This is a genomic window from Alkalihalobacterium elongatum (assembly GCF_019024285.1).
Lineage (GTDB): Bacteria > Bacillota > Bacilli > Bacillales > Bacillaceae_F > Alkalihalobacterium > Alkalihalobacterium elongatum.
Genome location: NZ_WMKZ01000010.1, coordinates 57,672 through 115,342, shown reverse-complemented (window position 1 = coordinate 115,342; position 57,671 = coordinate 57,672). Strand labels below are relative to the sequence as shown.

The window sequence follows — 57,671 nt, the reverse complement described above, 5'->3', positions numbered from 1 at the left end:
ATCATCCCACCATATCTTACAGATGTAGTCCCACTTGCATTTGTTGCTGTCATTCCCCCAATTGTCGCATCTGCTCCTGGATCAACAGGAAAGAACAACCCATATGGTTTTAGTGTTTTATTTAATTGAGTCCGGGTAATTCCTGGTTGCACCTTGACTAAAAAGTCATTTTCACGAATTTCAACGATTTGATTCATAAAAGAGAAGTCAACAGTAATCCCCCCATGGTAGGGAATGACATGAGCTTCTAGACTAGAACCAAGTCCAAACGGAGTGACTGGAACCTCGTATTTGCTCGCAATCTTATGTATTTCACTCACTTCTTCTTTACTGACAGGGAACACGACCACATGGGGTAATGATTCTGTATGGTGAGATTCATCTTTCCCGTGATTTTGTAAAGTAGTTTTATTCGTTGTGACACGATCAGGGGGCAGTAGTTTGGCTAATAACGTAATGTATTCCATATTTAATTCCTCCTTTAAAGAGTAACCTATTTCTATAAATGTTAACACATGATAAATCAGAATTGTTAAAAAACTCATGTCAACATCAGGTTTTCGGCTGTTGGTCACCGTAAAGAAACTAAATGAAATTATTACTAAACATTTCCTTTAAAATACCGATAAAAATAATAGATTGGCATTAGTGGGTGGGTTTATGAAAATAACACATAATATATCAGCATTAAACACAATAAATAGGTTTAATAATAGTATTAAAAATACTGGTTCTTCGTTAGAAAAACTATCCTCTGGCCTACGTATTAATCGAGCAGCTGATGATGCGGCTGGACTAGCTATATCAGAGAAGATGAGAGCTCAAATCAGAGGGTTAAATCAAGCGACCAGAAATATTCAAGACGGCATTTCTGTTATTCAGACAGCGGAGAGTGGTTTCCAAGAAATAACCAATATTATTCAACGTCAAAGAGAACTGTTAATTCAGGGTTTGAATGAAACGTATACTCTTGATGACAAAAGGAATATAGAGAGAGAAATAAATGAGCTTACAAAAGAAATTGACAGTATTGCTAATAGAACTGGGTTTAATAACATTAACCTTTTGGCACGAGATGATTATCAAATACTTGAAGACCGTTCAAGTCATAACGTGGATGTAACTACATCAGGACCATTTCCTCCTACGGTCACTAATCTCGAACAATTTACATACTTTTTTCCAATTGGTACTACCGATGTTCCTCTGACGGTTCAAACGTCTAATACGGAAACAACAATTAATGACGTGTATTTTCATGACGCTTATATATCTCCAATTACTTCTCCTGATGGAAGGCAAGGATATACCGATTATGAAAAAAATGAACATATTCATACTGAAACAACAGCTACAAATGAATACTCATATGGAAGAATATTAGAAAGTGACCCAAGATACAAAGAACTGGATGTTAAATATCTTTCAATTAATAATGTTTTTTTTCAGACAAAACTTATACCCACTGCAACACTAGCAGGGGAATACCCAGATTTTGGTGGATTTGAGGATAGGTTTACAGTTGTTGAAATAGATGGTATATCACATACCCTTGATAATTTTACATTAACAAGTTCAAATATCACATCAAACACTATCTCTGCTACATATGAAAAAGATGGCATAGAAATAGAGAAGGTTATGTCAACAGATGGAGTGGGATTTACAGCAGAATATATAATTAAAAATAGTTCTGGTATAGATAAACAGGTAAAGTTTAGTACTGTTTTTCAGCCCGAATACAACGGTGCATATTCCATTTCATCCTCTAGCGGGGTGCCCGTAGGGGGGACTGCACTAACCGCAGAGATACCTGATTCGGACGTAGTTTTTGAACTATCTAACGACCTTGTCAGTTATGATTTTTCATTCCTACATGGGGAAAGTTACCTGAAGCCTGAGTCATTAAAAACTGGAAGTTCATACTTGCAATCTGGGAATTCAGGTCCTCATGTAATTACTCCTACATGGGAAAACACTGATTTTGAAGATGGAGCTACTATAAAGTTTGGAATTTCACTAAGTAATTTTAATTTTAAAAAAGATGTTTACCATGTTACAAATAAAACAACGAGAACAATCGATCCTATTGTGGAAACAGTTACAACAAATATTAAGGATATAGACTATATCCCGCCAAAATTAAACATCCAAATAGGGGCTAACGGAAATGAGCATATTTCTATTCCTTTATACAGTGTAAAAGCTGATAGTTTGGGTATTATGCATGTAGGAATTCTACCGCCAGCTATTCCCGAAGAATCTATAGCCCGAACTGATAGGGCATTAACAAGAGTTACGAATTACAGAACAATTTATGGAGCATTACAAAACCGTTTAGAATACGCAAAAAATAACGTGGGTAATTACGCTGAAAATTTACTTGCAGCTGAATCCAGAATTCGTGATATCGATATGGCAAAAGAGATGATGGATTTTACAAAAGCGACCATCCTAACCCAAACTTCTCAAGCTATGCTTGCACAGGCTAATCAGAACCCACATATGATCTTGCAACTTTTGAAATAATAGACCTAATTTGTTGTAGAGATTTCTGGTGAAAAATGATTACAGTTAAATATTTTAAGGTACAAACGAGAGTAGCAATCGGTTATTGCTACTCTTATTCTTGTTTTAGGATTTTACAAATTTTCTACATATACTTCTAAAAATTCCTTATGTAAATAATTCTGATTAAATACGTTAGCAGTTTGAGGCAACCTGATCCTTCACTTGAGAAAACATATTGTAAGGAAAAGACTAACTACACCTCCAACCACTGTCCCCATCGAGTGGCTTTAGCTACCATTTTTCGTTTCTCAATGGTCAGCATATTGGACATGGTTCCGTAAAAATACGGGATAAAGCTTGATTTAATACGGTTTTGTTTATAGCGGAAAACAGTATGTTTGAAGGCTTGGACAATGGTAGGTAGTAAGGAATTGATGCAAGTGGTTTCTGGAAAACAAGCAGATCGATAAGCGATTTGGGCGCGATTCCATAGTCCGCAAATTTCTTTAGCTCCCTTGAAAAACGGGTGAACTGCTTTAATGAATGGAGTTGGAACGAAATCTGGAACATAGGTATGGTCGAGTTCGTCAGTGTCCATCATTTTATTAATTGGATTGATCTTATTAACCGTCTTTTCTTGACGTAGATCTTTATCTTTTAATGTTTTTGTTTCAGCTAAAAGAGTTTCCTGTTGCTTTTTGCCCTTATCAGCTATTGGTAGATTCGGGTTTCTGCTGTTATTACGAGACGTCAATTTTTCGTTGGTGGTAGTGTCAAATCGGTTAAAAATATAAACATTGTGTGCATAGCCTCCTGTTTCTCTTATCGTGTGAATAGTTGAAATAATCCCCAACGCTTTAGCCTTTCGAAGCATTCGTTCAAAAGTAGAGCGAGAAATGCCGCCCTTTGTATTTTGACAGGCTTGTACCAACTTACAAATGCGGGCATTGCAAACACCCAGAACTTTTACACTGAAATGCGTAAGTACATCAAACGCAATCTTTTCACCTTTTGTAAAGTGATGTCCGTGGATTTCTAATGCTTTTTTATTGGAAACATTAAATTCTTCTAAATTAGTAAACTTACTATATTTCTTGTATTGTTCAATCCTTCCTGATTTCATCTCATAATCCCCCTTAATGTTCGTTCCGTCAAAATGTATATATTGAGAAAAGGGAAAAACGGTGAGGAGAAATAAAAATAATGCAAATTATAGACACATTGGATAATAATCACAAAAATATAAGCCCTGAAGTCCGCTTAAGTAAGCATCACGCCTTTGAGACCGCCAAATCCTTTTATACATAAATTCACTAATTAGGCTTCCTAAAAAAGGGAATTTATGTATAATAAAAGATATATATCAGATGTTATATAACGAGTGATATTTAAGGGGGTGCTGTATGAAATGCCGCCAAAGAAAAAATTTTCTCAATCTCAAATAATAGATGCAGCTTTTGAAATCGCGAAAACAGAGGGGATGAGCCACATCTCCATTCGCAAGGTGGCCGATCAACTCGGAAGCTCTATTGCGCCCATTTATGTGAATTTTAAAGATGTAGAAGATCTTAAAAGGGCAGTAATGCAAAAAGTGATTAAATTAAGCGAACAAAAAATCCAAGAACAAAATTCAGGGAATCCCTTCAAAGATATTGGAATTGCTAGTCTAAAATTTGCAGATGAATACCCCGTCCTTGTCAGGGATTTAATGATGAATCCAAACGAGTACTTACAAGAATACGATCAAGAAATGGATTTTGTCACCCAGATGAAACATGATCCAGCGCTTGAAGGATTTACAGACGAAGAACTAATGATGATCTTCCTTAAAATGAGAGCTTTTCAATTGGGTCTGACACTGATGGTTGCCAATCAATTATTGCCAAAGGAATTGACGATCGATGAGATGATAGTAATGTCTTCAAGTGCTGCTGAAGATGTTATCAGTGCGACGAGGTTAAAAAAAGAAAAGGAATAATCGGTATTCAAGCGATGATGATTAGTAAATTTTCAAGGAGGAGAATGATGGGGAAAAAATTAGATGCCGCCTTTCTGGAACAGACTGTACATCAAATGACTAAAAAGAAAAACAACTTTGGAGCGGTATTGTGCGTTGAACGAGGAGATGACTTTTCTTGGACGGGTAGCGCTGGGAATCTTCAAAAGGATGATCGTTACTTTATTGCCAGTGTGACAAAATTATATGTGACAGCTGTTATTTTGAAATTAAAAGCGGAGAAGAAGTTGGACTTGGATGATCCGATTATGAACTTTTTGCCAGAAGAGGTTATGGACAGACTTCATGTGTACAGTGGGATCGACTATTCAAAAGAGATTACGATAAAACATCTAATCTCTAATACTTCGGGACTACCAGATTATTTCTCTTATAAACAATCGAATGGAAAAACAGTTGCTGCGGAACTTTTCACAGGAAAAGACCAGACTTGGACGTTAGACGAAACATTGATGCTTGTGAAGCAATTAAAACCTAAATTCAAACCAGGACAAAAAGGCAAAGTCAATTATTCAGATACAAACTATCAACTGCTCGGAAGAATTATTGAAAACATTACAGGCTCGAGCATGAGAGACGTCTTTCACTCCTTTATTTTTGACGAACTTGGTTTAACCGATACGTATGTCTACTCAGATGAAAGCGATACAAGTCCTGCACCGATCTATTATAAATCGGCGAAACTTCATTTGCCCCATTATATGACCTCGATCACTCCTGAAGGTGGAATCGTTTCGACGGCGAAAGAGTCGATGTTGTTTCTAAAGGCGTTTTTCAATGGTCGTTTTTTTCAAAAAGAAGAGATCGAAAGACTAAAGCAATGGAATAAGATATATTTCCCAGGCCAATTTTACTACGGTATTGGGCTTGAAAAGCTCTGGACGCCTCGAGTGCTTTCCCCCATTCATCCGATTAAAGAAATATTAGGTTTCTGGGGACAATCAGGCGCTTTTGCTTTTTATAATCCAGAGCGAAACGTTTATTTTACAGGGACAGTCAATCAACTAAGCGGCTATGGTCATAGTGCTGCTTATCAAGCAATGATTCGTATACTCAAACGTAGTTCTTAAGCTTACAGTTAACTAGAAAATCCTCGCTGGTGCACCCATTCGTTACTGCAACCATTTAGCGAATGTACGGAACGTATTTGTACAAAAGAAAATCTTAAAAAAGGTGATATGAATGAAAACGACTCAAAAGGAAAAAGTCATCCAATTAATTAAACATTCATTTCGAAAAAAAGTACAAAAAGACCCTAACTTAAAAAGTGCATTTTTACTCGTCCATTCAGACAAGAACGAAATTCATTTAAATTTGAATGAAGGATTGATAGACTCCAACCAACCCGCATATATGGCCAGTGTTGGCAAGTTATTTACCTCGGTTCTGATTAGTATTTTATATGAAGAGGGACTATTAAAGTACACAGACAAAATCACTTATTATTTGGATCAAGCTTTACTACAAAAATTACATGTTTATAACGAAACGGATTATACAAAAGAAATTGAAATAAAACACCTATTAAATCAAACATCTGGATTACCAGATTTTTTTCACCCATTATTAAACCAACTTCTAAACGATCCAAATTTTTACATGAGCCCTGAAGAGGCGATCACTTGGGCAAAAATTCATAAAAAACCTCATTTCCCTCCAGGCAAAGGCTTTAAATATTCCGATACCAACTATCATCTGTTAGGATTGATCATTGAAAAAATTACTAAACAACCATTTCATGAATCAATCAAACAATACTTTTACGAACCTCTCGAAATGAGGCATTCATCATTCCTATTTGAATCTGACCCAATAGATCAAAACACGCCACCAGTCGCAGATTTCTATGTTAATCATCACAATATTACCCATTTAAAAGGATATTCAGGGATTGATTTTGCTGGGAGTGGAGTCGTATCTACAGGAGAAGATTTGTTAAAGTTTATGAAAGCATTAACGTCACATCGATTAGTAAAAAAAGAAACGTTTGAGAAAATGAAAAAAGATAAAGCGAAGTATGGTGTCGGAATTGACTATGGTTATGGAATAATGCAATTTAAACCAGTGCCACTTCTCATGCCAAAAAAATTTACACTCTGGGGCCATGCAGGTATAACAGGGGCGTATATGTTTTATCATCCGAAGCTGGATACGTATGTCATTGGTACATTTAACGATTTTTCGTATGAAAGAAAAGGCGTCAAATTTATGTTAATGAACGTGATCAATCGATTGTAATGGTATGTAAATTTTAAAGTAATGGAGGAATATAAATTGGGCATTGATTTTCATAGTAACAAAAACAAAAGTAGTTATACAACTAGAAAAGCCGACAAGTCATGGGTTGAAGCCATAAACACCCTTGTTCCTATCGATGATATGGCTGTTGCTTTGGATGTTGGGTGCGGCGGTGGAATTTATTGTAAAGCACTTTCTGACATGGGAGTCAATTTTGTGACAGGTGTAGATTTTTCAGGAGCGATGCTTGATGCGGCGAAAGTACACTGTAAAGACTATCATAATATTTCATTCAATCATGGAAGTGCTTTTGAAACGGGTGTAGAAAGTAACCGTTTTGATCTACTGCTTGAACGGGCATTAATCCATCATATTAACGATTTGCGTTCGTGTTTTACAGAGGGATATCGGGTCTTAAAGGACGGAGGATATTATATTATCCAGGACCGAACACCTGAAGATTGTTTATTAGCAGGAAGTGATCAGCATATTAGAGGGTATTTCTTTGAACGGTTTCCAAAATTAATTGAAAAAGAGACGAAACGGAGACATAGCAGTCAATTTGTAATCGAAACGCTAAATGAAGTTGGATTTAAGCACATTGAAGAAATAAAGTTATGGGAAACGAGAAAAGTTTACGATACAAAAGAGCAATTACTTAAAGATGTAAGGGCAAGAACGGGAAGAAGTATTTTACATGAATTAGACAATGAAGAATTAAAGCAATTAGTAAAACATTTAGACCAATCTTTACCAGCAGATATAAATATCATTGAAAAAGATCGGTGGACGATATGGAAAGCAGTCAAATGATTGCGTAGCATTTTTTCTAAAATTAAATATGACGATTGTAATTAGGAGTTAGATATGATGCAAATTAGATTAGCACAGGTAGAAGATCTACAACAAGTGTTGTCAGTTTTAAATAAAGTGTCATTAGATTTACAACAAAAAGGGATTAGGCAATGGGATTATCCTTGGGATGAGGATAAAATATTAGATCAGATAAATAGTAAATACACTTATGTATTATCATTAGAAGAAAGAAATATTATCGGATCGTTTTGTATACATGATATTCAGCAGATTAATGAGTTTTCTGTAGGTCTAACGAGTAAATATTTATCCCAAATTGCCATTTTACCAAACTACCAAGGCAGAAATTTCGGGTCTAAAATAACTGCTTTTGCTCGTTCCTTAGCGAAAGAAAGGAATCAATCTTTATATTTAGACTGTTGGGCTGGAAATGAGAAGTTAAAAGCGTTTTATTCAAACAATGGATTTGAATATATCGGTGATTTTCCAGAAGAAGATTATATGATTAGTATATTTAAAATCTAATTAGAAATTCTTATAGGGTTTAATCACGTAAAAAGGTTATAGAACAAGGGTGGCTGTAGCCTTTTTTGTGTTGATGGATTTTTCTTTACCTAATTTAATTTATTTTTACCAAATCTTGAAACCTTTGGAACGAATCCAGCGTCTCATGATTGAATTTAAAATTAGGAGATGATTTCTTTGAATAAATGGAAAAAAGTAACCGTAACAGTGGCAACAGCTTCAGTATTACTATTAGGGATCCCAGCTGCAGGAATTGGGGCGCAGGAAAGTGTAAATTATTCTATATTTGATTACGCATCAACAGGGGTTTTAAAAGAAGGCTCACGAGGGGAAAATGTAAAGATTATGCAGCGTGCTTTAAATAAAGCGATGGGGGCAGAGCTTACGGAAGACGGAGTATTTGGTCCAAATACAAAAACAGCGGTGCTAGCGTTCCAAAAGTCACACAAGCATTTAGCAAATGATGGGGTGTATGGACCACAGACGCATGCTACTCTGTCTAAACAAGTCAATTCATTTGGTTTTGCTGATAGCACATTAAGACTCGGAAGCCGCGGCGAAGCAGTAAAGACGCTCCAAAAAGGGTTAAATGACATGAGTTATAACGTAACAGTAGATGGTGTCTACGGTCCAAAAACAAAAGCAGCCGTCATCAAATTCCAAGAGCGTTTTCCAGAGTTAGCCAACGATGGAATCTTTGGACCGAAAACAAAAAACGTCATGGATAAAGTGTTGAATGATTAATCGGTAAATTTTGTAGTTATTTATCGGAGTAGTCATATAGCTAGTCTATAAAAAGAATTCTTTTTCAGTAAGGGATTCACTGTCCTCTCCTTCAAGTGAACCCGTTATCTTTATGGGTCTGCTTTTAGTCAGAGGATAAGACAGTCTATAAAGTGCAAGGCCAAAATTATTATTACCATGAATATTCTTCTTTTTGATTTTTCATAATAAAAAAAAGGAGTGATATTTATGGCTAAACGGAACGGCAAAACGAACGCTGACCAAAAAAATAAGCAAGGGTTTGACTCAAGTAAAACCGACTCTGAGTTTTCTAAGGAACTCGGCAGTGCTGCAGCTAATCGTCAGCACAAAGAAACAGCTAAAAAGAAAAAGTCTTCCAAGAACCAAGGTGAATGGAAAGGAATGCATTAATTTAAATTAATAGGTGCGTGATTAGTGTATCCAAACAAAAATAAGAAAAATCTAGAACAAGACTTTTGCAATCAATAAATTTTCGATCCATTAGAGGGACCCTTACAAAGTGAGCGTTCCTCTGTTTTAAATAAAATCATTTTAATATAATAAATAATTTATAAAAATAAAAGAAATTGGTATGCGGAAAAAATTTGGATAGATAAAATTCCGCACGTGGGATCAAATAGGTGAAAGCTCGTAATTTTAAGGTGAAACGAATTGAAAGCATTCTTCAAAAGTTGCCAACTGAAATAAAACAAATAACTTTAAATTCACTTTCGTTATTTACATACATCGAAATGTTTTATTAACTTACAAAGTAACTTTGTGCTGTCCCATTGATATGCCATCTTAACTCATTAATAGAAAGATTGTTTTGTTTAAGAATAAGAGCGGAGAGATGGTTCCCTTCTGAAACTAGTTGTTCATGTGATGGCACTAGTACTTCGTATTCCTCAATGAATTGCCCTCTTAATTCGATCGGCTCCCAACTCTGGATCGTAATCGTTTTTTTAATCATTTGTATCCTCCTAAAATAGTCTAGTAAATCATTTTATTTCCAATTGTAAGAATATTTATACATCTCCTAGATTTTACTGGTAGTTGTTACCTTAAAAACCATGGAAGACATTACAGGTTTAATGTCTATTGAAAATTTGTTAAGTTTGTTAAGTAGAATTTCAAATTAAACGTTAGAGAAGCTTATGGTGCTTTTCTTTTTTTATATAGGTCGGGTCGAATAATTTGACTGAAGGAGGTTCGACAAATGGTTAATGTTTTAACAACATTGTTACTATTAACAGGAGCAGAAGTTCCAGAAGAGGAATTGCCGAAGTTACATGATGAACGTATGGTATATATGGTAGAAAAAGATATAGAAGAAGCGAGTGCACATGCAGTTAGAACTTCCCTTACAAAGGAAGAAAAAGAACTATTAGAACGTCTTGTCACTGCAGAAGCTAAAGGCGAGCCTTTCGAAGGAAAGGTTGCAGTCGCAGAAGTTGTCCTCAATCGAATGGATAGTGAACATTTCCCAGACGAATTAGAAGATGTCGTTTACCAAGAGAACCAGTTCTGTCCCGTAACAAATGGTTCCATTAATAAAAAAGCTACTAAAAATGCCGAAAAAGCTGTTGAAGAAGCATTAAAAGGAACCAATGAAACGAATGATGCCTTGTTTTTTTACAATGACAACATTGTTAAGACAAGCTGGCTCCAGAGCAAACAAACGACAACTAGAATTGGACAACATGTATTTAAAAAATAATAGAATGACTATTTCAATAGAAGCACTATACTAAAAACAACTATTCAACGAGAATAGTTGTTTTTTTCGTAGAGGGAACAGATCCTCTGCTTCACTCTTTATGCTTTTCTATTATGCCAAACCATACTATAGTTAATTCCGCCCGTTTGAAATAAGTTGATGCCTTCCATTGATTTTTTTTCGTTATAAAAGACTTGGAAGGTGTTATGGTGGATGAACAGAATTTTGCTCGTATCAATAAGTTGTTGTTCAATCGATAGGATTGCTTTTAACTGGTCGTCGCGTTTAGGAATCGTTTTAATTTGATTTAATTTTCTTAATAGATTTTCTTGCTCATTATCCGTCAAGGTGTTGTAAATGAAACCTAGTGGACTACTAAAAATACGAGAGAGTGATAGGACGATATCTTCTTCGACTAGTACGTTAACTAAAAGGATATCGGCCTTTTTAATCTGATCTTCCTTCAGTAAGTCCTTGATCGGTATCGCTTGAACGGCTAAATCGATGCCATACGTTTTACAAAAATGAACGATATCAATTAGAGGCTCTTGTTTTTCTACTTGATCGATATAAAGTGTAAAAAGCTGGATCGTTTCTCCTTGGTAGTCCGCTTCTGTTAATAGCTGTTTGATCATGGTGCCGTCGTAAAGGTGATGTGAGGTTGCAAGCTCCAAAGGGTTTTGTTCATATAAAAAATGGTGAGCAGGTAGTGTTAGATCGTCTGATGTATGGGTTTTGTAGTTCCAAATGATCCGATGTAGCGCCTTTTTAAAAGCTGGGTGGGTGTGGACGCCTGGCTTTCGTGAATTAATCGTTAAATAGGAAGCCCCATTTGGGATTTGCTTAAGCGGTTTCCAGTGAGCACCTTCATGATACATATCAGGAAAGCTAAATAAAAGCGAATCTGTTTGGTAGTTTGTATTCACATAAATTAATTCAATTCGGTCAATATGCGGTCTCATCTGAAAATATTGTTCATGAGCGCCAAGAATGACCTTTTCTTCATTCCATTCCAGCACTTTATAAGGCCCTGTTCCAATCGGAATATTTTTATCCAGTAGGTGTTCTTCCCACTCTCTAGGCAATATTGAGTAGCGTTTCGAACAAAGTTCATTTAGTAATAAAAAATTCGATTGATACAGCATGATCTTAACAACGTATTTATTCACGACTGTAATTTCTTTTATATGTGTCGTTTTGTACCAGTCTGTATATCCTTCCATTTGACTTAAATGTTCAATCGTAAATTTCACATCGTGGGCATCTAAACATCTTCCGTGATGAAAAAAAACACCTTTTCGTAGAAATAAAAACCATTCGGTTCCGTCCTTTGAATGGTCCCAGTGAAAGCAAATATGAGGCCGTACAGTTTGAGTTTCATAGTCAAATGTAAACAAGGAATCATAAAGATGGTGAGTAATCTCATGTTCCTGTTGTGTCAAGCTTGTTAGGGGATCGATACCCATAACTTTTTGCCGCATTGGACATCTTAACACATCAATTTCAGCATTTGTTTCATGTTCCTGTTCAACTGATATTCCAAAATAATCTTCTAAGAAATGCTCCAATTCTTCTTGAATATGTAAATCGTATTTATTTAACTTCTCAATTACTTCAGTATATTTTCCATGTTTAATCAAATCTTTTACGAGTAAGTGTTCCATTTCTGTTTTCGAATAGAGAAAGGTTATCAATGGCTTTTTACCTCGGCCTTTAAAAACTTCCCAAGTAACCCAGCCTAATTCTTTAAAGTTTTTCATAATGAGCTTCGCGTTTCGTTCAGTACAATCCAACAGGTCGGCAACTTCCGTAATAGTGAGGTGGAAGGGTGAACCTTCAGAATAAACAGAAAATTTGTCGCGCAAGGTAAGGTAATGTTCTTCGAGCCTCATAACAACCCTCCAATAAAACATGATAATAATATTCTTTATTTTACACTTTTTAGCTAAATTATGGAAACTTATAATAATAATTGTAAATACGAATTAGAAAATTTTGGAGGGATTTACTATGATGCATTATTTTACAGTTCAGTCAAAAGTGAATGAACATAAATATAAAGTAGACCAAATTAATAAAACGAGCTGGAGACAGAAAGAGGGTACGAAACAACATAAATCTTCTAGTCTTCCATTAGTAAGATTTGCTCTGGCAGCATTGTTAAATAGAAGATCTTAATTGTAAACTAACGGTGTTAAAGTTTAATGTTGATTTGGGCTCAATATCTATCAGTTACTGAAACGTATGTGAAATGTTTTTACACGATGAGCCCAAAACAACAGTTATCAATAGACTTTTAACGTACCACTATAACCCACTTCATCCTTCATAAAAAAAATTACACCTTTCTAACAAATTCAAACTTCAGAAAAGATAAATATTATCAAATTATGACAAATTATATGACTTATTTGTGTATTCTCTATTAGGTGTGATAAAAATCACACTCGGTCACAATTGTTATCAGTATGATTAGAAAAAAGTAGAAAACCAGGGGCCTTTTTACTATATTTTTTCAATACCTTTAATGAAGATAGGAGTATAAGAAATGCAAAGGATGAGGAAGTATCGTTATTTTTATTGGCAATTATTCTATGTTTTAGTTTTTTGGCCGCATGTGGTCAAAGTAAAATGACCGAAGAGGCAATGGCATCTGGAAGTACTCCTGTTTTCATTTATGAGGAACAGCCGCAAAAAGAACTGGCAGATGAAACGGTAAAGGTAATAGGACAAGAGGTCACTAACTCTATTTATCTAGAATGGATTGAAAGCGGCTTAAAAGGTAAGTTAATAGGTGTTGATTTAGAGTTAGGCACAATAAAAGAAGATGTTTATAAAAAAATAGGAACACAGATTGAGACAGGATCTTTTGAAGGTGGAGATTATTTACATTACGAACATGCAACTTACTTTGTTTCAAATGTAAGGAATAGTAAGTTAGGAGGAAGGCAATGGAAACTGTCGATAGGTACATAAATGAAGTTTTAGAAAGGTTACCACATTCTCAAAGGGAAAGTGTTCGGGTAGAACTAGAGGAGCTAATTGAAGGTAAATTAAGACAAAGAAGCCAGGATGAAAATCAACTAGAGGAGTCTATCGAAGAGTTCCTTAAACAATTAGGCCCCCCAACTTTGTTAGCAAAGAAGTATAAAAAATCAAATAAATACTTAATTAGCCCTGATATTTTTAGCTCATACGCATTTGTATTAAAAGTTGTGTTACTGGTTCTTTTTAGTGTGTTAACCGTCATTTTTTTCATTCAAACTTTAATTGAGCCTTTTTCAATAATCGGGCATTTTTTCAATTATATTAGTTCCCTAATTAGTGGAGGATTGCAGGCCTTTGCTTTAGTTACAATCATTTTTTTTCTTTTGGAAACCAAATTCAAAGGAGTCGGTTCAGAGGTTAAGAAGAGTTTTGATGCTTCAAAGAAAAAGCATGGCGTTACGAAATCTAACGTACCGAAAAATAGGGTTAAAAAAGGTGAACCAATTGCAAGCGTTATTTTTTCAATTTTATTTACTATCCTACTTTTATTTGGGAGTCATCTAATAGGAGTACCTGTCATTGGTACTGATGTTGTTTCATTTATCCCAGTGCTTAACCTAGATGACCTTCCAAATTATTTACCGTTATTACTTGTCTTAATAGGACTCGGTGTTATAAAGGAAATATTAAAACTGACTATTGGAAAATGGACAAATCAGCTGGCAATATTCAGTGCATTAATCAATATTTTTTCTTTCGTTATTGTAACAATTGTGATAACTTCACCATCATTTTGGAACCCAAACTTTTTAAGTGAGCTTACTCAGTTGGGCCTCTTCAATGCAAGTGGAGATATAATTTTAGTCATAAGTTTCATTTGGAACCATATTAGTTTCATCATTTTATTCTTTTATTTCATAGGTACAATTGGAGACACCATTACAGGATTTTATAAAGCAAATAGAAGATCGCGTTTTAGAAACTAATTTTAATAAAAGTAAACAGAGAAAGGAACTTTAGAATGGAGAAAACGATGAAAACAGCAATTATTTATGGCACCTTGAAAGGGACAACAGAAAAAGCTGCGCACCTTTTAGAAAACCAACTACCAAGTGAAGTGAACCTTATTAATGTAAAGGAAGAAAAGCCTATTAACCTAGCCGGTTATGACACTGTAATTTTAGGCAGCTCTATTTACGCTGGTAATGTTCAAGAGAAAATGAAAAAATTTATTCATACTTATCAACAAGAGTTACTTTCCAAGAAATTAGGGTTGTATATTTGTTGTATGTACGAAGGGGACAAGGCGATGCAACAGTTTGAAATGGCGTATCCCCAACAATTACGGAGCCATGCAGTTGCTAGTGGCCTTTTTGGTGGTGAGCTTCATTTTGCAAAAATGAATATGTTTGAAAAATTGATTGTAAAAATTGTACAAAAAGTTGAGGGAAACAAAACAGTTGCAGCTAATTTTAGTGAAGAAGCAATTGAAAAGTTTGCTTCAAGATTTATTAAAAATTAGAGCTTTTACATGATATATAAAACGTAACTACACAAAAAATGCTATACCTAGCTAAATAAAGAGTATATGATAAAAGTAACATTTTTTGGGATATATAGGAAGTTACAGTAGATTACTCAATTAGGGAGGGGTTAAATTGAAGAAGCCGATTGTAATTATGTTTTGTTTTTTGCTACTAATCCTACCGCTACAACCTAACACAACGACGAAGGCAGTTGAAAGTACTCCGATTACTAAAGAAAATGTGCAGGCTTTTGTCGAGGATTATTTTAATGAAAGTATAGAAGAGTTCCAGATTCCAGGAGCAGTCATCATTGTTGTGAAAGATAACGAGATCCTTTATAAACAAGGATTTGGATATGCGAATCTTAACAACGACCTCCAGGTGGATCCAGATGAGACGCTATTTAGAATTGGATCAGTAACGAAGCTGTTTACCGCAACGGCAATTATGCAGCTAGTAGAACAGGGCTTGATTGATTTAGAAGCGGATGTTAATGAATACTTGACACATTTTCAAATTGATACAAGACATTTTCAACCGATCCGAGTGAAGCATCTATTGACACATACACCAGGATTTGATGAGAAAATTATTGGCATGGCTGTTGAACATTATAGTGATCGACAACCTTTACGAGATTATTTAAAAGAAAACCAACCTATGGTGATACGCGAACCAGGCGAGTACATTCAATATAGTAATTATGGTATGGGAATATTAGGTTTAGTTATTGAGGAAGTATCGGGATTATCGTATGAACAATATATTGAAGATTATATTTTAAAACCGCTCGGTATGAACGACACATATGTGACGATGGACGAGGCTGTGCATGACCAATTAGCTCGTGAATATTTTCCGATGGGTGACACTTTTCAAGAAGAGCCACTATATGATTTCCAATACCCTTCTGCAGGTTCGGCTATAGCAACAGCTGATGATATGGCAAAATTTATGCTGCTTCATTTAAATGAAGGAACATGGTATGATACGACGATCCTAAGTGAAAAAACGGCTTCACTTATGCATGAACGCCAATTTTCACAAAATCCGAACGTGCAAGGATTTGGCTATGGTTTTTTTGAGAGATTGCAAAATTCCCATCGATTTTTAGAACATGGCGGTAATACAGGCGGAACGAATAGTATGTTGATCATTGATAAAGAAAGAAATCTTGGAATTTTTACTTCTAACAATGGTTTTGCAGGAGCATTAGCATCCTATAAATTTCCGTTTCTATTTATCAATCACTTTTATCCAATGAGCCAATCAGCTGCAGCGATGGAAATGTCCGATCAACCTGTACAAGAAGATTTAAAAAGATACGAGGGCAGCTATTATACGAATCGATACAGCCGTGAAGATGTTTCGAAAATCACACTAGCAATGGCTCCTCCTATCAAAGTGAGCAAGGCAACAGACCATTCATTGTTTGTTCAGAATTACGGTCAGGAGCGTACATTTATCCAAGTTGAACCACTTATATTTATGGATCAAGAGACAGAGCAGTATCTTGCTTTTGAAGAGGATGGAAAAGGAAATATCACTCACTTGTTTTTTTCCGACAGCTTTGTGTATGAAAAAGGCAGCTGGTATCAAAATGCATTGTTGCATGTCATTCTTCTGGGGCTATTTGTTATGTTATCAGTCGTTACTGGCCTGATTTTAATCATTAAGATGATTAAGAAAGTAGTGAAAAGGAATAAACAAAGTGTATCGATAGAGAAAAGACAAAGTTGGTATATGGAAGCTGGTAAGTTAAACAGTATGATTTGTATGAGTTTCTTGCTCTTTTTAGTCGTATTAGTCATGGGCCTTGTGCAAATGAACGGAATCGCCGCTGTGTTTTTAGAACTGCCCCTCGCTGTTCAATTTGCACTCTATATCCCAGTAATTACGATTGTTTTAGTCCTCACTCAAGGAATTACAATAATATTTGCTTGGTTGTCGAGATCAGGGACGTTTATGAAACGACTCTATCATACATCTGTTTTATTCTTAGCCATCAGCGTTCTGCTCGTTTTGCGTTATTACAATATGATTGCGATTGCCATGTGACTACCAAAAAAGGGGTCTGTCCCCCGTCGATTTAATGCGTTAACGTAGTGGGGGACAGACCCCAAAATTGTATCATATTATCTCTCCTGTCATTGACATTACAAATTAAACCATAGATTGTAAACAATCTATATACATTAAATTAAGCACAAAACATTGTTTTTCCTTTTTTCAAAAAAAGTTATACAGGTAATAAGTCAACTACAATAACTTTGCTCTTTGGTAGAAATACTACAATTCAGTGCAATCAAATAGTAAACTAGTGTTATACTTAGATAAAAAAATAGTAATTAATGTACCCACTAATTTTTCGTTTATCGTTGATACTTGAAGCTTTTGATGTAAATGTAACATCAGATGGTCATAAAAGATGGGTTGAAAATAATTGATGATGAACTGAGTCGAATTCAAGATATATCTGGTGAGTTGCTCATTTTAGCTAAGCCACAAACAAATACAAATGAAAAAAATGAAATAAATCAAATTATAAAGGAAGTTGTATTGCTCCTTGAAACACAAGCCATTATGAAGAGCATCCAAATTGAAACTTTCATTTTTAGTGAGAATTTATGGTTTAATTGTGATAAGTCAAAAATAAAGCAAGTATTAATTAATTTAATTAAAAATGCGATTGAAGTAATGGATTCGGGTGTTATTACGATAGAAGTGAGTCTTTCTGAAGATAAATTGATAATTATGGTTGCCGATAATGGTCCTGGTATCCCAGCTGATAGGTTACACAAAATTGGGGAACCTTTTTATTCAACAAAAGAAAAAGGTACTGGTCTAGGATTATTAACCAGTTTCAAAATTATCGAACACCATAAAGGTTCAATGCAAGTTAAAAGTAAGGTTGGTGAAGGTACGACGTTTATTGTGACCTTACCAACTACATAAATTGCTATTATTAGTCACATTTGTAGGGTAGCCACAAAATAAGTGGTTACCCTAGTTTGTGTCTTATCTCATTTTTTGTTCAATTCCTCAATAGAGAGTTAGTGGGGGACAGACCCTGTCCTAACACCAAACAATAATTTTATATGGTACGGTTTGGGCGGGAATGCTTTTTGTGGTAGGACCATAGGTCACAATGAGATTTCTATTGGCTGGGCTTCTAGTGAACGGTTGAGCGTTGGTTAAGACGATTTCAGTATAAGGAGAAAGATTTAACGCTAATTGACCATCACTGCTTACTAGTTGTGAGTCGAAAAAAGCTACTTTAACAAATTGATAAGGACTTTGTTTTACCATCACAAGTGCCCTGTATTGAGGTGGATAAATGAGCGGCACAGGCGCGTCCCCATCATAATATCCGGTCACTTGGTCTCCAACCATGACAACTGCTTGGTTCACAAAATAAGTTGTAGGTGAAACGATAAAATTAACGATAGTTCCCGTTCCATCTTCTAATGTCATAAATTTAAAACAACCTGCATCCTCACCATTTTCTCCAACCATAAAATCTTGAATTGAAGTGACGGTACCTTGAAAAAATTGAAAGTTTACCATCTGCATCCCCCTCAATAGTAATAAACTATATAGAACGGATTAAGTTACAAAGAACATAGGTGGTGTAATCTGCATATCTAAAATATCTTTCCAAAATAAAGAATATGCGATTTGAAGGTGAGAGAGAACCATAACAGAGATAAATTTACATAATAAATTTTGAGTGTTGGTATTATTCATAGGGATTATGATTGTTCTTACTGGCTTAACACTTGTCGTGTTAACTGTTATTCAGTTTGCTACCAAGGGAAAAGGACGTTGGCACTGTGGGATCAGCAAAAAAAGCTCGTCGTTAGTGGACCGTATCAATACACACGAAACCCGATGATAAGCAGCGACGTTTTTATTTTGCTTGGTGAAGTTATCCTCTTTTGATCGGTCCCATTGATGATCTGGTTAGTCTTATTCACTACCATCAATTATAGCTACTTTATAGTAGGAGAAGAGCCACACTTAACCAAAAAAAGGAGCAAATAAATAGTATGCTTCAAATGATTTAATGATTTACTTGATCAAGAAAAAATTATAGGCGTATCTATTCGAAGTATGGCAGATATATCCCGTTTTTTTTGTGGTAAAAGTATAGTTGCGTAAAAGAATAGATACCAAAGTAATTTTTACTTTGGGTATGGTTTCGATCTTGGACTTATGATCTTATCTTTTTTTCTTGTTTGACTGTTCTGCAGCTTTTTTATTTTTATTTTCTAAGGTGATTTCCACATGATATATATTCTCTGAAATGCTATTCACACTCATGACTTTTCCTTTACGGCCTTTAATTTTTACGGCACCATCTACAGAAGGTACACTTGTAAGAAGCTGACTTAATAAAAGGTTTCTCTTTTCATAAAAATGAATATTATACATGTTAACTCACCTATTTCATATGGGATAATACATACAAAATCATTATTTGGTATGCTCCATATAAAATATGTTTCTACGAAATATTAGTTACAAAAAAAATAAAAACGATCAGATTTATCTTTTAAACTTGGCAAGATAAAATTTCGATTACATTAGACTACAGTATAGATACTGGAGGAGATAAAAATCAGGACTTGCAGACTAAGAATTATATTGTCGAATATAAGGATTTATACCCGTGGAAGAAAATGTAATTGAATGTATACTTAGTATAATAGGGTTTGTCAATTCTTTAATTTATGCAATGCAAGATGGCAAGACCACGATATTATAGGGGATACATTGTTAAATAAAGCTAATAGGTTAGAGCTGGGGAAGCTCGAATTCAACTAAATCAAATAAAAAACCTCATGTAGACTTAGCATAAAATTGCAAGTCTATTTTTTTTCCTTTCAGGATCTATTGCAAAATGAAAGATATGAAGCAAGGAGGTAGGCAAACGAGCATTCATTGTTAAAATAAACAGAAAATGATTAATAAATTAGTTTAAACAAAAAGTTTAGATAAAGTTCATAATAGCTATATAACGATATGCCCATTTTATACTATAGTGAATTGAGTAGGCTTATTACATTTCTATTAATGTAATAGAGGCAATAAACAGTAGTAGCTCTTTATCGTAGTAAAGTTATAAGAGGATTGTATAAAAAAGGAATAAGTATAAAACTAAAGTCACCGTTGATTTTATTATATTCTTCTTTCTAAGACTTTATAACCATATAAAAATAGGTATAAATGTCTTAGTATAAAGCTACTAAGTGTTGTACTATTAGAATGAAAGAACGCTCGAATTATGAATAATTTGGTAGGAATTTGCATATTTTTGTCGAATTATTATAAATACAGTTAGGAGCTAAAAATGCAAAATCAAATTAGATTAAATGAAGAGCAGCAAACGATTAAATGGTTTTTATTGCTGTTTTATATAATATTATTTTCATATGATATTTTTTATCATTTCTTTATTAAAGCAGAACCAGGATTACCAACAGTTGGTTTAAGTTATTGGTTTCACATTATTTTGGTTGCCCTCTTACCAATTGCTTATTACTTAATAAAAAACAATAAACCTGAAAAAATTAAATATATCTATTTCTTAACCTTTTCTTTTTTAACGATCATTAATGACATTATGATTTATTGGGGAAGTACCTTTTCATATAGTAGCGGGAATATTGTTGAGTTAATGATTGTATTATTTTCGCCTATATTTGTTAACAAACGCTACTTTGTCTTAGTTTCACTCGGTACTATATTAAGACTTGGTATTGTAGGAGTAATAATTCAAGACCTTGCTGTTTTCCAACCAATTCTTATAGTAACAGTTCTAGCATTTATTGCTTTTATTCTTCTAAATCGCTTCTTTAGTTATATAACAGCTGTTAAAAATTCTTATGACAAACAGCTAGAAGGAATTGTAAAAGGAATTATTTCAACACTAGAACTTAAGGACCCCTATACTAAGGGGCATAGTGAGCGAGTTGCAGATTATGCGATAACTTTAGCGAAGGAAACAGGAAAGTTTAAAGAGGACGAGCTTAATTCTTTCTATAACGTATGTTTACTTCATGATATCGGTAAAATTCATATACCCGATTCGATCTTAATGAAACCTGGTAGACTTACAAATGAAGAATTTGAAATTATTAAGACACATCCAGCAGTCGGTGCTGAAGCAGTTAAACATGTAGAAGGTGTAGCACAACATCTAGAGGTGATCAGGTCCCATCATGAACGGTGGGATGGAAAAGGTTACCCAGAACAACTTAAGGGTGAAGAAGTTCCGTTACTTGCCAGAATTACAGCAGTTGCTGATGCCTTTGATGCGATGACTTCGTCTAGATCTTATCGTTCTGCACTACCAATAACTGAAGCATATAACCGAATTATTGAAGGTTCAGGCACTCAATTTGATCCACAGCTAATAGAATTATTTAAAAAAGTTTACCCTTCTTGGTGTGTCTACCATAAAAAAGTTTCCGAAAGAGAAAACAACAACTAAAGCATAGAAAGTACTAACTAAGGAGGTGAGTCTATATGAAAATTCGCAAACTAAAAAAGATCAAATTAACTTGCTGGTGGTGCACTTACTTTGGACGCCCATAATCATTTAGGCAAAGGATGCTGGAAAACTCGAGCATCCTTATTTAATTTCTCCAAAGGAATGGTATATATATGAATCTAACATTGCAAACTCAACTAACATTACAACCATTATATATCCGTAAAGATCAAAAACATTATATTGTAGAAGATGTGTCTTCTGGAGATTTTTTTGAAATGCCGCAAGTTTGTATTGATGCCATTGAATTGATTAATCAAGGTGTTTCCCTTGAACAAATTGAGGTACAGTTAAAAACACAATACCCAAATGAAACGATTGATATGGTCGATTTTGTGGCGCAGCTTCTCGAATTAAATCTAGTTAAAGAAGTGGACGGGGAAACGATTGAAATTCAGGAGAACCGTTACATAGAGAAGGGTTTCACGTGGATCCCTACGTTTGTAGGTCGCTTCTTTTTTAATAAATTTACGAATAAGATATATGCAGTCTTATTTACTCTTAATCTATTATTTTTCATTTTAAATCCACAGCTCTTTCCTAGCTATAAGGATGTATTTATTTTTGAGACCGTTATGCCTAGCTTATTATTATATATGGGTGTATCATTAGTCCTTGTTTTAATCCATGAATTTGGACATATTTTAGCGGTTCGATCCTATAACCTACCTGCAAAGTTAGGGGTGGGGCACCGATTATTCCTAGTCGTATTCGAAACTGATTTAACACCAGCGTGGAAGCTGTCATCGAAACAAAGAAATATTCTGTACTTTGGTGGTATGTGTTTTGATCAGTTATTGCTTTTTATTGCATTAAGTTTGCAGCTCTTTTTCGATGTGGGTCATGGAATAGTATTAGGGATACTAGGACTAGTTGTACTTGATGTGTTCATTCGAACGATTTATCAATGTTGCTTCTATATGAAGACTGATTTATATTATTTCTTTGAGAATTTTACTGGCTGTTATAATGTAATGGAAAATGGAAGAGAACGTTTACGCAAATGGCTACCGTTTATCAAAGGTTCTTCTACAACAGAAGCCTTTGAAGGTGAAGACAAAGTAATTAAGTTTTATTCTATTTTTTATATAACTGGTATCCTATTAACGTGTTGTTTATTTATCTTTTATTTTATTCCACAAACCATTCATGCATATATAAGAGTATTGCCAGGCTTCCTTGAGCCGATTAATGATCCTGTTTTCTGGGATGCAACTGTATTTACAGGGCAGTCGCTTTTAATACTTGGGTTGTTAATGTATTCATGGAAAAAAAATCGCGCGGAGAATTACTAATAGAACGAAATGCTCAAGGACGGATATCCGTTATTGAGCTTTTTTTAGTACAATAGACATTGCTAAATATCAAGTTCATAAAGTTGTCACCACAAAGCAACTATGAAGTGTTTAGTTTACTATATTTCTATGGTTAAAAACTGGTATAATAATAGAGTTGGAGCAGAAAATGGATAGAAAGGAATCGTGGTTGATAAAGATGGAATTAAAAAACAACGAAGAAGTAAATCGTCATAATCGTTCTTTGAGAGAAACCTTTAGACAATTAGTCGAGCATAAATATTTTCAACCGATTGTTATTGGAATAATCCTATTAAATGGACTTATTATTGTTACCGAAACCTATTTAACAGGTAATAGTTTATTAATAGCAATAGATAAAATCATTGTTTGGATTTTTGTTATTGAGTTAATTATTAAACTCATTGGTCTTGGCTTTAGAGGGTACTTTTTGGATAGGTGGAATATTTTTGATTTTAGTATAGTTGTCGCCAGTTTAGTTTTTTACTCAACGCCATTTGTAAGTGTATTGAGGCTAATTCGAGTATTACGTTTGATACGAATGATCCCAGCTATTCCAGCATTAAGAAAAATCATTGATTCGCTAATGAAATCCATCCCAGCACTAACGGGAATTTTGGGCTTATCGATCTTATTATTTTCAATTTATGCGATTATAGGGACAACGTTCTTTAGTGATGTTCTTCCATATGAATTTTTCGGGAGCTTCCACACGGCACTATTTACTTTAATGCAGGTTGTTACATTTGAATCATGGGCGAGTCAGGTAGCAAGACCGATTATAAATGAAGTCCCATGGGCTTGGGTTTATTTTGTATCATTTATCATCATTGGAGCATTAGTTATCCTGAATCTTGTAGTTGCTGTAATCTTAAGTTACTTAGGTCAGGACGATGATGCGAAGCGAGAAGAGCAGATGGAACGCTTGTATAAAGAGAACCAGGAACTAAAACAGGACATTCAAGAGATTAAGGAAATGTTGATGGAAAGAAATAATAGGGTTAATCAATAAAGAATATCTAAAATCAAAGACACCTACAACTTCCTAACTGTAGGTGTCTTTTTTGGGCTGTGGTTGTAATTATCCGTATGTGAAATACTTCTTTTATGCAAACCATCCTAAATTAAAAGGATCACAAAACTGAAAAATTAATTCTCGGTTCAGACTGGATAATTAGCTTGCCGTCCTTTTCTTCAAGAGCTAATCTATACGTGTTCGGTGTACCTGAAATCGATAGGTCTACCACAGGCTGATTACTATTGTTTCTAATTTTGTATGTTATGTACGTGTGTGTACCATTACTAACACGACGTCGTATTTTTTGATGTTTTTCATCACAGAATAATGCATTATGAAGGTTTTCGTTCGTTAATTCTTGTCCGATCAATGAAGCTAACCTTTCGTGGATATCTGACTTTTTTATCATTGCTTTTCTTTCCTTTCATTTCCCAATATCTTGTTTTGTATCAAATAACTTAATTAAAGTACCTACATCTATTTTAAACAAAGAAAGGCTAGACGCAATCACTTTTATTAAATTAAATTTCTAGTTGAGGTAGTGAAAAACACAGTAATAACTAGAAAATACGTTCCACAAGAGAGGGAAACTAGAGGTAAAGAAATAAATTAAGAGAAGAGGTTCTGTAGGAATATTAGCTTGCAATACAAGGTCTTTTAATTTTTTAATGTCTATATTTAATGAATGTCAGAATGTAGTTACAAATAGTTTGTACTGTGTTAAAGAGAAAATACATCATTTTCGTGTTCTTTAAATGGTAATGTGATAAAAAACACACCGTTATTTTCCATTCTATGTTATCTTCAGTGTAGAACGTTCTTCCAAAAAATTCGTTTTGTAGTCACAATCGAGGCTACCCATCATTTAATAATAATAAGGAAGAAAACAGGAAAACCTTTGATGTACAAATATATTTTTATTTTACTACCACAGGTATTTACTAAAAATGATACAATTAAATTTAAGTATATAACTAAATACTATATAATAATGGAGTGTAAACGTTTTATCAATATTGTGGGGTGAGTATTGTGCAATATACAGAAGAAAAGAAAGAGAAAAAGGGAGTAGCAAACGTGTATTCAAGAACTAATCCATTTCAAGCAAAAGTACTCGAAAATAAAAATTTAAATGGGCCAGGATCAAGTAAGGAAACACGCCATATTGAATTGTCATTAGAAGGTTCTGGACTTTCTTATGTGCCAGGAGATTGCCTTGGGATCCTTCCTGAAAACGATCCAGAGTTAGTTGCTGAACTGCTAGAAGAATTAAAAGAAGATGGTGAAAAACCTGTAGTCATCAATAAACAAGGTGACACATTACCACTTAAGGATGCTTTAACGAGTCACTTTGAAATTACATTATTAACAAAAAAAGTGTTACAACAAGCAGCAGAATTGACTGAAAACGAAGAGTTACGTAATCTTGTACTTCCTGAAAACGTAACGCAAATGAAAGCATATATAGAAGGTCGTGACTTACTTGATTTGTTACGTGATTTTGGTCCGTGGAATGCAACTGCACAAGAGATCGTGTCACTTTTAAGAAAGATGCCACCGCGCCTTTATTCAATTGCAAGTAGTTTTGCAGCTCATCCTGGTCAAGTACACTTAACGATTGGTGCTGTGCGCTACACAGCTCATGGACGTGAACGAAAGGGTGTATGCTCTGTTCAATGTGCAGAACGTCTTCATGAAGGTGATACACTTCCAGTATTTATTCAAGTAAATAAACATTTCAACCTTCCAGAGACTAATGATACAGATGTTATCATGATTGGTCCTGGAACAGGAATCGCGCCATTCCGTTCATTTATCGAAGAGCTTTCAGTAAAAAAAGGATCAGGCAGATCATGGTTATTCTTCGGAGACCAGCATTCAGCAACTGATTTTCTTTATAAAGATGAGCTAGAGCAGTATCAAAAAGACGGGGTACTAACGAAACTAGATGCAGCATTCTCTCGTGATTCAGATGAGAAAGTGTATGTACAACATAAGATGCAAGAACATAGTAAAGAATTGTTTGAATGGCTCGAAAACGGAGCATACTTCTACGTTTGTGGAGATAAACAATATATGGCAAAAGACGTGCACAACATGCTAATTGACATTATTGAAAAAGAAGGCAAAATGACCCGTGATTCAGCTGTGGAATATTTAAACACAATGCAGAAGGAAAAACGTTACCAACGTGATGTATATTAATAAAAATAAGTGGTGCTTATACCCACTTGTCCTCTTAAATACGAAATAAGAAAAAAGGTACGTTGATACGAGTGATATGGACAGCGTACCTTTTTAATGTCCTTTTCTTAAAAGTTGTTATTTTATCTATTGGGCCTTAACACTAAGGGAATGCCTTTTAGTTCAATATTTAGTTTATTAACTTTTTGTCCTGTTATTAATATCTATTGTAAATACGATTTAAAATTTGCCTAGGTGTGCCAAAATATAGGACTCGGTTAAATTCTGGATAACTAGATTCGTAAAAAATATAAATGGGGGCATTAAGTAAACTCGGATAATAAACAAAAAAACGCTGATCTCCATATACCATCCCTTTTAGAGCAGTAAGCATTTCTTTGTTAAAAATATCGAACCTAAATCTAGAAACCTCCTTGCTAAATTCCCCTCCGTCTACATACGCTTGACCTATTAATTTAAAATGCCCACGTCTATCATGTTCCCATTGTGCCAACACCTCATCACGCATTTCAGGGTCAATCGCTTCGTAATTGTAAACAAAACCAATATCTAAAAATAGTTCACCTGTAATGTCAGAATGAGTGAGTGTATATCTTCTGCCTTCAATTGGTTTTATTGAATTCGCAGGCGGGATGAATTTCACGGACAACTTTTCTGGAGTGAATGATGACATTTTTCCCCTCCTTCCTCAATATAAATCTCAGTTTAATGATGATCAGATGATCCTAAGGAAACATTATATTTTATTGAGAATAACGAGAGATGGAGCCTATCCATCACATTTATGGTTCAGTACCCAAGCAATGCCTATTTTATCTACGGTTTAGTACCGATGATAGGTATACGCATAAAATAAAATTGAATTACAATTTTAAAGAATGAGTTAGGTGAGCTAAATGTTTAGCAATTCGTATAATTGGAGTTATTATCCACCATATTATCAAACCATGGGGCACGGCAGAATAACAGTAATAGAAGCAATACAAATCGCACTAAATAAAGTACCTGGTCAAGTAGTAGAGGTCGAATTAGAAATTGAAAACGGCTTTTTAGTTTATGAGATTGAAATCATTACACCACTAGGTTTTAAATATGAGGTTGAAGTAGATGTATATACAGGGAAAATTCTAAAGGTAGAACTTGACTAACGCCCATTTATAGATGTACAAGATGTTTTGTGCTTTTGCCTGCATAGGATGATATTGACCTAGATGATAAACACCTATGATGAGGGAGGCTTTACATTGTATCCATATGATTATAGTTATGCTGTAGATCCAAATTATGGGCAGTATATGCAACAGTATAATATGGCTGGAGATTACGATATGCAAAGACAGTTTCAAGTTTGGGGACCTTTTGTAGGAGGGGTTACTGGGTTGTTTGGACCTCCAGGAAGACCACCAGGACCTCCAGGGGTACCGCCTTTTGGACCACCACCAGGACCGCCAGCGGGACCAGGTCAAGCAGGGCCGCCATCAGGACCACCACCAGCATTTACACCAGCAGAACCCGAAATTGCAGCATTTGCAGTAGATCCAGGCGCGATTCGTGGTTGTTTATTCCGCTACACATTTGTATGGTTAACGAATAGAGAACGCTTCTGGTATTTTCCAACGTTTGTCGGACGAACATCGGTAGCAGGATGGCGTTGGACTGGATGGAACTGGGTATACTTCGGCATCGATCTAAGACGTATCTCTTCATTCCAATGCGTGTAGATTTGAAACATGGTGATATAAGCAGCTTGAAAAATTATAACTAACTATATGCACGTATCATTATTAATACACAAAAGTAAAATGTAAAAAGTAAACTGAATTAAAATGTGCGAAATTTAGATTAGAGGACCTTATCGTATCGCATCAGGTCCTCTTTGTTGTCTATTTAAAGTCACCCTATTACGTTTTGGAAATATCTTCACATAACCGAGAATTCTGAAACAATGCTATGTTATGATTTAATACAAGGTTAAAAAAGGGGCTGTCTTTATTGAGAAAAATGTTTATTTGCTAGTACTTTAGTTATCATCGACCAAATGAAATATACTTCATTTGATGAAGTAGTTTTAGAAAATATAAATTTAAACGAGGTCGATAGAGTCCACGTTCTGCGGTATAAAGATCGCGCAACCTTAACGTTAGCAGATAAGTATGAAATAAAAGATTTGTTAGACGGGTTTTCTGGAGTGAAACTAAAAGAGACTCGTATTTCGGGAAAAGAGATGTACAGTATTATCATTATGGGAGCTGCTGAATACGCTTCCCCAACTATTCGATCAGTTAGGATCTCTTTATATGATGATCAAATGCATATTAGGGATAATTCACAAATTACAAGACGTAACGATACCTACACAATCCTTAACGATACAAATTACTTGGAAATACTAGAAAGTGAAGAACTAGTTTGGGAATTACGAGAAAATAGACATTAGTATACATATGATAAGGTATATTACTAGGAGCTTAGTAAATTTGTAATAGTTTGTAAACTTTCTTAAAATTTCGTCTATTAGTTAAAAATAATGGAAAACAGTTATTATTATAGGAGTGAATATTTTTTGGAAAGGAAGTAGATACTGGGTTTTTAATAAAAAGACCATTCATTACTTTCGTTGCAACTGCTATTGTAGTTATCGGTATATCTTTTGTCTATATTAGTATTACAGAAGGTAATGATGGCGATCACTCGTTATTAATTGATTTAGATGAAGATTTTTCACACCTTGAGCCACACGAAATAGAGAAAATTTATGAGATGAAGACCTAGAAAAGCAAACAGGGTATAGAGACAATTTCTCTATGCGCTTTCGTATGGACTGGACTTTACCATTGAAAGAAAAATTTCAACGACATTGTAACGGTTGTGTAGGATATGACACCGATTGTAAACGTCAGGTAATGGGCTTCATCATCAGGTGGTAATTCATATTTTAAAACATTTAAAATCATTGCCCCCGAAATAAACGCAAAAATAATTGAATCGATGAGTGGAGATAACTCCACTTTCACCCCCAAGAGCCAACCTGCTAAAATTCCAATAGCTAGCACGTATCTTCCGACATGATTATAAATATCTGCATACTCTCTCCATAAATCATGCGCAACAGCGACAAAGTGAAGCCCTACCGCTATGCCATAAAAGACGGCTTGAATACCTAGTACATTGTGAGAAATGATCGTATAAGCAACTAACATATTATAAATTCCAAAGAATACTATCTGGAACCAGAACAGAGTCCTTGCTTTATGTGTTTTGTCCTGAAGCTGTGCTTTCCGAACTACCTTTTGTATTCCATAAAAAATTAACAAACCGATGAGCCCGATGAAGTATAGCTCTGATTCCATTGTGAAATAATCTCCGTACTTTTTTACCACGATTTGTTCCTTATGTAAGGTCGGAAGGACGTATACAAAAACATAAGATACAGCTAACCCTCCCGAAAACGAAAACCATTTCAAACGTTTAATACGGTCAGAGGGTATAACCTCATTGGCAAGTAAGTGAATCATAATAAAGGCAAAACCGATAATAAATGCGTCGAGTGTCATAGTGAGGTACTCCTTTGGAAAGTCTTTGTATAGTATTTCCAAAAGAGATAATTACAATGTGATGTTGTGACGATGCTTAAAAAAGAGAAATTCTTAAAATTTGTTATAAAAATAGAAATAAGAGTTCATTTAATGATGCAATTAAAATCCCAAAAATCTCCCTAGGCTTAGATGCATGATTTGTCCAATTGATGAATAGCTATTAACAAAGACAAGTAGTTGCATACTTACTAATTTAGATTGGAGTTGAGTGCAACGAAGCCTTTCGCCATTTAGCACAACACGCCAGCTGAGTTTTGAGAATAGGGGGATGATTGATGGTTGAAGCGATTTTACGATTTTTTACAAGTGAACAACAAGCCCAATCTATTGTTTCTAATCCGTTAATTGAATTAATCTTTACGGTGTTGTTTGTTACTTTTATCGTGGCAATATTTATTCATTTTATGTTGTATAGTCGATTAAGGAGAATTCGAAATCACATTAATGAAACGAATTCTATTGATATTGCCCCGTTAAATAAGTTTCAAGAGGAATTTCAAGAAAAAAACCAACAGGATTCAATGAAGGTCGAAACGTTTATTCAAAAAAAGTTTTCTAGTTGGCGAATGTTTAATGTGCCTGTATTAAGCCTGATTAAAATGATCCAAATGACTGTATCGGTTTTTATTCTAGTAGGTGTACTCGGAACCTTTATCGGTCTAGCGATGTCCCTGGGAAGTATTGATGCGACAGGTGATCAGTTAGTAGAAAATGTTGCGCTCGTCCTAGCAGGTATTGATGTTGCGTTCTACACGAGTATTGTCGGTATGGGGTTATCGCTAATTATGACCGTAGTGACACGCATCGCTAATACCGAATATATCGTTACGGATATTATGTTAAAAACAGAATCATATTTAGAAGAGAAAGAACAAGATCCGATGTCACGTCTGATCGATGTATCAGAGACAATTAATTCTTCGATCGTTCAGCTGCGCGAATCAAATCATGAATCGTTACAAAACATTGTACAATCCTTTCAAGGTTTCCAGGAATACACGATTGGTTTGCAGCAATCTGCAAAGGATTTAGCGAAGTTTAATGAAGGCTTAACACAAAACTTAAAGGACTTCGTCGTAATTTTTAATAGTATGAGAGAACTAACAACAGGATTTGATAAAGGGGTAACAAAGCTTAATAAAAACTTTGATCAATTATTCTCGTATTTTTATAAAATGGATCAAAGAAATGAACGAATGACGAGTGTATTTACAGAAACGTATAAGAAAATTGATGAACTAGCTACTTCGCAAATGGAAACGATGAACGAATTCCAAAACTCAGTAGTTGACCTAAAGAGTTATTTCTCTTCTGTTGCCGCACGTCAGGAAGCCATTCATGGTGCCTTTGATCGAATGAACGCACAAAGTGAAAATCTCGTAAAAATAATGAAGGATAACAATCAACAGTTTGAACGGATATTTGGTGACGATGTGAGTTCAAAACTAACGGGAATTAGTACGTATTTGAATGAACTAAGAAATGACTTTAACAAGCTCGGAAATGCAGTTCTGCGAATACCTGATGCACTAGAATCCGTCAACAAAACACAAGCCGATTATCGAAACCTTTTATCGTATCGTTTTGATGAATTAAAGCAGTATAATTATGAATTTATGAATCAACTAAAAGCTCAATCTTCCAATACACAAGCCTTCGAAAAATATTTGAGCGATGCTTCGCGTTCTTATGAGCAAACAGGAAGGCAAAATCATGAATTACTAAATGAAATTAACCGTACGATCACGCAAATGGCTGACTCATTTAATCAGAGAGAAAACCAGATCGAATCAAGCGTTACAGCTTTAAAAGATACGATGAACCGCTATGTAACGAATTTAGAGGGGACCCTTGGTGATAAATTAGATAAAGTTAGTCGCAGCATTGGCGATTATGTAGTTGATATGAATGATGCGATAAAAAAAGAATTTAAGCAAATCGGAGAGATAACAGAGGAAAATCAACATAGAAGTGCACGACACATGCAGCAAACAATGAATGAGTTAGGCCAGGAATTCCAGATGTTAAATCGTCAGCTTCAATTGCTTCAACAAGATGCGATGAGGCAAAATGAACAACGAGTAAGGGTAGCTTCAAATGATTAATAAGTATAAAAAATTATTTAAAGGTGAACAGGAGGAAGGTCATTTCTGGCCGTCATTTATTGACTTGCTAACGGCGATTTTACTCTGTTTTATCCTCATTTTTATCGTAATGATGGTTATCAAATCGTTTCAAATTCAAGAGATGAAACGAACGATTGATCAAATTATGGGTGTTCGTGTCAACCTCATTCAGGATCTAAACGAAGAATTTAGCGACTCTACATTAAATATTGAAATTGATGAGAAAACAGGCGCGTTAATCTTTAATACGGATATTTTGTTTGAGTTTGATGCAGCTGTTTTAAAGCCAGAAGCTTTTCAATTTTTAGATGAGTTTGTACCAGCTTATTTGGATGTGCTTTTAGAAGGTGGCTATGAGGATTATATCTCGGAAATCATCATCGAAGGTCATGCTGATAAAGTAGGTAGCTATTTATACAACTTAGAGTTATCTCAGCAAAGAGCGTTCAGTGTAGCGGAATATATTCTTAGTAGTGACTTTCCATATAAAAACATACAAGAACACTTAAAGGAGAAACTAACGGTCAACGGCAGATCGTATACAGAAGGACGTACCGATGAAGATGGCAACTATAGTAATCAAGCATCCCGTCGCGTTGAATTTAAGTTCCGCTTGAAAGATGAAGAGATTTTAGAGAAGACTCGTGAGTTACTCGGTAAATAATGGTGATCTTAAGCGATTTTGCTACTAATGATATGACTATGGCTTCCTCTATTAAGTTAGGGGAGGCTTTTTGACGAGCAAAAAAATCCGACTACTGTTGTGGAAGAGTAATCGGATCTTAGTAGATTATAAGACTTGTGAGTATGATTTTAATGTTAGTCATGATGATACGAACGTAAATACTGACTTAGTGTAAGAAGCGGCCAAATATGCTGATAACTGTGATAGTGGATGTAAAAAACTTCAGGTATTCCACCGCCTGTTGGATAATGACTCGCCCAGGTTGGATTGGTGGTGATTAACTCCATTAATCGTGCCATTCCTTTGTCGATTTCAGTAGTCGGCTGATCATGAACGGCTATTAAAGCATCTAATGCCCATGCTGTTTGAGATGGGGTACTTGCTCCTAGTGGTACGTAGTGTTTTTTAATATCGCTATAACACGACTCGCCCCAACCGCCGTCATCGTTTTGGACCGAAAGCAGCCAGGAGACTCCCTTTCGAATAGGTGTGGATGCCGGATCCATTCCACTAGCAATAAGTCCTGTAATTGCAGCCCATGTACCATAGATATAACAAATCCCCCAGCGCCCATACCATGAGCCATTTTCCTCTTGATGGTCTTCTAACCATTTCGTTGCTTTTTCAATTGTAGGGTGAGGTAACCGTAAATTTACCTCATTGCCAAGAAATTCAAGCGTCCTCCCTGTTAAATCGGCTGTAGAAGGATCTAACAAGACGCGATTAGCATCTTTAAAAGGCAGTTGTTTAATAAGCTGATTTTCTAAATTTTTTTCAAATGCAGACCAGCCACCATCATCATTTTGCATCGACAGCACCCAGTTTAAGCCACGGTTCCAGCTATTGTATAGAGGAAGCTGCTCAAAAACAGTTGCTTTAATCGAGCGGAGTGAAGCGGTTGTGTCATCGACATCGGGCTCAAGGGTATTAAAGTCTGAGAATCCCCAGCCACCTGGCAAGGTATTGGGATTTCTTAGGGACCAATCTGAAAATAGCTTATGTTGACGCGAAAATAAATATTGATCTGCCATTCGAATGATTGGATCGTCTGCGGGAACACCTGCTCGTTGTAAGGCATGGCTAAGTAAAGCTGTATCCCAAACCGTAGATGTACAGTATTCAATATGGTACAAATCATTCGTAAGGCAAAGTTGATTTCGTAGGCCGCTCAATGCGTTTTGTATTATCTTATGATCTTTTTTATAGCCGAGACTAAGTAAGGCAAAAATCATAAAAAATGTCGCCCCAAAGTAATTAAAAAGTAAGCCATCAGGTTCTATGCGTTCTAGCATAAAGCGCTCTGCTTTTTTTAAAGCTAACTGGCGGCTTTCCATTGGCTTTAGTAAAAGGGGGCCAAGCTCTTTTAACAATATACTTAGCAAAAACTTGCTTTCACCTGAATTGAATTTAATGTCAATGGGCATTCGAGTATTGATTAAATCGGAAAGATCAGGAGTTTGGTTGATTTTATATTTAAAATTAAGATTGGACGTGATGAGAACAGGTGTAAGGTGAACACGAGTATAGCCTACAAATTCGTAAAAATGTATGGGAGAAGTGCGTGGTAGAAGAATTCCTTCAATCGGTATTTGTAAATGCTTTGGCCACGGAAGCTGTCCAGTTACCGCAAGAAGGGATTTCGTTAAGCTATTTGTCTTTGTAAGACCACCATGGCTTATAATAAAATATTTGGCTTTTTTTATTGGAGTAGAATCTGGTTCCACATAATTTGAAAAGAGCAGTGCGTAATACGCCTCTACAGTTGCAGAAAGATTACCGTCTTTTTCATCATGGAACAATTTCCAAGCTCCGTTTGGTTGTTGAATGGCTAGAAGTCGTTTAACCAATTGTTGAATGAGCCACTCATCCTTTTCTTCTAATGTTCTTAACAGAATAATCATATAGGCATCAGTTAAAGGACCACCTTCGAAACAAAATCTCCAAGAGCCATCATTGGACTGGTTGGTTCGAAGGTGTTCAATCAAGTAATGGATCGTATTATGAACTTGTTGCTTCATCATACACCCCCTCATTATTCTCAACATTAACAATATGAAAACTTAGGAAGAAAAAGAACGGTTCGCTCTTTTCGGCTGGAAGAATTGGGGTAAATGTGCTTGTTTTAACGAAGCGAATCAGCTAGTAAATTAGCAATAACTTGATAACCGTAACCATTTGGATGGACCCCGAGTGATAAAAGTCTTTTTCGTGATGTATTAAAGGCTGGATAAATGTTTATAAACAAAACGTTTGGTGAAGCTAGCATGTGGATCGAACGATTAAACTTTTCAATCCAATAGTCACTATAAGAAAGCTGGGGGTATGGATTGTACAATCCTATCACTAGAATTTGATACGGTTTAGAAGGTGAGTGTGTTGCTTTTATAGCATGAATATCAGCTAGTATACTTCTAATATTGTAACTGAAATTTTCCAAAGCCCATTGGAAAATGCTTGGATCATTAGTTTTTTCAAATGTTTTGTTTGCTTGTAATATATCATTACCGCCTATAGTAATCGTAATGATGTCCGCCCGAGCAATCACATATCTCACTTCAGGTTCCGAAAGCATCATCAATAATTCACTTGAATTCATTCGATTTCTAGCTATTATGTCTGTTTTTACTGGCATGTGATACAGCATTTCTAAAAATTGTTCATACCTCTGGACAAACCCAGGTGAAAAATACGCACCGACCCCAATCGTTAACGAATCTCCTAAAGCTGTATAATGTAATACATGTTTCATCGTCCTCACTCCAAAATGATTGCTTGTTATAGCATATGAAGTGGAGTAGTAATGTGGGAAGGCGTAAACATGCTGGTACTGTATCCATTTATGTCCAACTCAAAATGGGCTCTACTTATACAAATGTTGGATAGTAAAATACATTGTTTATAAAAATATTTATTAGTATACTTTAAGTTATTGACTGTCAACTTTCACGAGAAAGTAAGAGCGAAAGGAGACAGAATATATGATTTGGCAAATATTAATTGGAATTGTATTATATATGGCTATCGATATGTATTATTATTCGCCAATATTATTTGGAAATCGCTGGGTTGACTTACTTAGTATCACTCCTAATCAACCTAGGTATGGATTACTAACGTTAATGACGGTATTAACGGTTGTTCTATTGTATCCTCATACAAATATCTCATGCTGAAACATTATTAGACGGGGCATTAGTAGGTGGATGTGTCGGAGTGATTGTTTCACTAGCTTATGCTAAAGATTTTATTTTTGGCTTGGAGCTAATACAAAAAATGCTTTAGTCATTTACCTAATAAGTGTTGGGTATCATGTGATTGCTTTAACGATTATTGGTACAGTTATGATGTTTTTTTAAATGTCAGAAGGTGTTGCTACATTCGTGGTAATGCCTTTTTAGTTTAGTTTTGCTAAAAATATTAGATTACATTTCTTAATAAGGAAGGATGCAATAAACAATGGATACAATATGTAAAAGAGTGTTACAATCTTTACATTTAACAGAAGACTTTTATAAGTATATAAGTGAAAGTCATTTAAATTTAAAACTAAATAATCTCCCTTCAAACACAATTGGCGAACAAGCTTATTGTATAATTGGAGCTAGAGAAAGTTATTTAAACGCACTAAAGAAAGGTGAATGGAGTGGCTTTTCTTGTAGCTTATTTAAAAATGAATACTACGACCATAGCATTGTCATTAACAAATTAGAAGAAACTCGTAAGAATATACATAATTTTCTAGAAGGGACGTGTATTGATAACGTAAATTTAAATCTATTAATTGATTTATTAGAGCATGAGGTTCAACATCATGGTCAATTAATTCGTTATGCATATGCAAGTAAGCTTGGGTTCCCCAACAGTTGGAATACGCGTTATACAGTATAGAATATTACTAGACAAATTGATCAAAATACTTCGTAAATAATGTTATTGAGGTGTAATTTTTTTGAATGTTATTTTATATGATTTATTTTTAGTATTATTTGGACTTATTCTTGGGATCCTTGTCAGTGATCCGCTAAAGAAGTTATTTACAGGAAAATATAAGGAAGAAGCACGACAAAAAAAGCGAGTCAAATTATTAGTATATATTAGACAGAACAGTTCTAAGCTTGGACCTACAATCGAAGAATTAACCGAGAAGGTGTTTTCGAATAAACTCGATATGGAAACAGTTAGCCAATTATTAAAAGAAATAGAAGCGCATGGATTGATTAAACGGGTTACTCATAAAGGACAGGATGAGCGCAACACGAGATGGGTTTTTACGGATAAAAGGTATTGATATAGGTCAATTAGTAGATCGCTACAAATCTTTACAAATCACGTTTATGTAGCGTATTTTCTACATTTTAGTCATTTTTACATATTCAAATTGTAAGCTCCTTTAATCGTTGCTATAACAGTCTTCACATATAAAAAATTATTCCACTAGAGAGAACTTAGTTTGTAATTGAACTTCGATAAGGATGAACATCCATCCAGGATATGTTACAATAGCGGTCAAAATGAAGTAAAGGAGAATGATATGAGTAAAAAATGGATGTTAGGTTTATTACTTGCTGGTTTGGTATCTGTAACAGCTGCTTGCGGTGACGTAGATCAATCAGCTGAAAATAATGAGGGATCAGATTTACAGGAAGAATTAGCTGCAGAAGATGAAGCGGCTCCAGTGGCTGGTGAAATGCCAGAGGTGCCAGAGCCTGATTTAGAAGGGATCCCTGATGTTGTAGCAGAAGTTAATGGACAAGAAATATCGAAAGAAGAGTTTGAAGCAACTTATGTAGGGCAATTTACACAAGCTGCGATGCAATCTCAAATGTTTGGACAAGAACTTAACCAAGATGAATTAAAACAGCAGATTATCGAAAGTCTGGTCGGTCAGGAGCTTCTAATTCAGGAAGCAAAAAAAGCTGGTTTTGAAGCCACTGAAGAAGACGTCTCTAAGACGCTTGACGAAATCGTCGCACAATATGGTCTTGGGTCAAAAGAAGAATTCATGACTGCTATAGAAGAACAAGGGATGGACGAGACGGAAGTTATTTCACAGCTGGAGACCCAAGTGAAAGTAGACAAGTTAATCGCAAGAGAGACTGGTGACATTGACCCATCAGAACAAGAGTTAAAAGAATTTTATGAGCAAATTCTTGCACAGCAAGCTCAAATGGGTGCAGATGAGTCAGAAATCCCATCGTTTGAAGACATTAAAAACGAATTGAAAGAACAAATGAAAGTACAAAAACAAAACGAAGCAGCACAAGTGCTTGTTGGCAAACTACGTGAAGAAGCCGACGTAACCATTCACATCTAAACTTTTTTAGAATAGATGTTATGCATTGCTGGAATTAATAAACGCTTAGAGTATATTTCACACTCTGAGCGTTTTCTTTATTATATTGTCTTACTTAATGTACCCTATATCATTTCGGCCTTAGGTAATACGCTGAAATAAGGAACCATTGATATGTGCTTTAATTTTCTATTCATTACGTTGTTTCTTTTGTATAAATTATGAACTATATTTGTATCCTATTAGAGTAATTTTCAGTGACCTATAGCTTGGTCAGCTTGCAAACTTGCCCTGTGTACAAGAGTAACGTCCTCATCGTCAGAACATTCAAATATTAATTTTTTTTAAAAGTGAAGGCTTTTTTGTTGACAAATGCAGTATATTGTTTGAAAATAGTTATCGAATTAGAATTATTATTGATAGATAATTACTGTTTAATTATATTATCTATCTATATAACAATATTTAGGAGGAAGATATTATGTCATTAATTGGAAAAGAAGTATTACCATTCAGTGCAAAAGCATTCAAAAACGGTGAGTTCATCGATGTAACAAACGAAAGCCTAAAAGGTCAATGGAGCATTTTCTGCTTCTATCCAGCAGATTTCACTTTCGTGTGCCCAACAGAGCTTGAAGATTTACAAAACGAGTACGCTACATTAAAAGAACTTGGAGTTGAAGTTTATTCAGTTTCAACAGATACTCACTTTACACATAAAGGTTGGCATGATAGTTCAGAAACTATCGGTAAAATTACATATGGGATGATTGGTGACCCATCACAAACTATTTCTCGCAACTTTGAAGTTTTAGATGAAGAGTCTGGTCTAGCTGATCGTGGAACTTTCATCATCGATCCAGACGGTGTTATCCAAGCTGTTGAAATCAACGCTGGTGGTATCGGTCGTGATGCAAGTATCCTAGTTAATAAAGTTAAAGCAGCACAATATGTTCGTAACAATCCAGGTGAAGTTTGTCCAGCTAAATGGCAAGAAGGCGGAGAAACTCTTAAGCCAAGCCTTGATTTAGTAGGTAAAATCTAAGGAGTGCGATAAATGGTACTTGATCCTGAAATTAGGTCTCAGTTAAATCAATACCTACAACTAATGGAAGGCGATGTATTGCTTAAAGTTAGTTTAGGTTCTGATAAAGTTTCAGATGAAATGGAAGCATTAATCAATGAACTTACATCCATGTCATCTAAAATTAGTGTTCGTAAAACAGAATTAACAAGAACACCGAGCTTTAGTATCAATCGTGTTGGCCAAGAAACTGGCGTTGCGTTTGCAGGTGTTCCTTTAGGACATGAATTCACTTCATTAGTGTTAGCTTTATTACAAGTTAGTGGTAGAGCGCCAAAGGTTGATGAAAGTGTTATTGAGCAAGTGAAAAAGATTAGTGGTGAATACCACTTTGAAACTTATGTCAGCTTAAGTTGTCATAACTGCCCTGATGTTGTACAAGCTCTTAACATGATGAGTGTACTTAACCCTGGTATCACTCACACAATGATTGATGGTGCAGCTTTCAAAGATGAAGTAGAAAATAGAAATGTAATGTCCGTACCTGCCATTTATTTAAACGGTGAATTCTTCGGTGGTGGTCGAATGACCCTCGAAGAAATTCTTGCGAAATTAGGCAGTGGTCCAGACGCGTCAGAACTATCTAATAAAGATCCATATGATGTACTTGTTGTTGGAGGCGGTCCAGCTGGTTCAAGTGCTGCGATCTATGCGGCACGTAAAGGAATTCGTACAGGAATTGTAGCTGAACGTTTTGGTGGACAAGTCCTAGACACGATGAGCATTGAGAACTTTATCAGTGTGAAACATACTGAAGGTCCTAAGCTTGCAGCTAGCCTTGAAGAACATGTAAAAGAGTATGGTATTGATATTATGAATTTACAGCGTGCAAAGAGTATCGAAAAGAAAGATCTTTTTGAGCTTGAACTTGAAAGCGGAGCTGTACTAAAGAGTAAGAGTGTTATTGTTACAACGGGTGCTCGTTGGCGTAATGTTGGCGTTCCTGGTGAACAAGAGTTTAAAAATAAAGGTGTAGCATACTGCCCACATTGTGACGGTCCTTTATTTGAAGGAAAAGACGTTGCGGTTATTGGAGGCGGTAACTCTGGTATTGAAGCAGCAATTGATCTTGCAGGTATTGTAAATCATGTAACTGTACTTGAGTTTAACCCAGAGTTAAAAGCTGACGAAGTGCTACAAAACCGCTTAAACAGCCTTCCAAACGTAACGGTATTAATGAACGTTCAAACAAAAGAAATTACGGGTACAGACAGTGTAAACGGAATTACTTATATTGAGCGTGATACACAAGAAGAAAAACATGTCGAGTTACAAGGTGTGTTTGTTCAAATTGGTCTTGTACCAAATACCGATTGGTTAGAAGGTGTAGTTGAACGTAATCGCATGGGTGAAATCATCGTAGATAAACATGGCTCTACAAGCCTACCTGGTTTATTTGCAGCAGGTGATTGTACCGATAGTGCTTACAATCAGATCATCATTTCTATGGGATCAGGAGCTACTGCAGCTTTAGGAGCTTTCGATTATCTTATTAGAAATTAATAAATGATATATCTTATGAAAAAAGTCGCTTTACTACCTGATGGTAAGTAAAGCGATTTTTTATATGTTGAAATATCTAACTTTTACTTTTTTGGGATGCTGCACTTCATATTTTAAGTATAAGAAACTAACCCTTATTATATTGATCGGATCACGCTATTTTTATCGCTCATATTAAAATAATTATCAATAAACATAGCAGGTTTTTCACAACTTATAATGAATACTATAAGTGCATATCACTTTTTTAAGAAAATAATATTTCTTACATAGGGGGAAATCATGACTAAGCAAAATACATTTACCCACGAATACGCATGTCAATTAGATCAAAAGGATACGTTAGCATCGTACCGAATAGAATTTTATATAAATGAAGGAGTGATCTATTTTGACGGGAATTCACTCGGTCTCTTGTCCAAACGAGCAGAACAAACGTTACTAGATTTGCTTCAATCATGGAAAACGCTTGGGATTGATGGGTGGACAGATGGTGAAAACCCGTGGTTTTATCTATCAGAAACATTAGGCGAGCAGATGGCACCACTCGTCGGGGCAGACGCTGATGAAGTAATAGTAACAGGCTCAACAACGTCTAATCTCCATCAGTTAGTCGCTTCTTTTTTTAAGGCAGATGGTAAAAGAAATAAAATACTCACAGATGACCTCGCCTTTCCAACGGATATTTACGCACTACAAAGTCAGTTAAAACTGCAGGGACTAGACCCCGCAACCCATCTCGTAAAAGTAAAAAGTGCAGACGGTCATACAGTAAACGAGGCTGACATCATTGATGCGATGCGTGAAGATGTGGGGATCATTGTTTTACCAAGCATTTTATACCGAAGCGGTCAAATCTTAAATATGGAAAAGCTGACGAAGGAAGCGCATCAGCGTGGGATTTTAATCGGATTTGATCTCTGTCATTCAATCGGCTCTATTCCTCATCAATTAAGTGAGTGGAACGTTGATTTTGCATTTTGGTGTAATTACAAGCACTTGAACGGAGGACCTGGTGCGGTTGGAGGCTTATATGTTAATAAACGTCATTTTGGTACAGCGCCAGGTCTGGCCGGGTGGTTTAGTTCAAAAAAAGAAAAACAGTTCGACATGGCTCATGAGCTTACACCAGCTGAGCATGCGGGGGCATTTCAAATGGGAACACCTCATGTCTTAAGCACCGCACCATTAATTGGCTCATTGTCGATGTTTAATGAAGTGGGCATGGAAAAAATACGTACGAAGTCATTACAATTAACAGGCTATATGCTAGAGCTTATTGAACAAAAGTTGAAAGGCTATGGTTTTATCGTCAGAAATCCGCTGGATGAATCGACTCGAGGTGGTCATCTCTTTTTGGAACATCCTGAAGCAGCCCGAATTTGTAAAGCTTTAAAGGCTCATAACATCGTCCCGGATTTCCGCTCACCTAATGGCATTCGCCTTGCACCAGTCGCTTTATATAATACGTTTGAGGAAGTTTGGCTGACGGTTGAAAAACTTAAGCAAATTATGGATGATGAAGAATACAAAAAGTTTGAAAATAAACGTGGAGTGGTGGCGTAAATGACGAAAAACACTAGAGCTAATCAAAAACAGTGGATCGATATCTCACAACCTTTAACTAGTGAGGTGGCCCATTGGCCTGAAGATACACCATTTTCGTATGAAGTTAGTTACACAAAAGAACAAACGGGTTCAGTGAACATCGGGAAAATAAAAACAAGCGTTCATATCGGAACTCATATCGATGCTCCATTTCACTTTAGGAATGACGGTGTGAAAGTGCTCGATTTGGACGTTAACGTCTATATTGGTCCTTGTCGGATCATTGATGTAACAGAGCACACGATAATTGATGAACATGTATTGGGTCAATATGATTTAGACAGTGTGACTCGATTACTCCTCAAAACAGCGGTTCCGAATAACCCAATGTCTTTTCCAAAAGAGATTCCTTATTTAACTAGTGGCAGCGCTTCCTATATGAAAGAAAAGGGAATTATTTTAGTTGGCGTTGATGTTCCTTCGGTTGATCCACTTGATAGTAAAGAGCTAGAAGGCCATCATGCTTTGCATGAGAACGGAATACATATTTTAGAAAATGTCATGCTTGATCAGGTTGAACCTGGTGATTATGAGTTGATTGCTTTACCGCTGCCATTAAAAGAAGCAGACGGAAGTCCTGTTCGAGCCGTCATACGATCAATTTAAGTATAGAAAAAATAAGAGGTTTTTATGGAGGATTGTGTAGATGGATAAAAAAGATAAAAAAAACTACTCAACAACAGAGACTGAACAAAACATTCATACAGATTTTACAAACAATATGACGTACGGGGAATATTTACAGCTTGATCAAATCTTAGCTAGTCAGGATCGTCTATCGGATCACCATGACGAAATGCTGTTTATCGTCATTCACCAAGTCAGTGAATTATGGATGAAGCTTATTTTACATGAATTACACGCGGCCATTGAATCGATTGAAAGAGACGATTTACAGACATCCTTTAAACAACTGGCAAGGGTGTCTAAAATTCAGTCACAAATCATTCAAGGGTGGGATGTCTTATCAACTTTAACGCCATCAGAGTATATGGAGTTTCGAGACTTCTTAGGGCAAGCGTCTGGTTTCCAGTCGTTTCAATACCGTAAGATCGAGTTTGCACTCGGATATAAAACCGATCATGTTTTAAAAATTTATAAAAAAGATCCTAAACTTTATGCAGATCTCGAAAAAGCATTTAAGGCACCAGGTCTTTATGATGTTGCGATCAAGCAACTAGCTAAAGCTGGTTTTACCATCCACCCAGAGGTGCTTAACCGAGATTACTCTACACCATATGAAGAAGATAAATCCGTCCGCGCTGCATGGTTAGCTGTATACCAGGACGTAGAACAACACTGGGATTTATACCAGCTCGCTGAAAAGCTCATCGATATTGAAGACTCGCTTCAACAATGGCGGTTCCGTCACATGAAAACGGTGGAGCGCATTATTGGCTTTAAAACAGGAACAGGTGGCTCGTCTGGAGTTAATTATTTGAAAAAAGTGCTAGACCAACGCTTTTTTCATGAATTGTGGGATTTACGAACGGAATTATAAGGTCATGATAGAAGGAGAAAGACCGCATTTTGCGGTCTTTTTGGTTTTTGTATGGTGTCGGAGAAAAATATGATGGACTATTTGATATAAAGATTATTACTTCCAAAATTATACTTAAATTTGTAAAATACGAGTTTTATAGAATTAATAAGCACATAATATTTGCAATAATTGTTAAAATACTGTTTTAAAACGTTGATTAGTACGAAAGAATACCAATATATTCAATTAAACGGTTATAAAGTAGAGTTTAGTCCAGCAGATTCCTAGTTTCTGTAAGAAATCCGTTCTAAATCAGCTTTTAATGAGTAAAAGTTCCAGTTCCTGGAAGGTCTCTGTTCTAAATCAGCTTTTTTATTAGCACAAGCCCCAGTTCTTGTAAAGGGGACGTACTAAAGTAGGCTTTAATTGAAATCAATTGAGGCGACTTCAATATCAAACATTGTGATAAATGACACATCGAAAATTCCGCCACTATTATATCTTCATGGTAGCTGGTACTTAGTGTTAAAGTTTTGTATACACACGAGTCGCCCAAAGGGTAAGGAAAGCTTTCGAAAAAGTAAAGGAGCACATGATTAAGAAAAATGTTCAAAGAATAGCAATATTTTTTGTGAAACTATTCACAATATCTTTAAATCTTAAGCGTATTTTTACTTTAAGAGTAGTAAGTTCCAATGAAATTTATAAAAGGAGACGGATATAACATGAGAATTCAACCATTTTTGATTTTTATTGGCGTTGCATTATTGATCATTATTCTAATAGGATGTTCGACTAATGACGAGAGCACAGCTGTAAGCACCGATTCAAAAGTAGCTGAAACCGAGTTAATCGAAATTGCTTCGTTTGTTTTGGAAGGGTGTACGGGTTGTGACAATGCAAAAGACGTCCTAGTAGAATTACAAGAAGAATTTACAGATTTGAATTTTATAGAGTATAACGTAGTGAATGATGTAGATGTTGTAAATTATTTTGGAGTAAAAGAACATCCGACAGTATTATTTTTAAATAGTAATGGCGAGGAGTTAATGCGGTTAGAAAAAGAATCAGATATTAATTATTACAGGGAAGCGGTTGATTATTTGAAAACAAACGAGGTTGATCCTATCGTACCTCAAAATAACTCCAATCAAGAAAGCAGCTTACTCATTTCCATTTTTGCTGTGGATGAAGCTGATGGATCATACTTAGAGATTCCTAGGTTTGTTAAATATAACTCTGAAGTTCGCTACCCGCGTATTTCTGCAATTCAAGAGCTTCTAGCAATCAAAACAGAATTACCAGATCACGTAATAAGCCCAATACCAGATGACGTTGAATTTGTTCAGATCGGCGGGGCAGATGGAGTGACTATCGTTACCCTGTCTAATGATTTCGAGCAATATTTAGGAACTACTATAGGACAGCAAACGGAAGATTTAATGGCACTCACGCTGCTTTCGTTTGACGGTGTAGAAAACGTTCGAATTGTTACTGAAACGTATAAGGGAGATATCCTTACAGAGGAATTATTAATCAAGAAAAAATCTGACAATCAAAAATTCTTATTTGAACATGATGATGATGAATGGATGCCTATCATCGGTGTTGATGAATACAACACCAATATTTTACACCAAGATGATTTAGAAAAAATCCCTTGTTTTTGTGGCTGTGGAGCAGTCGGTCATACAAGTAATCACAACTGTTTCTTTGTGTACAATGAAAATGGACAAAGAATACTAGAAAAGCACGGGGAGTATTGTCAAGTTTGTTTGGATTTAACTAGAATTTACGTAGAAATGAAAAACGACGGAAAGACTATTCACGAAATAAGAGGATATATTGATGGGCAGTTTGCGGATTATATCCCGACAGAAACACCACATCCTTAAATTAAAGAATTAAAGAGGGTAGCTATTAAGAGATGAATAACATTCTATCTCTATTAGCTACCTTTTTTTGTGAAGCTGGCTTTCTTTTTAAATCCACTGCAGTCTGGTAAGTAAAGAATTTTAAAAAAATTTTTATATAAAAATATTTGACCCTATTTTTAAAAGTTGATAAAAAACAGCGTTAGCATAGGGATTATGATAGAAAATCAGCTAGAAAACTTTAACAATGTAAAGAATTTAAGCGGTAATGTAAGCGCTTGCAATACCTAGAAATATTTACTATCATTCGAATTAAAGTGCGCTTTATTAGAATTTTCAGTAAATGATGGGAGGTTTTTATACCTATGGCTAAAAATGTTTTTGAAGTAAACAAACAGACAGAGAATGAAGTTTTTCCAGTAGAAAGTATTCATCACATTGAGTTATATGTTGGAAATGCGAAGCAAGCGGCTTATTTTTACTGCAACGCATTTGGTTTTCAAATTACATCTTACCGAGGCCTGGAAACTGGGAGTCGAGACCTCGTTTCATATGTCCTGCAGCAAGAAACCATCCAGTTAGTTGTGACTGGATCGTTAACAGCTGATACGGAAGTGGCTTCTTTTGTAAAACTACATGGTGACGGCGCAAAAGACATTTCTTTAAAAGTGTCTAGTGTCGATCAAGCCTATGAAGGTGCGATTAAGCGTGGTGGGATCCCTATTCGTGTTCCGTGGATTGAAAAAGATGAAAACGGGTCCGTGAAAAAAGCGATTATCGGAACTTACGGTGATGCAATTCATACATTAATTGAGCACATTGATTACAAAGGTAGCTTCCTACCAGGCTATCAACCATATGAAGGTAAAAATCATTCTACACCGACTGGGCTTGTTGGGATCGATCATGTTGTTGGAAATGTAGAGAGCATGGAAGAATGGACATCGTATTATGAGAAAGTGTTTGGGTTCCAAGTTTTAAAGCATTTTGATGATGAGGATATTTCTACAGATTATTCAGCACTAATGTCAAAAGTCATGACGAATGGAACTGGACGAATTAAGTTCCCAATTAATGAACCTGCTGAAGGAAAGCGTAAATCACAAATCCAAGAATACTTAGATTTTTATAATGGACCTGGTGTTCAGCATTTAGCACTGCTCACAAATGATATTATAGCGACGGTAAAAGCACTACACGAGAACGGGATTGAATTTCTCGATACGCCTGCTACGTACTACGAGGATTTAAGTGCTAGAGTTGGAAACATCGATGAAGATTTAAAGAAACTTCAAGAGCTTAGTATTTTAGTAGATCGTGATGATGAAGGATATTTGCTACAAATTTTTACAAAACCAATTGTTGATCGGCCAACGCTTTTCATTGAAATTATTCAGCGAAAGGGAGCTAGAGGTTTCGGCGAAGGAAATTTCAAAGCGCTCTTCGAATCAATTGAACGTGAACAAGAACGCCGTGGAAACATTTAATTATTAGATAAAAGAGAGAAAAAGAAGGGGTCATAAAAGGAGGACTATATTCGTCAAGGATGAGGGAGTATTTGTGAAAAGTTAATAAATAGGAATTGTAACCTCACTAGATGCTCCCCTAATTATCTTACATCTACTAAAGGAGGGAGGAAAACATGGCAGAAGAGAGTCACAGTGCTAGTAATGAATACCTATATTCTAGCGCTCGATCCTATTTCTCTAATCTAATCGATTATGCAGGATTGTTCCCACCTGCACAATTACCATTGGAGCAAGCCATTCAAAATTATGCAGTCTATCAAACGTGTAAAGATGCGTGGATGCTTGGCCATTTCGTCATTCCCGTAAGTCGATTGGCTGAACTTGATCCATATGTGTCTCTGTTTACTAAAAAAAGACCTCTCTGTATTTCAGCGATTGGTCAGAGAAGTGTCGATAGTAAAAACTGTTTAGAGCTACTGGCTTCTGATTTGGAGTTGATCCGATCTTTTTGTAATCGCCACGGGGAAGCTGTAAATGTCAATGTGTTTGAGCTTCCACTTCCGCCTATTCATCTAACCCGGCAATTGCTTGAGGGAATTTCAAAGGCGACTACTAAGAATAGTTTACAAGTGTTTTGTGAGGTGACCGTGCCGTTTAACGAAACATGGAAACAGCAAATGCTCTTAACGTTGAATGAAATTGCCATCCATAATCATAAAAGCGCTGCACAACTTGGGTTAAAATTACGCACAGGTGGTTTGACTGCCAATGCTTTTCCGATACCTCATCAGGTTGCGACAGTTCATCAGGCGTGTACAGAGAGGGCAATTCCGCAAAAGTTTACAGCGGGTTTGCATCATCCAATTCGAATGTACCGTGAAGAAGTCAAAACAAAAATGCACGGGTTTTTAAATGTGTTTACAGCTGGGATGCTTGCCAGAACGAAGAAAATAGATTTCGAGACAATTATTGAAATACTTTCAGATGAAGCCGCTGAACATTTCATTTTTACAGACGAGGGAATTTGTTGGAAGAACCATTTAGTTACTATAAAAGAGATTGAGCAACTACGTGAAACTGCACTTTATTCTTTTGGGAGCTGCAGCTTTGATGAACCGCGTGAAGAGTTGCGAGCGCTGCAAATTTTACTAGGATAGGAGGGGCTTTATTCAATGATGAAGTCTTTTATTCATGTCGAACCTGAATCACACTTTTCGATTCAGAACTTACCATATGGTGTTTTCAGGCCTGTAAAAGGTGGAAAGCCCCGCATAGGAGTCGCAATTGGGGAGTACATTTTAGATCTTTCTGTGATAGAAGGTGCTGGGTTATTAAAAGTTACGGGTCTCATCCAAGATGGAATATTCGCTCAACCTACTCTTAATGCATTCATGGCGTTAGGAAAGGATGTTTGGTCAAAAGTACGCGGGCGAATTCAACAGTTGTTGAGCGAAGAGGAAGCGACATTACGAGATCATCTGGCTCTCCGTGATGCAGCAATACTTAAAATGAGTGATGTAGAACTTCTACTACCTGCTCAAATCGGTGATTATACCGACTTTTACGCTTCTAAAGAACATGCAACGAATGTTGGAACGATGTTTAGAGGAAAAGAAAATGCCCTCATGTCGAACTGGACACATTTACCTGTCGGTTATCACGGCAGATCGAGCTCTGTCGTCATTAGTGGGACGGATATCCACCGACCAAAAGGACAGATGAAGCCAAAGGATGCGGATGCACCCATTTTCGGACCAAGTAAACAACTCGATATTGAGCTAGAAATGGGTTGGTTTATCGGTCCTGGTAATGAACAGGGGAAACCGATTGCTGCAGCTCATGCAGAAGAGCAAATTTTTGGTCTCGTGTTAGTGAATGATTGGAGTGCCCGTGACATCCAAGCATGGGAATATCAACCGCTAGGACCGTTTCTATCAAAAAGTTTTGCAACTTCCATCTCTCCTTGGGTCGTTCCACTCGAAGCTCTTGAACCATTTCGAGTAGACGGTCCAAATCAGGACCCAACACCATTACCGTATCTTCATAAAAATAAAGCAAGTACATTTGATATCCATCTTGAAGTCCATCTTAAGGGAAAAGACATGGAACAATCTCAAAAGATTATTTCTACAAATTTTAGCTACCTTTACTGGAGTATGGCACAGCAAATTAGCCATCATACAGTAGCGGGCTGTAATTTACGACCTGGTGATTTACTAGCATCTGGCACGATCAGTGGCTCAAAAAAAGAAGAGCGTGGATGTTTACTAGAATTGACTTGGAGGGGTTCTGAACCGATCAAGCTAACTAACGGTGAACAAAGAGTTTGGTTGGAGGATGAAGATGAGATTACAATGACAGGCTGGTGCCAAGGGGACGGCTATCGAGTCGGGTTTGGAGAACTAACAGGCCGCATTCTTCCAGTTATAGACTAATATACTACTACAAATACCAAGTCATAGAAGGAGGGTTTGACTGTGCCATTTTATAAACAAATGGGGGAAATACCCAGAAAGCGTCACACGATGTTTAAGAAGGAAGATGGTTCGCTCTATCGTGAGCAAGTGATGGGTACTAAAGGTTTTTCAGGTATCCAATCGATCTTATACCACCACCATCCACCAACGAGTATCGTTAAGTCGGAATTGTTACAAGAATGTGATGTTCATTATGAGGGCCAAAGTGACCTTTCGCATCGCCATTTTTATTCTCATCAATATTCGGAACAGACCGATGCTGTTATGGGCAGGCACTATTTATTAGGAAATGAAGATGTCCTCATTGGTGTCGTTAATCCAACTGAGCCGATGGATTTCTTCTATCGAAATGGAGACGGAGATGAAGTGTTGTTTGTTCATTATGGCACTGGTAAGGTCGAGACGATGTTCGGTACCCTTAGCTATAAACCTGGCGATTATATCGTTATCCCAATTGGAACGATTTATCGCGTCGTTCCAGATGAAGGCGACGCAAAGTTCTTAGTCATTGAAACGAACAGCTGGATTACAACACCGAAACGATACCGAAATGTGCATGGACAACTACTCGAGCACAGCCCTTTTTGTGAGCGCGATATTCATGGACCCGAAAAGTTAGAAACACATGTCGACCAAAATGAATACGAAGTAAGAACGAAATCTAGAGGATTTATGCATGCTCATATGTTTAATCATCACCCGTTAGATGTCGTTGGGTGGGACGGGTATTTGTTTCCGTATATTTTTAATGTCGATGACTTTGAGCCGATCACAGGGCGTATCCACATGCCTCCTCCGATACACCAAACATTTGAAGGAAATAATTTTGTCATATGTTCATTCGTTCCTCGAATGTATGATTATCACCCAGAAGCAATTCCAGCTCCATATTACCATAGCAACGTGAACAGTGATGAAGTTCTTTATTATGTAAAAGGTAATTTCATGAGCCGCAAAGGTATCAGTAAAGGCTCGATGACTCTACATCCATCTGGCATTCCACACGGGCCGCATCCTGGAAAAATTGAGGCGAGTATCGGTAAAAAAGAAACACTCGAATTAGCTGTGATGATCGATACGTTCCGACCACTTCGCGTCGTCAAACAAGCCCAAAACTATGAAGATAAAGATTATAAATATAGCTGGAAATAAGATATACGTGGAGTTGGACTGGTCAAGGTGTTAATTAGCTGTCTAACTCCTTGAGTTTGAGTGAAATTTGGTGTGGGTATCGGGGAAAACTCTTGATTTAGTGGTGGAGTTTTCGATTTAGCTGCGTAAACTTTTGGATTTATCGGCGTAACTTTCACTTTTATCGGCGCAATTTTCATTATATCGGCGAAACATCGATTATTTAACCCCAACATGGGATTTAGAGTTAATGCAAAATTCGATTATTAACCCGAAATACGCAGTTTATGATCCGAATTTTCGTTTTATGATCCGAACCGTGCAGGTTATGATCCGAATTTTCGATATATGATCCAAACTATTAAGTTTATGATCCAAAGCTCTATATATGGCCTGAGTTTATAATTTTTAAAAACACTGAAACTAATTAATCTCCCAATAGATTGGCACGCCGCATTTCCCTTTTAATAACCTCTAACCTCTCTCTCAACTAAAACGTGAAGCATAAAATTATGCTACTAGCTAAAATAATAAAAATGAGCACAAACTCAGGTGTAAACACTCCGACGTGGAAATTAATCCTAATAACATCTACAATGAAAAATGAGTGTGGAAAAATATATTGCAATAACAGGAGGTTCACAGTGGAAAAGTTAACAGAACAAGAAATTCAAAAGTTTTTAGAAGCGAATCAAGATTGGAATGTAGTCGATGAAAAGTGGATTGAGCGAAAGTATCGTTTTAAATCTTACTTAAACGGAGTCGACTTTGTACAAGAAATTGCAAAAGTGTCAGAGGAAATCAATCATCATCCATTCATCGGGATTGATTATAAATTAATTCGTGTAAGGCTATCTTCATGGAAAGAAAATGGCATTACCGCTTTAGATACAAAACTAGCAAATCAATATGACGCCATCTATGAAACAATTAAAAACAATTGACATATTTCTATTAACCCGATATGTTATAATAGTATAACGCTTTAACGCTAAAAAGCGTTAGGGTGTGTTTCAGAAGGGTGTGTGAATTTAAATGGCAACGAGAAAGGTCCCAAAACATTTACGAAAGTATACTATAGAGCAAAATTATGAAAGTTATACTGCGATAAATCATGCAGTGTGGCGTTATGTTATGCGCCAAAATCATCATACGTTCAAAGATTTAGCGCATGAAGCATATACAGAAGGTTTAAAAGCTTCAGGGATTTATACAGAAAGAATTCCTGATGTTAGTGAAATGAATCAATGTTTAGCTCCTTTTGGATGGGGTGCAGCAACGATTGATGGTTTTATTCCTGGAGTTGCGTTTTTTGAGTTCCAAGCAAATGGGATCTTACCTGTTGTTGCAGAAATCCGAAAACTAGAAAACATCCAATATACACCAGCTCCTGATATGATTCATGAAGCTGCTGGGCATGCGCCCATTCTTTGTAACGAGAAATACTCTGAATATGTAAAGTTATTCGGTGAAATTGGTAAAAAAGCTATTGCTACAAAAGAAGAACATGATGTATTTGAGGCTGTTCGTCATTATTCAAACCTCCTTGAAAAAGGGGTTGCAACAGAGGCTGAAATCGAAGCGGCAAAGCAGCAAATTGATGAGAAAACAAAATTAATCAGCGGGGTATCTGAAGCAGAGAGGATCGGACGTTTATACTGGTGGACTGTTGAATATGGATTAATTGGTACACTAGAAGATCCTAAAATTTACGGTGCAGGGTTACTTTCATCTGTTTCTGAAGGTGGCAATATTTTAAGTCCTGATGTCAAAAAAGTTCCGTTTGATTTAGAAACGATCATTAACACGAGCTTTGATATTACAAAACCACAACCACAGCTTTTCGTTTGTGAAAATTTTGAGCAATTAATTGCTGGCCTTCAGGAATTTGCTAAAGAAATGGCGTTTATGAAGGGCGGTAAAGAGGGCTTAGAAAAAGCAATCCAATCAGCTAACGTAGCAACAGCCGTATTTAGCTCTGGGTTACAAGTCACTGGGATTATTCATGATATGATGACAGACGACAATAATGAACCTATCTATATAAAAACACTAGGACCAACTGCTTTAGCATATAAAGACCAGCAACTTAATGGGCATGAAACAAACACTCATCAAGAAGGATTTAGTGCTCCAGTTGGAAAATTAAAGGGGATAAATCAACCGCTAGAAGTGTTAAGCGACAGCGAGCTAATCGCATTAGGAATTGTTGTTGGACAAAATTGTGAGCTTCAATTTGAAAGCGGTGTTGTCGTTAAAGGTAAGGTTAAACAAGTTGTTAAAGAAGAAAATAACATTGTCCTCATTTCTTTCAAGGGTTGCTCTGTCACCTACGGAGAGCAAGTATTGTTTGATCCAGAGTGGGGCATGTACGATATGGCTGTTGGAGAAAAGATCACTTCTGTGTTCGCTGGAGCAGCTGACGGTGAAGCGTACTATTCGGATGCTGAAGACACAAGCAGCGATATTACACATAACCAGGAACAATCAGAACTGGATGCTTTATATCAAACAATTCGTGATATTAGAGCAGGTATTGAAGAAAATCCAACCACTGCGATTGAAAAAGTAGTGGAAGAGCTCAATACACAGTATCCGAAAGATTGGTTATTAAGATTAGAAGTTGTAGAGGTACTTCATCAAAATCAGTGGTTACCAGAGTTAGAAAAAGAGATCATTACTCATTTACAAAAGCTTGGTGAAGACAATCCAGAATTAAAGGCTCTTATTGAAAATGGTTTAAGAATATATAAAAAAGTAATATAAACGCTTCTAATTTTCAATTCTAGATAATCCTCATTAAAAGAAAATAAGACATAGAGCTGTGAACTCTATGTCTTATTTTCTTTTTTGATTTATGATCTTCTAGAGTATGTTAATCGTGTACATGACCCACCGAATATTTTTAATATCCTTTGTTAATGTTGAATGTACGCATCTTGTGAAAATGATATATCCATCCATTTTTTTCCTACATTTTAGAATATTTGCAGTAAAATTCTTAAAGAAAATAAAAAAAAGGTTATAAAAAACATAATACCTCGATGTTTAGTAGAAAAAATTTTGGCATAGATATTGCATTTGAAAAATAGAAAATATTAAAACTTCTAAACAACTTGGCATCAGACTACTAAATGATGTAAGCGTTTTCTTCTAAAACATAATTAGAGGGGGAGTAACCATCAATTATAAAATGCTGAACTTGCAACTTATGGTTTGTATCGATTTCACTTAGATAGTTTTAAATTTTCAAGTCTTAATGGCGTCTAGTGAACGCATGAAACACCTTTAATATGTTTTAACCCTATGTAAAACGAGGAGTGGTATAAACTATGGGAAAAATGAAAGCTGCTGTTTATTATGGTCCACGCGATATTAGAGTTGAGAATGTAGATATTCCAGAAGTAGGGCCAACAGATATTTTGTTGAGGGTAGATGCATGTGGAATTTGTGGCTCAGATGTTCATAGTTACGGAACTGGATTATATATTAAAAAAGGGCAAATTATGGGACATGAATATTCTGGAGAGGTTGTTAAAGTTGGTAGGGAAGTAAAAGGGATTGAAGTTGGACAAAGAGGAACTGCTTTTCATTCAGGAGTATGTGGAACTTGTTATTGGTGTCAAAAAGAACAATATACATTATGTCCACAATTATTTGAAGGTTCAACGGGATATGGGCTACCTGGTGCTTTTGCTGAATATATTAAAATTACAAATGCACAGACAGGCTTAAGTTTTCATCCGATTCCAAATGATATGGATAAGTTTACTGCAGCAACCATTGAACCTGTTGGTGTCGCTGCATATACAGTCAATCAATGTAATCCACAGCCAGGTGATAAAGTCGTCGTATTAGGGGCAGGTTTAATAGGAAATGCAGTGATGCAAGTGTTTAAAGCGAAAGGGATTGAAACAGTCGTTGTAACGGAAGTATCAGAACCTAGACTTGAATTAGCTAAACAATTAGGGGCAACCGAGACCATTAATGCGGCAAAAGAAGATGTTTTACAAAGAGTAAAAGACTTGGTCGGGGTTGGGCGTTACCACTTTAATGAAGGAGCAATGGCAGATATCGTTGTTGATGCAGCAGGCGCACCAGCAGCAGTAGAGCAAACCTTTGAGATTGTACGTAGTGGTGGGGTAATTGCTTTTGTAGGATTACCAGAGAAAAAAGCTTCCATTGATACTACTAAAATTGTCCACAAGGCACCTAAAATCCTTGGTTGTTTAGGAGGAGATTTGAAAGAAGCTGTAGATCTTTTAAGTTCTAAAAAAGTTCAAACAAATCCTTTAATCACTCATGTATTCCCAATTGATCATGCCAAGGAGGCGTTTGAAACACAAATGAAGGCTAACGAATCGGTAAAGGTAATGATTGAATACTAGGTTGCAAATGGAGGAAATCACACACAAATATAAGAAAAAATTCATTGCCATTATTACTAGATCAGGAAGTGGTCAGGAGAAAGCGCCGCGAAGTTATTTGCAAACGAAGGAGCTAAAGGAGTAACATGTTGTGACGCTTATACTGCTCGAAGGGAGGAACAATTATTTTACTAGAGTGTTGGCATCAAATTATCGGAAATATGTTTTTTTGCAGCTAAAAGTGTCAATCAATAATGTATACCCACCCCAATAATATTCAGATTATTCCGAATGTATTTCTTGATTTTATAACCTTATTAGGAGAGTGATTTGAAAATGGCTGAAATTTATAAAAAAGAAATAAATATTAAAAGCTATGATAAAGGATTTTTAGTTAATTTGTTAAAAACCATGGTAAAAATTAGGTTATTTGATGAAAACTTAATTCGTTTAATGCAAGAAGGTAAAGTATCAGGTTTTTATCATTCTGGGATCGGCTCTGAAGGTCTATCAGCAGGCTCTATTAATATGTTACGTGATAGTGATGTCATTTTTTACAATCATAGAGGATGTAATCAAAAAATCGCTAAAGGAGTTCCACTTTCAAGACTATACGGAGACTTTCTAGGAACAACACATGGAACCACAAGAGGTCTTGGTGCCGGTATCGTTCATAGCGCAGACCCCTCTAAAGGTGTTTTAGGACAGTGTGGAACAATAGGTTCACAGTTTAATATTGTAGTTGGTACAGGATATGCATCCAAAGTAAAGAAAACAGATGATGTTAGCGTTTGTTATTTTGGAGATGGAGCAGCCTCAAGAGAACCGCTTCATGGGTCATTAAATTGGGCAAGTATTTACAAATTACCAATTGTTTATATATGCGAAAATAACCAGTATGCAATTTCTAGCCATTATAAAGAAACACACGGAATCAGAGAACATATTGCTGATTGGGCTTACGGTTATGGTATTCCTAATTATGTTGTTGATGGAAATGATGTGCTTCTAATGCATGAAATTACAAAGGAAGCTGTGGAAAGGGCAAGAAGAGGAGAAGGTCCAACGTTTATTGAAGCAGAAACGTTCCGTCATAGAGGACATTATGAAGGTGATCCGTATGATTACGTTAATCCTGAAGAATTAAAATATTGGAAAGAAGAGCGTGATCCGATTAATAACTTCAAACGTGATTTATCACAAGCAGGAATTATGAACGAAAGCGAAATCGAAAAAATGGAAAATGACATTCAAAATGAAATACTTGAAGCGATTGATTTAGCAGCATCAGAACCTGTACCAGGACGTGAAAGAATTTATGAAGGACTATTTTCATAAGAGGGGGAAAATTTTCTATGACTAAAATTACGATGCGTCAAGCAATTATAGATGCAATGCAGGAAGAAATGGCACATGACGAGTCAATGGTTGTGTTTGGAGAAGATGTTGCTAAATTTGGTGGAGCATTTAGTATGACAAAAGGATTATATGAAGAATTTGGAGGAGTAAGAGTATTTGATACTCCTATTACGGAATCAACTATTGTAGGAGCAGCTTTAGGTCTAGCACTTTCTGGACTTCGCCCTGTACCTGAACTTCAATTTGGAGACTTTGTCGGCGTAGCATTTGATGAAATCTATAATAAGCTAGGTAAATGGAAATGGATGCACGGTGGTACCATGCAGGTGCCTGTTACATTAAGATTACCTATTGGAATAGCTGGAGGAGCAGGACCAGAACATTCTCAAAGTCCACAAGCTTTGTTTATGCATGCACCTGGTTTATACATTGCAATACCATCTACTCCATATGAAGCAAAAGGGCTGTTAAAAACAGCGATTCGAGATAATAACCCAGTGCTATTCTTTGAACATAAGATGTTATATGACATGAAAGGTGAAGTACCTGATGAAGAATATTTCATTCCTTTAGGAAAAGCAGATATTAAACGTGAAGGAACAGATGTCACAATTATTGCTACAGCCCTTCAAGTTCATACTGCACTAAACGCAGCAAAAGAATTAGAAAAAGAAGGGATAGACGTAGAAGTAGTGGACCCGAGAACATTAGCTCCACTTGATAAAGAAACAATTTTAGGTTCTGTAAGAAAAACAGGACGGGTAATTGTTGTCCATGAAGAGCCTAAAACAGGAGGAATGGGAGCAGAAATTACGGGGATTATTGGAGAAGAAGCATTATTTGATTTACAAGCTCCTTTCCGCAGAATTGGTAGTCCTGATGTTCCAATTGCCCAAAATATTCATTTAGAACAATTTTACCGTCCAAGTGAAGAACAAATCATCGAGACAGTTAAAGAATTAATGGAATACTAGAATTTATTTTGAATAGTAAATGGCATTTACTAAATGGTTTTGTATTTCACGCCAAGTATATTGGAAAATCAATATTGGTCTATAAGTAAAGATGGAGGTATTTTATGAAATTAAAAGACAGAGTTGCTATAATTACTGGTGCTGGAAGTGGTCAAGGAAAAGCTTCTGCAAAATTATTTGCAAACGAAGGCGCTAAAGTTGTTATCGTAGAGTGGAATGAAGAAAATGGGAAAAGTGTAGAGCAAGAGATTATACAAGATGGCCATGAAGCTTTATTTATAAAAACTGACATTTCAAAAGAAGAAGATGTCATTAATGTTGTTCAACAAGTTATGGACACATATGGAAAAATTGATATTTTATTTAACAATGCTTCAGTCGGATTTTCCGCACGATCTAAATACAAAATGGCTCAGGTACAAGATACACCGCTAGAAGATTGGAATAGTATAATCGGAATTA

General features: G+C 35.9%; 55 protein-coding genes (2 of these 55 cut by a window edge). 44 read left to right on the top strand and 11 right to left on the bottom strand.

The window, feature by feature from the left end:
• Nucleotides 1-467, bottom strand: partial view of an FAD-binding oxidoreductase gene (locus GKP30_RS12505; RefSeq protein ID WP_216829781.1) — the start only. 901 nt of this gene lie to the left of the window's left edge; 467 of the gene's 1,368 nt are visible here — the first part of the coding sequence; the start codon lies at nt 465-467; its stop codon lies beyond the left edge, outside the window.
• A 193-nt stretch (nt 468-660) separates the two neighbouring features.
• On the opposite strand from GKP30_RS12505, the gene GKP30_RS23890 reads away from it, so the two are divergent.
• Nucleotides 661-2,529 carry a flagellin gene (locus GKP30_RS23890; protein WP_328703151.1) on the top strand — a complete coding sequence of 623 codons (1,869 nt, stop codon included), beginning with the start codon at nt 661-663 and terminating at the stop codon, nt 2,527-2,529.
• 235 nt (nt 2,530-2,764) lie between these two features.
• Here GKP30_RS23890 and GKP30_RS12490 read toward each other — a convergent pair whose 3' ends face one another.
• The gene (locus GKP30_RS12490; RefSeq protein ID WP_216829780.1) at nt 2,765-3,634 is read right to left on the bottom strand and encodes a hypothetical protein; all 870 of its coding nucleotides are present in this window, start codon (nt 3,632-3,634) and stop codon (nt 2,765-2,767) included.
• Between the two features lie 285 nt (nt 3,635-3,919).
• Between GKP30_RS12490 and GKP30_RS12485 the strand changes: the two genes are divergently transcribed.
• From GKP30_RS12485 to GKP30_RS12455, 7 genes are all read left to right on the top strand, one after another.
• The gene (locus GKP30_RS12485) at nt 3,920-4,489 is read left to right on the top strand and encodes a TetR/AcrR family transcriptional regulator (RefSeq protein WP_216829779.1); all 570 of its coding nucleotides are present in this window, start codon (nt 3,920-3,922) and stop codon (nt 4,487-4,489) included.
• A gap of 47 nt (nt 4,490-4,536) precedes the next feature.
• Nucleotides 4,537-5,598: a serine hydrolase domain-containing protein gene (locus tag GKP30_RS12480; protein WP_216829778.1), complete on the top strand. Its 1,062-nt coding sequence runs from the start codon at nt 4,537-4,539 to the stop codon at nt 5,596-5,598.
• 112 nt (nt 5,599-5,710) lie between these two features.
• A complete protein-coding gene (locus GKP30_RS12475; RefSeq protein ID WP_216829777.1) occupies nt 5,711-6,766 on the top strand; it encodes a serine hydrolase domain-containing protein in 1,056 nt (351 codons plus the stop codon).
• Nucleotides 6,767-6,802: 36 nt separating this feature from the next.
• Nucleotides 6,803-7,579, top strand: coding sequence for a class I SAM-dependent methyltransferase (locus GKP30_RS12470; protein ID WP_216829776.1), 777 nt, complete (start codon nt 6,803-6,805; stop codon nt 7,577-7,579).
• Between the two features lie 54 nt (nt 7,580-7,633).
• The gene (locus GKP30_RS12465) at nt 7,634-8,107 is read left to right on the top strand and encodes a GNAT family N-acetyltransferase (protein WP_216829775.1); all 474 of its coding nucleotides are present in this window, start codon (nt 7,634-7,636) and stop codon (nt 8,105-8,107) included.
• A gap of 177 nt (nt 8,108-8,284) precedes the next feature.
• On the top strand, nt 8,285-8,851 hold the full coding sequence (locus tag GKP30_RS12460; RefSeq protein ID WP_216829774.1) for a peptidoglycan-binding domain-containing protein: 567 nt from the start codon (nt 8,285-8,287) through the stop codon (nt 8,849-8,851).
• A 228-nt stretch (nt 8,852-9,079) separates the two neighbouring features.
• The gene (locus GKP30_RS12455) at nt 9,080-9,262 is read left to right on the top strand and encodes a hypothetical protein (protein ID WP_216829773.1); all 183 of its coding nucleotides are present in this window, start codon (nt 9,080-9,082) and stop codon (nt 9,260-9,262) included.
• A 349-nt stretch (nt 9,263-9,611) separates the two neighbouring features.
• Here the strand turns inward: GKP30_RS12455 and GKP30_RS12450 are convergent, their stop codons facing one another.
• Nucleotides 9,612-9,824, bottom strand: a complete 213-nt coding sequence (locus GKP30_RS12450; RefSeq protein WP_216829772.1) for a hypothetical protein — start codon at nt 9,822-9,824, stop codon at nt 9,612-9,614.
• A 246-nt stretch (nt 9,825-10,070) separates the two neighbouring features.
• Between GKP30_RS12450 and GKP30_RS12445 the strand changes: the two genes are divergently transcribed.
• Nucleotides 10,071-10,571: a cell wall hydrolase gene (locus GKP30_RS12445; RefSeq protein WP_216829771.1), complete on the top strand. Its 501-nt coding sequence runs from the start codon at nt 10,071-10,073 to the stop codon at nt 10,569-10,571.
• 98 nt (nt 10,572-10,669) lie between these two features.
• On the opposite strand, the gene GKP30_RS12440 is transcribed toward GKP30_RS12445, so the two are convergent.
• Entirely contained in the window at nt 10,670-12,463 is a 1,794-nt protein-coding gene (locus tag GKP30_RS12440) for an ABC transporter substrate-binding protein (RefSeq protein ID WP_216829770.1), read from the bottom strand.
• 118 nt (nt 12,464-12,581) lie between these two features.
• On the opposite strand from GKP30_RS12440, the gene GKP30_RS12435 reads away from it, so the two are divergent.
• The 6 genes from GKP30_RS12435 (at nt 12,582) to GKP30_RS12410 (ending at nt 18,040) form a co-directional block, all read left to right on the top strand.
• Complete coding sequence (locus GKP30_RS12435) at nt 12,582-12,749, top strand: hypothetical protein (protein ID WP_216829769.1); 168 nt, start codon at nt 12,582-12,584, stop codon at nt 12,747-12,749.
• Between the two features lie 453 nt (nt 12,750-13,202).
• Nucleotides 13,203-13,547 carry a YjgB family protein gene (locus GKP30_RS12430; RefSeq protein WP_216829768.1) on the top strand — a complete coding sequence of 115 codons (345 nt, stop codon included), beginning with the start codon at nt 13,203-13,205 and terminating at the stop codon, nt 13,545-13,547.
• A complete protein-coding gene (locus tag GKP30_RS12425) occupies nt 13,523-14,545 on the top strand; it encodes a hypothetical protein (protein WP_216829767.1) in 1,023 nt (340 codons plus the stop codon). The genes GKP30_RS12430 and GKP30_RS12425 overlap by 25 nt, the downstream gene beginning before the upstream one ends.
• A 47-nt stretch (nt 14,546-14,592) precedes the next feature.
• Nucleotides 14,593-15,081, top strand: coding sequence for a flavodoxin domain-containing protein (locus tag GKP30_RS12420; RefSeq protein ID WP_216829766.1), 489 nt, complete (start codon nt 14,593-14,595; stop codon nt 15,079-15,081).
• Nucleotides 15,082-15,217: 136 nt separating this feature from the next.
• Complete coding sequence (locus tag GKP30_RS12415) at nt 15,218-17,143, top strand: serine hydrolase domain-containing protein (protein ID WP_216829765.1); 1,926 nt, start codon at nt 15,218-15,220, stop codon at nt 17,141-17,143.
• 357 nt (nt 17,144-17,500) lie between these two features.
• Complete coding sequence (locus tag GKP30_RS12410; protein WP_216829764.1) at nt 17,501-18,040, top strand: sensor histidine kinase; 540 nt, start codon at nt 17,501-17,503, stop codon at nt 18,038-18,040.
• Between the two features lie 120 nt (nt 18,041-18,160).
• On the opposite strand, the gene GKP30_RS12405 is transcribed toward GKP30_RS12410, so the two are convergent.
• Nucleotides 18,161-18,652, bottom strand: coding sequence for a hypothetical protein (locus GKP30_RS12405; RefSeq protein ID WP_216829763.1), 492 nt, complete (start codon nt 18,650-18,652; stop codon nt 18,161-18,163).
• A gap of 654 nt (nt 18,653-19,306) precedes the next feature.
• A complete protein-coding gene (locus GKP30_RS12395; protein ID WP_216829761.1) occupies nt 19,307-19,519 on the bottom strand; it encodes a hypothetical protein in 213 nt (70 codons plus the stop codon).
• A 919-nt stretch (nt 19,520-20,438) separates the two neighbouring features.
• On the opposite strand from GKP30_RS12395, the gene GKP30_RS12390 reads away from it, so the two are divergent.
• The 3 genes from GKP30_RS12390 (at nt 20,439) to GKP30_RS12380 (ending at nt 23,969) form a co-directional block, all read left to right on the top strand.
• Nucleotides 20,439-21,581, top strand: a complete 1,143-nt coding sequence (locus GKP30_RS12390) for an HD-GYP domain-containing protein (RefSeq protein ID WP_216829760.1) — start codon at nt 20,439-20,441, stop codon at nt 21,579-21,581.
• A gap of 173 nt (nt 21,582-21,754) precedes the next feature.
• Nucleotides 21,755-22,936, top strand: a complete 1,182-nt coding sequence (locus GKP30_RS12385) for a peptidase (RefSeq protein WP_216829759.1) — start codon at nt 21,755-21,757, stop codon at nt 22,934-22,936.
• A gap of 169 nt (nt 22,937-23,105) precedes the next feature.
• Nucleotides 23,106-23,969 carry an ion transporter gene (locus GKP30_RS12380; protein ID WP_236035064.1) on the top strand — a complete coding sequence of 288 codons (864 nt, stop codon included), beginning with the start codon at nt 23,106-23,108 and terminating at the stop codon, nt 23,967-23,969.
• A 121-nt stretch (nt 23,970-24,090) separates the two neighbouring features.
• On the opposite strand, the gene GKP30_RS12375 is transcribed toward GKP30_RS12380, so the two are convergent.
• Nucleotides 24,091-24,384: a hypothetical protein gene (locus tag GKP30_RS12375; protein ID WP_216829758.1), complete on the bottom strand. Its 294-nt coding sequence runs from the start codon at nt 24,382-24,384 to the stop codon at nt 24,091-24,093.
• A 623-nt stretch (nt 24,385-25,007) separates the two neighbouring features.
• Here GKP30_RS12375 and GKP30_RS12370 point away from each other — a divergent pair.
• The gene (locus tag GKP30_RS12370; RefSeq protein ID WP_216829757.1) at nt 25,008-26,180 is read left to right on the top strand and encodes a sulfite reductase subunit alpha; all 1,173 of its coding nucleotides are present in this window, start codon (nt 25,008-25,010) and stop codon (nt 26,178-26,180) included.
• Nucleotides 26,181-26,376: 196 nt separating this feature from the next.
• Here the strand turns inward: GKP30_RS12370 and GKP30_RS12365 are convergent, their stop codons facing one another.
• Nucleotides 26,377-26,853, bottom strand: a complete 477-nt coding sequence (locus GKP30_RS12365) for a staygreen family protein (protein ID WP_216829756.1) — start codon at nt 26,851-26,853, stop codon at nt 26,377-26,379.
• Between the two features lie 223 nt (nt 26,854-27,076).
• On the opposite strand from GKP30_RS12365, the gene GKP30_RS12360 reads away from it, so the two are divergent.
• The 3 genes from GKP30_RS12360 to GKP30_RS12350 all read left to right on the top strand — a co-directional run bounded on the left by GKP30_RS12360 (nt 27,077) and on the right by GKP30_RS12350 (nt 28,617).
• A complete protein-coding gene (locus GKP30_RS12360) occupies nt 27,077-27,328 on the top strand; it encodes a PepSY domain-containing protein (RefSeq protein ID WP_236035062.1) in 252 nt (83 codons plus the stop codon).
• 147 nt (nt 27,329-27,475) lie between these two features.
• The gene (locus GKP30_RS12355; RefSeq protein WP_407928611.1) at nt 27,476-27,901 is read left to right on the top strand and encodes a hypothetical protein; all 426 of its coding nucleotides are present in this window, start codon (nt 27,476-27,478) and stop codon (nt 27,899-27,901) included.
• Nucleotides 27,902-28,218: 317 nt separating this feature from the next.
• A complete protein-coding gene (locus GKP30_RS12350; RefSeq protein WP_216829754.1) occupies nt 28,219-28,617 on the top strand; it encodes a hypothetical protein in 399 nt (132 codons plus the stop codon).
• Nucleotides 28,618-29,008: 391 nt separating this feature from the next.
• Here GKP30_RS12350 and GKP30_RS12345 read toward each other — a convergent pair whose 3' ends face one another.
• Entirely contained in the window at nt 29,009-29,734 is a 726-nt protein-coding gene (locus tag GKP30_RS12345) for a hypothetical protein (protein ID WP_216829753.1), read from the bottom strand.
• A gap of 317 nt (nt 29,735-30,051) precedes the next feature.
• On the opposite strand from GKP30_RS12345, the gene GKP30_RS12340 reads away from it, so the two are divergent.
• Both GKP30_RS12340 and GKP30_RS12335 read left to right on the top strand, forming a co-directional pair.
• Nucleotides 30,052-31,881, top strand: a complete 1,830-nt coding sequence (locus GKP30_RS12340; protein ID WP_216829752.1) for a MotA/TolQ/ExbB proton channel family protein — start codon at nt 30,052-30,054, stop codon at nt 31,879-31,881.
• The gene (locus GKP30_RS12335; protein ID WP_216829751.1) at nt 31,874-32,566 is read left to right on the top strand and encodes an OmpA family protein; all 693 of its coding nucleotides are present in this window, start codon (nt 31,874-31,876) and stop codon (nt 32,564-32,566) included. The genes GKP30_RS12340 and GKP30_RS12335 overlap by 8 nt, the downstream gene beginning before the upstream one ends.
• A gap of 155 nt (nt 32,567-32,721) precedes the next feature.
• Here the strand turns inward: GKP30_RS12335 and shc are convergent, their stop codons facing one another.
• Together shc and GKP30_RS12325 are read right to left on the bottom strand one after the other, a co-directional pair.
• A complete protein-coding gene (gene shc, locus GKP30_RS12330) occupies nt 32,722-34,605 on the bottom strand; it encodes a squalene--hopene cyclase (RefSeq protein ID WP_216829750.1) in 1,884 nt (627 codons plus the stop codon).
• Nucleotides 34,606-34,709: 104 nt separating this feature from the next.
• Complete coding sequence (locus GKP30_RS12325) at nt 34,710-35,336, bottom strand: GDSL-type esterase/lipase family protein (protein ID WP_216829749.1); 627 nt, start codon at nt 35,334-35,336, stop codon at nt 34,710-34,712.
• Nucleotides 35,337-35,565: 229 nt separating this feature from the next.
• Between GKP30_RS12325 and GKP30_RS23520 the strand changes: the two genes are divergently transcribed.
• The 20 genes from GKP30_RS23520 to GKP30_RS12225 form a co-directional block, all read left to right on the top strand.
• Nucleotides 35,566-35,760: a hypothetical protein gene (locus GKP30_RS23520; RefSeq protein WP_236035059.1), complete on the top strand. Its 195-nt coding sequence runs from the start codon at nt 35,566-35,568 to the stop codon at nt 35,758-35,760.
• Between the two features lie 283 nt (nt 35,761-36,043).
• The gene (locus GKP30_RS12315) at nt 36,044-36,475 is read left to right on the top strand and encodes a hypothetical protein (RefSeq protein ID WP_216829748.1); all 432 of its coding nucleotides are present in this window, start codon (nt 36,044-36,046) and stop codon (nt 36,473-36,475) included.
• A 61-nt stretch (nt 36,476-36,536) separates the two neighbouring features.
• On the top strand, nt 36,537-36,875 hold the full coding sequence (locus GKP30_RS12310; protein WP_216829747.1) for a hypothetical protein: 339 nt from the start codon (nt 36,537-36,539) through the stop codon (nt 36,873-36,875).
• Nucleotides 36,876-37,118: 243 nt separating this feature from the next.
• Nucleotides 37,119-37,901, top strand: coding sequence for a SurA N-terminal domain-containing protein (locus tag GKP30_RS12305; protein ID WP_216829746.1), 783 nt, complete (start codon nt 37,119-37,121; stop codon nt 37,899-37,901).
• Between the two features lie 460 nt (nt 37,902-38,361).
• Nucleotides 38,362-38,925, top strand: coding sequence for an alkyl hydroperoxide reductase subunit C (ahpC, locus tag GKP30_RS12300; protein WP_216829745.1), 564 nt, complete (start codon nt 38,362-38,364; stop codon nt 38,923-38,925).
• Between the two features lie 12 nt (nt 38,926-38,937).
• On the top strand, nt 38,938-40,467 hold the full coding sequence (ahpF, locus tag GKP30_RS12295) for an alkyl hydroperoxide reductase subunit F (protein WP_216829744.1): 1,530 nt from the start codon (nt 38,938-38,940) through the stop codon (nt 40,465-40,467).
• A gap of 282 nt (nt 40,468-40,749) precedes the next feature.
• Nucleotides 40,750-42,033, top strand: a complete 1,284-nt coding sequence (gene kynU, locus GKP30_RS12290) for a kynureninase (protein WP_216829743.1) — start codon at nt 40,750-40,752, stop codon at nt 42,031-42,033.
• Nucleotides 42,034-42,681: an arylformamidase gene (gene kynB, locus GKP30_RS12285; RefSeq protein ID WP_216829742.1), complete on the top strand. Its 648-nt coding sequence runs from the start codon at nt 42,034-42,036 to the stop codon at nt 42,679-42,681.
• A 40-nt stretch (nt 42,682-42,721) separates the two neighbouring features.
• On the top strand, nt 42,722-43,576 hold the full coding sequence (kynA, locus tag GKP30_RS12280) for a tryptophan 2,3-dioxygenase (RefSeq protein WP_216829741.1): 855 nt from the start codon (nt 42,722-42,724) through the stop codon (nt 43,574-43,576).
• A gap of 707 nt (nt 43,577-44,283) precedes the next feature.
• Entirely contained in the window at nt 44,284-45,453 is a 1,170-nt protein-coding gene (locus GKP30_RS12275; RefSeq protein ID WP_216829740.1) for a PCYCGC motif-containing (lipo)protein, read from the top strand.
• Nucleotides 45,454-45,797: 344 nt separating this feature from the next.
• Nucleotides 45,798-46,919, top strand: a complete 1,122-nt coding sequence (hppD, locus tag GKP30_RS12270; protein ID WP_216829739.1) for a 4-hydroxyphenylpyruvate dioxygenase — start codon at nt 45,798-45,800, stop codon at nt 46,917-46,919.
• Nucleotides 46,920-47,074: 155 nt separating this feature from the next.
• Nucleotides 47,075-48,058 carry a hypothetical protein gene (locus GKP30_RS12265; RefSeq protein ID WP_216829738.1) on the top strand — a complete coding sequence of 328 codons (984 nt, stop codon included), beginning with the start codon at nt 47,075-47,077 and terminating at the stop codon, nt 48,056-48,058.
• A gap of 15 nt (nt 48,059-48,073) precedes the next feature.
• Entirely contained in the window at nt 48,074-49,336 is a 1,263-nt protein-coding gene (gene fahA / locus GKP30_RS12260; RefSeq protein WP_216829737.1) for a fumarylacetoacetase, read from the top strand.
• Between the two features lie 60 nt (nt 49,337-49,396).
• The gene (locus GKP30_RS12255) at nt 49,397-50,530 is read left to right on the top strand and encodes a homogentisate 1,2-dioxygenase (RefSeq protein ID WP_216829794.1); all 1,134 of its coding nucleotides are present in this window, start codon (nt 49,397-49,399) and stop codon (nt 50,528-50,530) included.
• A gap of 623 nt (nt 50,531-51,153) precedes the next feature.
• Nucleotides 51,154-51,453, top strand: coding sequence for a 4a-hydroxytetrahydrobiopterin dehydratase (locus GKP30_RS12250; protein ID WP_328703150.1), 300 nt, complete (start codon nt 51,154-51,156; stop codon nt 51,451-51,453).
• Between the two features lie 91 nt (nt 51,454-51,544).
• Nucleotides 51,545-53,275 (top strand): aromatic amino acid hydroxylase, encoded by a 1,731-nt coding sequence (locus GKP30_RS12245; protein WP_216829736.1) that lies wholly within the window; start codon nt 51,545-51,547, stop codon nt 53,273-53,275.
• Between the two features lie 566 nt (nt 53,276-53,841).
• Entirely contained in the window at nt 53,842-54,897 is a 1,056-nt protein-coding gene (locus GKP30_RS12240; protein ID WP_216829735.1) for a zinc-dependent alcohol dehydrogenase, read from the top strand.
• A 315-nt stretch (nt 54,898-55,212) separates the two neighbouring features.
• On the top strand, nt 55,213-56,214 hold the full coding sequence (locus GKP30_RS12235; RefSeq protein ID WP_216829734.1) for a thiamine pyrophosphate-dependent dehydrogenase E1 component subunit alpha: 1,002 nt from the start codon (nt 55,213-55,215) through the stop codon (nt 56,212-56,214).
• A 17-nt stretch (nt 56,215-56,231) separates the two neighbouring features.
• On the top strand, nt 56,232-57,209 hold the full coding sequence (locus GKP30_RS12230; RefSeq protein WP_216829733.1) for an alpha-ketoacid dehydrogenase subunit beta: 978 nt from the start codon (nt 56,232-56,234) through the stop codon (nt 57,207-57,209).
• A 104-nt stretch (nt 57,210-57,313) separates the two neighbouring features.
• Nucleotides 57,314-57,671, top strand: partial view of an SDR family NAD(P)-dependent oxidoreductase gene (locus GKP30_RS12225; protein ID WP_216829732.1) — the beginning only. 410 nt of this gene lie beyond the right edge of the window; only the first 358 of its 768 coding nucleotides appear in the window; the start codon lies at nt 57,314-57,316; the stop codon falls past the right edge of the window.

Coding starts and splice junctions, on each gene's coding strand:
- GKP30_RS23890 (WP_328703151.1), top strand. CDS start 661: ATGAAAATAACACATAATATATCAGCATTAAACACAATAAATAGGTTT.
- GKP30_RS12490 (WP_216829780.1), bottom strand. CDS start 3,634: ATGAAATCAGGAAGGATTGAACAATACAAGAAATATAGTAAGTTTACT.
- GKP30_RS12485 (WP_216829779.1), top strand. CDS start 3,920: ATGCCGCCAAAGAAAAAATTTTCTCAATCTCAAATAATAGATGCAGCT.
- GKP30_RS12480 (WP_216829778.1), top strand. CDS start 4,537: ATGGGGAAAAAATTAGATGCCGCCTTTCTGGAACAGACTGTACATCAA.
- GKP30_RS12475 (WP_216829777.1), top strand. CDS start 5,711: ATGAAAACGACTCAAAAGGAAAAAGTCATCCAATTAATTAAACATTCA.
- GKP30_RS12465 (WP_216829775.1), top strand. CDS start 7,634: ATGATGCAAATTAGATTAGCACAGGTAGAAGATCTACAACAAGTGTTG.
- GKP30_RS12455 (WP_216829773.1), top strand. CDS start 9,080: ATGGCTAAACGGAACGGCAAAACGAACGCTGACCAAAAAAATAAGCAA.
- GKP30_RS12450 (WP_216829772.1), bottom strand. CDS start 9,824: ATGATTAAAAAAACGATTACGATCCAGAGTTGGGAGCCGATCGAATTA.
- GKP30_RS12445 (WP_216829771.1), top strand. CDS start 10,071: ATGGTTAATGTTTTAACAACATTGTTACTATTAACAGGAGCAGAAGTT.
- GKP30_RS12440 (WP_216829770.1), bottom strand. CDS start 12,463: ATGAGGCTCGAAGAACATTACCTTACCTTGCGCGACAAATTTTCTGTT.
- GKP30_RS12435 (WP_216829769.1), top strand. CDS start 12,582: ATGATGCATTATTTTACAGTTCAGTCAAAAGTGAATGAACATAAATAT.
- GKP30_RS12430 (WP_216829768.1), top strand. CDS start 13,203: ATGACCGAAGAGGCAATGGCATCTGGAAGTACTCCTGTTTTCATTTAT.
- GKP30_RS12425 (WP_216829767.1), top strand. CDS start 13,523: ATGGAAACTGTCGATAGGTACATAAATGAAGTTTTAGAAAGGTTACCA.
- GKP30_RS12420 (WP_216829766.1), top strand. CDS start 14,593: ATGAAAACAGCAATTATTTATGGCACCTTGAAAGGGACAACAGAAAAA.
- GKP30_RS12410 (WP_216829764.1), top strand. CDS start 17,501: ATGGTCATAAAAGATGGGTTGAAAATAATTGATGATGAACTGAGTCGA.
- GKP30_RS12405 (WP_216829763.1), bottom strand. CDS start 18,652: ATGGTAAACTTTCAATTTTTTCAAGGTACCGTCACTTCAATTCAAGAT.
- GKP30_RS12395 (WP_216829761.1), bottom strand. CDS start 19,519: ATGTATAATATTCATTTTTATGAAAAGAGAAACCTTTTATTAAGTCAG.
- GKP30_RS12390 (WP_216829760.1), top strand. CDS start 20,439: ATGCAAAATCAAATTAGATTAAATGAAGAGCAGCAAACGATTAAATGG.
- GKP30_RS12385 (WP_216829759.1), top strand. CDS start 21,755: ATGAATCTAACATTGCAAACTCAACTAACATTACAACCATTATATATC.
- GKP30_RS12380 (WP_236035064.1), top strand. CDS start 23,106: ATGGATAGAAAGGAATCGTGGTTGATAAAGATGGAATTAAAAAACAAC.
- GKP30_RS12375 (WP_216829758.1), bottom strand. CDS start 24,384: ATGATAAAAAAGTCAGATATCCACGAAAGGTTAGCTTCATTGATCGGA.
- GKP30_RS12365 (WP_216829756.1), bottom strand. CDS start 26,853: ATGTCATCATTCACTCCAGAAAAGTTGTCCGTGAAATTCATCCCGCCT.
- GKP30_RS12360 (WP_236035062.1), top strand. CDS start 27,077: ATGTTTAGCAATTCGTATAATTGGAGTTATTATCCACCATATTATCAA.
- GKP30_RS12355 (WP_407928611.1), top strand. CDS start 27,476: ATGCAACAGTATAATATGGCTGGAGATTACGATATGCAAAGACAGTTT.
- GKP30_RS12350 (WP_216829754.1), top strand. CDS start 28,219: ATGAAATATACTTCATTTGATGAAGTAGTTTTAGAAAATATAAATTTA.
- GKP30_RS12345 (WP_216829753.1), bottom strand. CDS start 29,734: ATGACACTCGACGCATTTATTATCGGTTTTGCCTTTATTATGATTCAC.
- GKP30_RS12340 (WP_216829752.1), top strand. CDS start 30,052: ATGGTTGAAGCGATTTTACGATTTTTTACAAGTGAACAACAAGCCCAA.
- GKP30_RS12335 (WP_216829751.1), top strand. CDS start 31,874: ATGATTAATAAGTATAAAAAATTATTTAAAGGTGAACAGGAGGAAGGT.
- shc (WP_216829750.1), bottom strand. CDS start 34,605: ATGAAGCAACAAGTTCATAATACGATCCATTACTTGATTGAACACCTT.
- GKP30_RS12325 (WP_216829749.1), bottom strand. CDS start 35,336: ATGAAACATGTATTACATTATACAGCTTTAGGAGATTCGTTAACGATT.
- GKP30_RS23520 (WP_236035059.1), top strand. CDS start 35,566: ATGATTTGGCAAATATTAATTGGAATTGTATTATATATGGCTATCGAT.
- GKP30_RS12315 (WP_216829748.1), top strand. CDS start 36,044: ATGGATACAATATGTAAAAGAGTGTTACAATCTTTACATTTAACAGAA.
- GKP30_RS12305 (WP_216829746.1), top strand. CDS start 37,119: ATGAGTAAAAAATGGATGTTAGGTTTATTACTTGCTGGTTTGGTATCT.
- ahpC (WP_216829745.1), top strand. CDS start 38,362: ATGTCATTAATTGGAAAAGAAGTATTACCATTCAGTGCAAAAGCATTC.
- ahpF (WP_216829744.1), top strand. CDS start 38,938: ATGGTACTTGATCCTGAAATTAGGTCTCAGTTAAATCAATACCTACAA.
- kynU (WP_216829743.1), top strand. CDS start 40,750: ATGACTAAGCAAAATACATTTACCCACGAATACGCATGTCAATTAGAT.
- kynB (WP_216829742.1), top strand. CDS start 42,034: ATGACGAAAAACACTAGAGCTAATCAAAAACAGTGGATCGATATCTCA.
- kynA (WP_216829741.1), top strand. CDS start 42,722: ATGGATAAAAAAGATAAAAAAAACTACTCAACAACAGAGACTGAACAA.
- GKP30_RS12275 (WP_216829740.1), top strand. CDS start 44,284: ATGAGAATTCAACCATTTTTGATTTTTATTGGCGTTGCATTATTGATC.
- hppD (WP_216829739.1), top strand. CDS start 45,798: ATGGCTAAAAATGTTTTTGAAGTAAACAAACAGACAGAGAATGAAGTT.
- GKP30_RS12265 (WP_216829738.1), top strand. CDS start 47,075: ATGGCAGAAGAGAGTCACAGTGCTAGTAATGAATACCTATATTCTAGC.
- fahA (WP_216829737.1), top strand. CDS start 48,074: ATGATGAAGTCTTTTATTCATGTCGAACCTGAATCACACTTTTCGATT.
- GKP30_RS12255 (WP_216829794.1), top strand. CDS start 49,397: ATGGGGGAAATACCCAGAAAGCGTCACACGATGTTTAAGAAGGAAGAT.
- GKP30_RS12245 (WP_216829736.1), top strand. CDS start 51,545: ATGGCAACGAGAAAGGTCCCAAAACATTTACGAAAGTATACTATAGAG.
- GKP30_RS12240 (WP_216829735.1), top strand. CDS start 53,842: ATGGGAAAAATGAAAGCTGCTGTTTATTATGGTCCACGCGATATTAGA.
- GKP30_RS12235 (WP_216829734.1), top strand. CDS start 55,213: ATGGCTGAAATTTATAAAAAAGAAATAAATATTAAAAGCTATGATAAA.
- GKP30_RS12230 (WP_216829733.1), top strand. CDS start 56,232: ATGACTAAAATTACGATGCGTCAAGCAATTATAGATGCAATGCAGGAA.